Raw genomic sequence first — 57,671 nt, 5'->3', positions numbered from 1 at the left:
GATCAAACCAGAGGCTAGCTATCTTGTCTGGCTGGACTGCCGGGAACTTGGTTTAGATAAAGAAGGTCTCCAACAACTCATGTTAAAGCACGCCAATGTTGCTTTTAATCAAGGCTACACCTATGGACCGGGAGGAGAAGGATTTATTCGAATGAACATCGGCTGTCCGAGATCCATTTTAGAAGAGGGGCTGAAAAGACTAGAAAAGGCAGTAAAAAGTCATCAAGGTACTGCGGCAAAAATTTAAATATAAAAAACTAGTAAAAAGGGATGGTGAAGGGAATTTGAGTAATCAGGAAGCAAAGTTGAAGAAGGTTCTGGGTCTTGGAGATGCGATGGGAATTGCGGTAGGTCAAATCATTGGTGCGGGTATCATGTCCCTAACTGGGATCGCGATTGGTATGACCGGAACGGGTGTGGTTTTAGCTTTTGTTCTATCATCAATCTTTACCTTGTTTAAGGTAATGCCCACTGCCATTATGGGAGCAGCAATTCCAACCACCGGGGGATTTTACCGATATTCCAGTCGTCTCTTGTCACCTAAGTTAGGGTTCTTCTGGCTTCTGCTGTTCATCATTACACAATTGACCATTGCATTGTATGCGCTATCATTTGCGGATTACTTACAAAGCTTGTATCCTAGTGTCCCAATTAAACTAGTTGCTTTTATCATGTTAACAGTTTTCTATATCACCAACCTTGTCGGCGTAAAAGTGGCTGCAATTGCTGAAAAAATTATGGTCATCGTCTTGGTCATTTCCCTTGGTTTGTTCGTGGCGTGGGGGGTTCCGGAGATTAATTATTCCGTATTTAACACGAGAGAAATGTTCCCAGGAGGAATTACCGGTTTCCTTTCGGCAGTTGCCTTGCTCTCCTTTGCTACTGGAGGCGCTCAATATGTTGCCGAACTTGGCGGAGAAATGAAAAATCCAGGCCGTGATATACCTCTAACGATTATCACCACAACGGTTGGAGTCGGAATTCTATATGCCTTAATGGCGGCCGTTGCTTCAAGTGTTCTCCCAGTTGCCGACGTGGCCAATAAGCCTTTGACGGAAGTAGCCAGAACGATCCTGCCTGAGCCTGTTTTCTTCTTCTTTATTATTGGCGGTGCGATGTTTGCGCTGGCGACCACCTTAAATGCGCAAATGTCATGGGCCACGAAAGGAATCCTGATTGCCTGTGAAGATGGCTGGCTGCCAAAGAAACTAGGGGTGGTCAGCAGTAAATTTGGTACACCAATTTTGATTCTAACTCTTTTTTATCTGATTGGATTAATTCCGATAATTTCAGGATTTTCTCTAACCGTAATTGCATCATTAGGAAGCGGCATCGGATTTTTTGCTAACCTCATTCCAATTATCGCAGCAACAAGGCTTCCAAAAAAATATCCGGAGTTATATGAGAAATCAAAATTCAAATTTAATCCAAAGATCTTATACGGGATTGTAGGGATTGCAATCGTCCTTTCCGTGGTTCAAGGCTATCTTCTGCTGAAGAACTTAACTGCCGGCTTGCTGGTTGGAGTGTTAATTTACATCGTTTGTTCTGCTTTTTACGTCATGATTGCGTCGAAGTCACAAAAATTAAAATCAGGAGAAGAGTTAGGTTTTAATGCTGAGCCCGAGATAGAATCTGACATTAACATAAAGGCACTGTAATGAAAATGAATTTGTTCAATTAATATACTTGAATAGAAGACTCAATTCCAAAATAGGCTTTGAGTCTTCTAATTGAATGAGGAGGATTAAAGATGAGCAATGAAAGCTTGTACAAAAAATCGGACCGTAGAAGACTATCGGAATTGGCAAAACTGGCCCCTGAAACCTATCGTGCTTTTGGTGCTTTTAATCAAAAGGCAATGGCGGAAGGCTTACTTTCGGTGAAATTGAAGGAACTGATTGCTGTCGCTGTTGCTCATGTTACCGGCTGCCCCTATTGTATTGAAGCCCATGTTGGTCAAATTAAACGACTTGAAGTATCGAAAGAGGAAATGCTTGAAGCCATCATGGTTGCAACAGCGCTGAAAGCCGGATCTGCTGCAGGCCATGGCGCCAATGCGCTCCAGGCATACGACGGAACAGGTGAAGATGACTTATATACCTTATCAAATATGAAACGATTGAAGGATTTTCGTGAAGAAAACGCCGAGTTGTTCCGTTCCTATTTGGGATTTAGCCATCAGGCGATGAAGCCGGGTCTATTAAGCCAAAAAGAAAAAGAATTTATCGCAGTAGCCGTGGCTCATGTGACCGGATGTGCCTACTGCATCGATACCCACACAAAAGCAGCAAAGAAACTGGGCGCAACAATGGAAGAATTAACGGAAGCGATTTTTGTCGCCACCGCTTTAAAAGCAGCTTCCGCGCTTGCTCATAGTATCAATGCATTGAATGCCTACGGAGAGTAAGCTAACCAAGAAGGAGATTCGTTATGATGCTTCCAAAAACATTTGCATCACTGGGATTCCGTTATTTTCGTTATTTATGGATTAGTTCAGCGTTGGCCAATTCAGGACAATATTCCTTTACGGTAGCTGCCAGCTGGTTAATTTATTCGCTGTCCAATTCAACCGCACTTGTAGGGACAGCCGTTTTTGCCACGATGATTCCGGGGGTTCTTTTCGGACCGATCATCGGGGTATTGGTGGATCGTTTTGATAGACGGCGTTTATTGACCATTGCTGTATTTTCTAATGCATGCAACACAGGGGCTTTGGCATTGTTGAGTTTGCTTGGGATTGTGTCACCATGGGTAGTGATTATGTGTGCATTTTTCTTGGGCATTTGTTTTAATCTGCAAATGACCTGTACGAATGCGATTATGCCTGACCTTATTCCTAAGAATACTCTATACAATGCCACGGCGCTGCAAGGCACAATATCGCATGGCGCAGGATTCATCGGTTCGGCTCTGGCCAGTCCAATCCTTGTTCTGGCTGGTCCGGGCACTGTCTTTGCACTATGTTTTCTGCTCTATACGGGGGCAGGGATCCAATCGTTATGGATTCGAACTAATCAACCTGCCACAACTTTAGGAAATCTGCATCTCAAAAATATTTTTGAGCCTGTCGTGGAAGGGATGATGTACATTCGAAGGACGCCGGCACTTGGGCTCTTAATTCTCATGGTTTTCCTCCACTGTTTATTAACGATGGCGTATACATCGTTACTTCCTCAGTTTATTCACGAGGATCTACGGGCGGACAGCGGAATTTACGGCAGTTTGATGATGTTTATCGGATTAGGGGCCATCCTTGGCAATCTAAGTACAGCCTCCATATCCACCCCAAGGGGGCAGGGCATCCTCTATATTATGACGGCATTGGCAAGCGGCCTGACCTTATTTCTTCTTGGGCTAACAGGTACGCCTCTGCTAGCCTTTATTGTCGGCGTAACGGTAGGTGCATCGCAAGCCGTTTTTATGGCAATTAATCTATCATTTGTCCTGCAGAGGGCAAATGATGAATTTCGCGGGCGTGTTGCGAGTGTCAATTTTATCCTTGCTTCTGGGGCGATGGCGGTCGGGAACTTCCTATACGGCTCTTTCAGCAAACTCATCCCTCCGAAAATCAATATGATGTCCACCGGCAGCCTGTTCGTGGTGATTGTAGTGGTCTTAATCATGATCTCGCCGACTTTAAGATCGTTATACAAGAAATCCGTCAAAGTACAGGAAAATCAAGGTTCCGTCGTCATGTAAAAAAACGCCCCTCAATTTATGGGGGGCATCATTATAATCTTTGGAAATAGCTAATTTGTTCTTTTAGTATTTTTATAAACTCCTGGCTTGCAATGGAACGGTGAGTTTTTAATTGAATGTAACAATAATTGACTTCAATTTTTTCGTCAGAAATGTCTAATGGTATGATTTCTCCCGTATGTACATAGGGGTCAACCTTTAATGACATTTCAGTATAAAAACCAATCGCCATTCCTTGTGCGATAATATGTTTGGCTGCTTCCAAATTTTTCGACTTGATTAAGTAGTTTGGCGTTCCGTGTTTTTTTAATATATTCCTAAGCGAATCAGAGGAACAAATAACGGGATGTTTTAAGATCTCTTTTATAGATATTTCATTATGTCTCGCAAAAGTGGAATGTTTCCCTACACATGCAATAGATTTAGTAGTAAAAAGGTGTCCACTCATAAGCTTTGAATCCACATCATCAGCAAGTGTTAAACCGATATCTGTTTTTCCATCGATAACGAGTTGTTTGATTGTGCGCGTATCTTCCTCAATCAGTTCTAGTTCTATACCGGGATATTTCTTTTTCAAAATAACCAATGCCCGAGGCAAAACACTAGTACTGACGCCAGCAATGGATGCAATGGATAACCGTCCTTTTAAAAGCGAGTGCTCGATATTGACGGTTTCCTGCAGCTCCTCGACTTTGTTGAGGATTTCCTGAGCTTTTAAAATCACAGCTTTTCCGCTTTCAGTCGGTACAGCACCGTTTTTGGAACGTTTAAAAATTTTAACGCCCAATTCGTGTTCAAGAGAAGATATCGCATGACTAATGCTTGGCTGCGCCACGTGCAGGCGTTCCGCTGCTGCAGAAAGCGACCCCGTCTTGGCAATTTCAACAACGTACATTAGCTGTTCTATACGCAAATAGTTCACCATCCATCATAGTGATATTTTTATTATATCAGTTTCCAAGATTAATAATAGTAGAGCGTTGTTAGAATTCAGAAAATTCCTACAATAGTATTTTAAAAAATGTGAAGAGAAATGGGGTTATAAAATGGGAAATGTAGAGAAGACGTATGATTGGAAAGCCATTGTCGACAGGTTAAATCAGTATCTCAAAATTAAAACCATTCCAATTGGCATGAAAATGTTTGAGAAGAAAGAGGATATGGAAGCCATTCCAAAGATCCGGCGGCCAAAAAGCATCCACACAACCGACCAAATTGTCGCCCAGGCATCAAGACTGGGTTGGACAGTAGGTATCACTGCCGAAGATCTAGTCGGTGCACAATGCCAGGTGGTCCTGGGATTACATCCCCGAAATGAAGAGTGGCTATCAGGAGAACAAATGGCGGGCGTATGGTTTGAAAACCAGCAGGATTCTGCGAAACACCAGCGGGAAATGACGGTTGTCCCCCATGGGAAATATGAAGCGATGGCCGTTGCGCCGCTTGTTTCCAATCGTATCGCTGACCCCGACATTTGTCTGATCTATGGGACTCCTGGGCAAATGATTCTTTTTATTAACGGCCTGCAGTGGAGGAATTTTGAAAAATTTGAATGGAGTGTCGTGGGAGAATCTTCCTGTGCAGATTCATGGGGACGGGCCCTTGCGACAAGAAAACCAAGCCTATCCATTCCTTGTTTTGCTGAACGCAGGTTTGGCGGGGTGTTGGACGATGAATTGTTAATGGCCTTATCTCCGGAAGACTTGTTAAAGGCTTTGGATGGATTAGAGGCTTTAAGCAAAAACGGAATGCGTTATCCTATTCCGCAGTATGGCATTCAAATGGATGTGCAGGCAGGGCTAGAAGTTACTTATGGGAAGAGAAAATAACTATCGATAAGAATTCAGGTATTACAAATAAGAGGAGGAATAATGATGAGTCTAAAAGTATTGAAAGTGACATTCAGAAGCGCAAAGTCTATCGATGAGCTTTACAAAATGTCTGAAGCGAGTCTACCAAAGTTTCGTGCCTTAAAGGAAAGGGGACTCATTCAAAAGTTATATGTAAGTAACCCGGAAACGGAAGAACGCGGGGGGATTTATATATTTGAAAGCCAGGAAGCCGTTGAAGAGTATTTGAAGGGTCCAATTTATACGTCCATTGCAGAACGGTTTGAGACAGGGGATACGCTTCGTTATGAAATTGTAGATTGCAATTTTACGTTATATCCAATTGAAAAATGATTTTAGTAATATAGCGACTGTTTACATGCTGCCCCTCAGTTTTCTTACTGAGGGGTAGATACATATTTTGATTAGATTTTATTAATAGAGGACACGCCATAAATAAAACGTCGCATAGGCCTGCCAATTGGCCCAACTTTGAGATAGCTTTAATAGTTCCTCCTTTGCAGGCTTTTTATCTGAACCGGTTAGATGTTTGATGGCGTTATGCAAGCCGACATCATCAAGCGGGAATGCCGAGGTAAATCGTAAGCAGCGCATCATGACGTAATTTGCTGTCCATGGACCTATCCCGCGAATCTTGATTAGTCTTTTTTCAACCTCTTTAAGGTTTTCCATCTTCAATAATTTTTCCTTAGATAATTCTCCGTTTGCCATTAATCTCGAAATGCCAATAATATATTCACTCTTTTTCAAGGTCATTTTAATATCGGCTAAATCTGCAGGTGTTAGCTGGGCGATTTGTTCATAGGATGGAAACAACCAATAGTTCTTGCTATTCCACTCGATTGAATCACCGAATTTTTCAACAAATTGTCTTTTTAAAGTATAAGCGAATGCTAGATTAATCTGCTGCCCTAAGACTCCCCAGCAAAGTGCTTCAAATAAATCGGGAACACCGATTACGCGCAGTCCGTAGAATTCTTGAACGGGGTTTTTTAGCAGAGGGTCTGATTTGGCCATTTCATAAAATGACTTTAAATCACGATCCAGATCAAACCATACACGTATGTACGAGACTATCGCAGCGTATTCCTCTTGATTACCAGGTCTGGTGTCTTTTAAAAACTGAATGATCATCTGATTCCGTTCGTTTACATGAATTTGTACTAAAGCTTGTTTTTCTCCAATGGCAACCGCCCTCGTGATGATACCGTTATCGACTTCAAACATACATTCATTCTTGTTCCGCTCCAAATAACCTAGATTCGCTTTTAGATTAAAGTCTTCCGGCAGCTTCATGATGATGCTCCCATTGTCTTCATACCAGCAGTCATTTGCGTTTTGAATACCTGTCAATTTTGATCACTACTTTTCCTTTTATATGAATTATCACAAGTATATCATTTCAATATCTTGCTTTTTAATCATCTTAATAGTTCGTTCTGCTAATTTCAGAGATATAATAGTGACAGAGGTGTTATTCACCCGCTTATTTCCGTCAATTACATGAATCGGAGGAAACAAAATGACACCACAAACTAATAAGACACCAATCTATTGGTCATTATTTAATCATCATCCTTGGAATTTCTATATTGCTGCAACTGTGAAGGGACTTAGTTATGTCGGCTCACAAAACAAGCCGTTTGAGGAATTGGCTGTTTGGGCAGAAAAACGGTTTCCTGGCAGCCCGCTGATGGAAGATAAGAAGAAGCTAAAGCCGTATGCAGCCGAACTAATAGAATATTTTGAAGGGAAGCGAACGAATTTCACCGTACCGAATGATTTTCAAGGGACTGAGTTCCAAGTCGCTGTTTGGAATGCCCTTTGTGAGATTCCGTTCGGAGAGACCAAATCCTATTCTGACATCGCAAACCAAATAAATAAACCAGCCGCTGTTCGAGCAGTGGGGGCCGCCATTGGTGCTAATCCATTGTTAATAACTGTGCCATGTCACCGTGTTGTTGGAAAAAATGGTTCATTGACCGGCTACCGCGGCGGATTAGAGATGAAGACGCACCTGCTTGATCTTGAACGACAAAGATTATCCCAACAATGATGGTCATCATAGGGAAATTTGTAGGAAATTAAAAGTGGTCTTAGAATATAAAAGAGCACACAGGTTCAACTTGTGTGCTTTTTTGAGAGAAATTAGTTGTGAATTTCTTGGACTCTTCCAATTTGCCCGTCAGTCAGTCTAACCTTAATGCCGTGGGGATGGTTAGGGGACTTGGTTAGAATATCTTGGACGATGCCTCTTGTGAGTTTGCCCGTTTTTTGGTCCTTTTTTAAAACAATATCAACGGTAATCCCTGGAATTATGTCCTTCCGATTCTGCCCGTTCATTAAGAGCCCATTTTTCTGCGGGTGTTGCTTGGCTTCTTCGTCTGCTGGCTTTTCATTTTTTGAGTTTGCAGACTGCCATTCTCTTTTCCTTTGGCTGCGGCTTGGTTTTTTTTGTTTTGCAGTTGCTGCTTAGCCAATTCCTGCAGGCTAATTTTCTTTTTTTCTGTTTCCGGTTGGTGGTTCTCAGACATCGAATCTTTCTCCTTTATGAAAATGTTGGTTAATTGAGTATAATCTATTTTTGCTTGGAAAGAAAGTACATATCATCGATGTCGCTGGTTGCAGCTGGTCCTGATGCCAGAATGACTGGTTCCATAATGCCGGTAATGGCTAGAAAATATTGAAAGCTTTTGCAAGCTTGGAAATGAAGGAACAAGACAGACAGATGAGCTTATTTTAAAATTAATGCTGGAAAAGTAATTACAAGAAATTGGCAGAAAAGTCGGCGGTATTTGTCCGGCTTTTTTGTAACTGGAAAATGTCGGAATAACAAGCTTTCGGAGCAATTTCGACAAAATGCGAATCGTGCAAACCTTAGTATTTTTATCTAGTTTTATACACGAAATTGTAATATACTATAATTGAAAACGTTAATAAGACCTCTTTATGTTTCAACTATCTATGGAATTCATATTGACAGGAAATACTAATTTTAGACGGAATTCGTTCAACCGGGGGTCAATAGCATGAATACAAAATTACGAAGGTATAATATGTTTCAACGTCTTGGACGTGCATTTAAATTTAACTTCATGAAACTGCTTCGTTCTCCCGGAGGAGCCAAAAAGGTTGCCTTGGGATTCGCAATTGGTTTCGGTTTAGAAATGTTGGTCATATCAACGGCTTCATTAATATATATATTGTTTATTCCAGCTGTTCGAATAGCAAAAGGCTCGCTTCCAGCTTCTATCATTGGAAACGTCATCGGAAAATTAACATTACTTCCAGTAATCCTGCTTCCATTTGCTGGAAATCTTGGGAAATTATTTTTTCCTATCAGGATTAGAGTCGGGCACCACAATCCCTTTTCTTTTCAAAAACTAATGCATGGTGATTTCACTGTATTGGTTGGGTTTCTCCACGGCAGTATCCATACATTAATCGGAATGTCGATTTTCGGGATTGTACTTGGTGTGATTTCCTACTTTATCATTCATTATTTTTACGAAAAGGAACTTACCAATCGTAAAAAGAGAAGACGGCAAAAACATGAAATTCGCTTAAATAGCATCAACAAAAACTATATTTAAGTAAATTTTTACTTGGATAATTCTGAAAATTCTAGTAAAATAAAAACAACTTCATCCTATCCAGCCTGTCAGCGGAAGGTAATGGAGATTTATTCAAAACATAACATTCGACTGATAAGTTTCCAGAACCAGCCTTAGCCGGCTGCTATCATGGATCGTAAGCCAGTCCATACCACTTTTAAAGTGTGTTTGGGCTGGCTTTTTTGATTTTTTAACAGGTGGTGGATTATTTGAGTGGAGCGCTAGCAGGTGTAAAAGTATTAGATTTAACAAGGGTTCTGGCTGGGCCCAATTGTACAATGATTTTGGCAGACCTTGGTGCGGATGTCATCAAGGTAGAAGCCCCGGGCGGCAGTGATGAAACCAGGTTCTGGGGCCCGCCGTTTCAAAACGGGGTGAGCGCTTATTATTTATGTGCCAATCGGAACAAGCGCAGCATCACCGTCAACCTAAAGTCAGACGAGGGCCGGGAAATTATCCGTAAGTTAGCTAAGGAAGCGGATGTCCTCATTCACAATTTTAAAACGGGCTCAATGGAAAAATGGGGACTCGGTTACGATTCGCTGGAAAAAATAAACCCCCGGCTCGTTTTTTGCTCCATTACTGGATTCGGGGAAACAGGACCTTACAGCCATTTGCCAGGATACGACTACATCATCCAAGGTATGAGCGGCCTAATGAGCATTACCGGCACCGAAGAAAGCGGCCCGCTTAAAATTGGCGTGGCCATGGTCGATATTTTAACCGGTTTATATTCGGCGATTTCTATTGAAGCCGCTTTGTTTGAACGGGAAAAATCGGGCCATGGTCAAAAAATCGATATGTCGCTGATGGATACGGCGGTAAGCTCGCTAGCCAATGTCGCCAGTAATTATTTGATTTCAGGTAAGGTGCCACGGAGGCTTGGAAATGACCATCCGAATGTCGTGCCTTACTCCACATTTTCCGCCGCAGACGGTGAATTGATCATAGCCATCGGGAATAACCGGCAGTTTGCGTTGCTTTGTGAAGTAATTGGGCTAAGCGAACTGGCGGTGGATGAAAAGTTCCGTACCAATGAGGCAAGAGTCGAAAATCGCCAGGAGCTTACGAGCATCTTAAATAGCCAGCTCCAGTTAAAGCAGGTCAGCGACTGGATGGAGCTATTTTCTGCCAACAATATTCCATGCGGTCCTATCAACACAATTGACCAAGTATTTGACGACCCGCAGGTCTCGGCCCGGAATATGGTCGTGCAAGTAGACCATCCAGAGGCAGGTCTGGTAAAGCTCGTTGGCTCTCCTATTAAACTTTCAAGAACAGAGACAAGGGTTGAACGTCATCCGCCGATGGCTGGTGAGCATACCGACGAAATCTTGCAGGAAGTGGGATTTACATTTGAGGAGATTAGCCGTTTAAAAGCGGATAACATTATTTAAAAAATTGCCTGGTGACGAAGTTGAATTTTAAAAAAAACAGGGGGAGAATGTACGATGAACTTTGAATTCACGGAAGAACAGGAAATGTTAAGAAAAATGGTAAGAAGCTTTGTTGATAAGGAAATCAATCCGAACATGCGAGAGTGGGACGAACGCGGTTATTTCGATCCAGTAATTTGGCAGCGTTTAAAAGAATTGGATTTGATGGGGGTTTGCATTCCAGAAGAATACGGCGGCAGCGGCATGGATTATAACTCGCTGGCGATTGTTTGTGAAGAACTGGAAAGAGGAGACACCGCCTTCCGTACTGCAGTTTCGGTTCACATCGGGTTAAATAGCATGACTTTATTGCAATGGGGAACAGAAGAACAGAAGCATAAATACCTAGTTCCGCAGGCCAAAGGCGAAAAAATTGGAGCGTTTGGATTAACGGAGCCTGGCGCGGGTTCGGACGTGGCATCGCTTGGAACAACGGCTGTGAAGGATGGAGACTACTATATTTTAAACGGTCAGAAAACATGGATTTCGTTGTGCGATGTCGCCGACCATTTTATCGTGTTTGCCTATACGGATAAAGACAAGAAACACCACGGAATTTCCGCCTTCATCGTGGAGCGGACGATGCCCGGCTTTTCTTCTAAGGCGATAAAAGGGAAACTCGGAATCCGCTCAGGCAATACCGGGGAATTGTTCTTTGATCAGGTGCGCGTTCCGAAAGAAAACTTGCTTGGCCAGGAAGGGGAAGGCTTCAAAATTGCCATGTCCGCACTTGATAACGGCCGTTTCACGGTTGCCGCGGGAGCAGTCGGTTTGATTATGGCAAGTTTGGAGGAAAGCGTAAAATACTGTCATCAACGGAAAACGTTCGGCAAGGATATCGGCAAGCATCAGCTGGTGCAGCAAATGCTTGCAAACATGGAAGCCGGATTGCAAATGAGCCGTTTACTGGTTTATCGTGCTGGCGAGTTGAAAAATAAAGGTGTGCGCAATACTCGTGAAACTTCGCTTGCGAAATGGCAGGCCTGTGATTTTGCCAATAAAGCGGCAGATGATGCGGTGCAAATCCACGGGGCCTACGGTTATTCAAGTGAATACCCTGTAGAGCGCTTTTTGCGGAACTCCAAGGCGCCGGTCATTTACGAAGGAACGCGGGAAATTCATACGGTTATGCAGGCGGAATATGTGCTAGGGTATCGTGAGGATAAGGCGCTGAGCAACATGCTGCCGGCCTGGCCGTTTGAGAGTGAGAAAGTTACGGTTTAGGTTTTTTATTGGGGGAGCGGATTGGTTTTAACCATTCGCTCCTTTTATGGTTTTGTTGATGGAGGGATGGTTAGTTATTAGACCAAAGTTGTTGAAAATTCATGGAAAATGGTCTTATGAAAGGGTTATAAGACCAGAACGGCAGTGAAAGATGAGAGGAAGTGTCATATGAAAGGGCCATAAGACCAGAATAGCAGTTAAAGATGGGAGGAAGTGGTCTTATAAAAGAGTTATAAGACCAGATTGGAAGGAAAAGGTGAGCGGAAATGGTCTTATGAAAGAGTTATAAGACCAGAAGGGCAGTTAAAGATGGGAGGAAGTGGTCTTATGGAAGGGTTATAAGACCAAATTGGAGGAAAAAGGTAATCGGAAGTGTCTTATGAAAGGGTTATAAGACCAGAACGGCAGTGAAAGATGAGAGGAAGTGTCCTATGAAATGGTCATAAGATCAGCACAGAGGGGGAAAAAATAAAAAATGGCCCTATAAAAAGGTATAAGGCCACCCCCTTAACTCCAATTGGCAATGGTCATCCCAAAATACTCGCCATGGATATCGTCGAAATAGTCATTGTTTCATAGTCTCATATTGCTTGTACAAATCCTTCAGCGCTGCAATCAGGGCGTGATTGGCTTTTCCTAAATAGCCATTCTTTAAGTCTTCGAGTGGCTTGTCAATTCCATGACGTAAACTATACCCCTTCAACAGCCTAGAAATATAATCACGACCATGTTCCGTAGCCAGCGTACAGGATGCATCCACGATCACTCCATAATGCTTATCAATCTCAGCCGTAATCGTCAGCGTTTCATAAATGCTTCTGGCAGCCATACCGGTTGGCAGCTTGGCGTGACCGGCTATAAAATAGGTATTCATTCTGATTTCCTCCAGAGGTTTTATTTTTAGAATAATATAAAAATGAAGAATTGATAAGATAATAATTTTTAAAAATTCCTTCTGATAAAAATAGGTAAATTGTCCCTTTTCGTCAAAAATTTAGTATCATAGTCTTGTAATGATATTTAGAAAGAAGGAAAAAGGAAATGAGTCTTATTATTCTATTTTTGTTATTGGTACTCTTATTTTTTGTGCCCAAATACCTAAAATTTAAAAACTCAAGCTATCAACAAGCAAGTGGGAATACTTTCTTGAAAACATTATTTGATAAGGGAAATTACGGAGAATTTTTAACTTTTGCGGAACTAGAAAAATTAAAGGGACCTAAAAGGCTCTTAACCAATCTTTATTTACCAAAATATGATGGAACAACCACAGAAGTAGATTTAATCATGCTCCACGAAACAGGTCTTTATGTCTTTGAATCCAAAAACTACAGCGGCTGGATTTTTGGCGATGAAAAAAGTAAAAATTGGATGCAGGTTTTTCCGAACAAACAAAAAGAGAAATTCTTTAATCCGGTCTGGCAGAATAAAGCACACATAACTGCATTGAAGTCCACATTGGGAAGAGGGGATGAATACCTTATTAAATCGTATATCGTTTTTAGTGAGCGTTGCACACTTAAGAAAATAAATGTTACTTCCCAAAACGTAAAGGTTTTAAAAAGAAATGCCATGCTTTCATCAATAAAAAAAGAAATTACCAATACAAGGAATATAATGACACAAATAGAAATCGACCGGATGTACACTATTTTACATAAATTTTCTCTGGCAGATTCTAACGTTAAACAGGCCCATATTAAACAGATTCAAATGAAAAGATAATTTGCTAACTAAGTCTGCGAATTTTTGTCCTTACCATTTCATATGATATTCTTTTTATATAAAGAATTAGGAGGATGAAGCGATGGCTATCATTGATATAACGGTTATCCCTGTAGGGACAGGCACAACAAGTGTCAGCGAGTATGTGGCGGAAATACATAAAGTTCTTCAGCGATATGAGGACAGAGTAAAGTATCAACTAACCCCGATGAGCACATTGATTGAAGGGGATTTAAAATTACTCTTAGAAATTGTTCAAGAAATTCACGAGGTCCCATTCCAGAAAGGCTTGCAAAGAGTCTGCACCAATCTACGAATTGATGATCGCCGTGACAAGGAACATTCAATGGAGCGGAAGTTGCAGTCAGTACAAACAAAATTGTAAGGTCAGAGTGAATTTTTTTTGAAAAGGGTACAAAACCGAAAAAATCTCGAAAGATAGATTGAAAATTGATAGAAATGGTTTATAATCGAATAGTCATATAAAAAATCCGCACCCTGCGGTAGAGGTTCTAGCTACCCTCTTTAAAAAACTAAGGAAAACAGGACTGCTTTCTTTAGTAGTCCTGTTTTTCTATTTAAAGGAGAATTTATGATGAAGAAAGATAAAGCAGTTGTAGTTTTTAGCGGCGGACAGGATAGCACCACCTGTTTGTTTTGGGCATTGGAACAATTTGAAGAAGTAGTGGCGGTTACGTTTAACTATAATCAAAGGCACAAACTTGAAATTGAGTGTGCCCAAAATATCGCGAATGAACTTGGAATAGAGCATCATATTTTAGATATGTCATTGTTAAACCAACTGGCACCAAACGCCTTAACACGTAAGGACATTGAGGTGAAGGATGGAGAAAATGGTGAATTGCCTTCCACTTTTGTACCTGGACGGAACCTGTTATTCATCTCTTTTGCAGGGGTACTGGCAAGCCAGGTTGAGGCTAAGCACATTGTTACCGGTGTTTGTGAAACGGATTTTAGCGGTTATCCTGATTGCCGTGATGTTTTTATAAAATCCTTAAATGTCACATTGAACCTGTCGATGGACAAGGAATTTGTTATTCATACCCCATTAATGTGGCTGGACAAAGCTGAAACCTGGCAAATGGCAGATAATCTGAATGCCTTGGATTTTGTTAGGGAAAAAACCTTAACCTGCTATAACGGGATCATTGCGGATGGCTGCGGTGAATGCCCGGCTTGTAAACTAAGAAAACGCGGCCTTGATCAATATTTAAGCACACGAGAGGAGTTGTAACGCAATGTATGGCTTTCGGATTGTCGATAAACTCCAAAAAATAGATGAAGATATCAACCGCAGTCAATTGAAATACCATCAGAAACGTGTTCTTGTGAGCAAAGAATTCACCTTTGATGCTGCCCATCATTTGCATTGCTATGAAGGCAAATGCAAAAACCTTCATGGCCATACGTATAAAGTCATTTTTGGAATCAGCGGCTACGTTGATGACCGTGGCTTGATGATGGATTTCGGGGACATTAAAGACATTTGGAAAAATGAAATTGAAATTCATCTGGATCATCGCTATTTAAATGAAACCTTACCGCCAATGAATACCACGGCTGAAAACATGGTGGTCTGGATTTATGAAAAGATGGCTGAGGCGCTTACGAAAGAAGAGCGGAAGAATCAGTATAGCGGCGCAAGAGTGGAATTTGTCCGGTTGTTTGAGACACCGACAAGCTATGCGGAAGCTAGACGGGAGTGGATGGAAGTTGAGTAAAATACCCGTAATGGAAATTTTCGGACCTACCATCCAAGGGGAAGGGATGGTCATCGGCCAGAAAACGATGTTTGTAAGAACTGCTGGCTGTGATTATTCCTGCAGCTGGTGCGACTCCGCCTTTACCTGGGATGGCACCGGTAAAAATGATATTCGCATGATGGAAGCAGAGGAAATTTGGGAAGAGATGAAGCGAATCGGCGGTAAGAATTTCTCCTTTGTCACGATCTCAGGCGGTAATCCTGCGTTATTGAAAAATCTCGATGAATTCATTAAGATCCTAAAAGATAATCAAATAAAAATTGGTCTCGAAACCCAAGGGAGCAGGTGGCAGGAGTGGTTTTATGAGATTGATGAATTAACCATTTCCCCCAAGCCGCCAAGCTCAAAAATGGAGACGGATTTTGAAATTTTAGATGAAATCATTGGGAAACTTACACAAAATGATTTAGCGCAACAATTCAGCTTAAAGATTGTGGTATTTGATGATCTTGATTATGAATATGCCAGAGCAGTCCATTTCCGTTATCCGGATGTTCCCTTCTTTGTACAGGTTGGTAATGATCATCTGTCAACAATGGATAATCAGGAGCTGCTTCTGCATCTTATTAATAAATATGAAAGACTGATAGACAAGGTCATGCAGGACTCCGAAATGAATAATGTGAAGGTTCTTCCGCAATTGCATACTTTTTTGTGGGGAAATAAAAGAGGAGTTTAGGTGGAAAAACAGGCGATGTCCATGGCGGCATCGCTTTTTATTTGTTTTTTACCATCACAATCAAACTGTTTATAAAACTATACAACTGTGTTTTTTTTATAACATTTGTTCAAGGAGAAAACTGTATATATATGGCGTCAGAAAGTATGTGCACCATTTGTAATAACTGGTACAATTCTTGCATTTCTTAAAGTAGGTATTGAAACCATAGTTAAGGAGGATTCTGAACATGTAAGATTGGAAGGCAATCGGATAAAGAAATTAACCTTTGTTAATCGGAATGAAGATTTTTTAACGTAAGTAAAAATGGAAGCGATTTCATGTATTAAGGAGTAATTTGAAAAACGGGGGGAAGCTCATGAGTGAAATCACCATCTTAAATCGAGTGGCCATCGGCGATATTGTGCGCAGGACGGCAGCCAAAAATCCAGCCAAAACGGCCATCATTTCAGGGGATAAAAGGATTTCCTATCAAGAGTTTAATGAAGATTGCAACCGCTTTGCGAACTACCTGTTGGACCTCGGGTTAGAAAAAGGAGATTCGGTTGCCACTATTTGCGGAAATAGTTGGCAGTTTCTGGTTGCCATTTTTGGAATCGCAAAGGCGGGTTTGGTGTGGGTTCCGATTAATCCAGGGGTATCCTTTAACGAAAAGTCGTATATTCTTGCAGAGGTCCGCGCAAAAGTCCTTATCTGTGACGAGGGATTTTTACAGGACAAAAAAGAAGAATTTTCAAGCATGTGTCCGGAATTGCTCATTATTGGAAAGGGTGCCACTGAGGCTGAAAAATTTGAGCATGCCTTAAATTCCGACCATACGGAAGAACCGGAAGTGGAGATTGGGGACCGTGACCTGGCCCAAATCATGTTTACTAGTGGAACGACTGGCTCACCGAAAGGAGTCCTCATTAACCATCAAGCTGTGTTTATTGCCAGTCTGGCCAATATTATTGAAGCGGGGATGGCGAAGGACGATATTGCGACGATGATGATGCCCGTGTTCCATTGTGCTCAGCACACGCTTGTCTCGTCCTTTTTCCACTTAGGCGCAACAGTTGTGGTAATCCAAGGCTTAGAACCGGAGTCCTTTATGAAAACAGTCGAGAAGGAAAAGATCACCTGGATGTTTGGCCTGCCGATGATGTACCGGGCATTTCTCTACCATCCTTCTTTTAAAAAATATAACCTATCAAGCCTGCGCTATTGCCTCTACGCCATGGCCCCTATGGACCGCAATACGCTGGAAAAAGGAATCAGTGAACTAGGATGTGAGTTTGCATTAGGGTCGGGACAGACCGAAATGTATCCGGCTACCTGTGTATTTAAACCTGAGGACCAACTGCGAAAATCAGGTCCATATTGGGGGACAGCATCCTTGATTACGGACATCGCGATAATGGACGACAATGGAAACCTGCTAGGAAAAAATGAAGTGGGTGAAATCGTTCACCGCGGTCCAAATGTTATGGCCGGTTATCTTAATAATCCGGAAGAAACGAAGCGGTCACGGCAGTTCGGCTGGCATCATACCGGGGACTTAGGGTACTTTGACGAGGATGGGCTGCTAGTTTTTGTGGACAGGAAGAAGGACATGATTAAGACTGGCGGGGAAAATGTAGCATCTATTCAGGTAGAACAAGCGCTATTGTCTTATCCAAAAGTATTAAATGCGGTAGCAGTCGGTTTGCCGCATGAACGCTGGATTGAGGCAGTTACGGCATTTGTTGTGTTAAAACCTGGGGAGGTAGCGACGAAAGAGGAAATCCTTAAACATTGCAAAGAACATCTAGGGACCTTCCAAGTCCCAAAAGAGGTGTTAATAGTAACCGAGCTTCCGCAGACAACGACCGGAAAAATCCAAAAGAATGTGTTGCGGGAGCAATTTAAAAATCTATATTCTAATAATCCAGTAGTTTAAAAGGGGGGATGTTTTTGCAGGACTGGATAGTTCATAAAGTATTGGCGAATGCCGTTGATCGGTTCCCGAATAAGCCATTTTTAATTTATGAAGACCAACGGATTACTTATAAGGAACTGGATGACGTCACCGATGTATTGGCGTCTGCCCTTCTCCAGGAGGGATTTGAGAGAGGCGACAAAATGGCCATTTTGGCGTTAAACCAACTGGAATGGCTGTTTACGTATTTCGCTGCTGCCAAAATCGGAGTCGGTGTGGTGACCCTGAATGTCCGTTACCGAGATTCAGAGCTTGAGTATATGCTGAACAATTCAAAAGCAAAAGGGATTGTTTCCATTTCTGGCCATCAGGGCTTTAATTTTGTCCAATTTTTCGAGAAATTTCAAGATAAGGTTCCAACACTGGAAAAATATATTTTCATAGGCTATGGGTTCGAAGGAAGTCTATCCTTTGAAGAGTTGTTGGCTCGGCCGCTTGAGCGGGGAAGGCTTGAGTCCGCAAAGCAAGCGGTGTTGGAAGAGGATACGGCCGTTGTCATCTATACATCCGGTACCACCGGAAAGCCAAAGGGGACGATGATCACCAACCGCAGTATTCTGGCGTCGGCCAAAGCCCAGGCAGACCATTTGTCGCTTGGAGTGGGGGATTGCACAGTAGGGAGTTTACCGTTAAACCATGTCGGAGGCATTACCTGTGCGGTTCATGCCTTATTAGTAAGCTTTGGCAGTATTGTCCTAGTACCTGAGTTTATTCCGGAAAAGGTCCTGCAAGTCATACATCAGGTCAAGCCAACCGTCTTTGGCGGAGTGCCTACGATGTATCACATGCTATTAAACCATAAAAATATTAACCAGTATGACCTTAGTTCCGTTAAGGTGTGTATAGCTGGCGGATCCAATGTCGACCCTACCCAATGTGAAATGATCGAAACGAAATTTCCAAACGCCAAAATCATCAATTTATATGGCCTAAGTGAAACATCCGGTGCCTGCATCATGACTAGGTTAACGGACTCTCTTGAAAAAGTGCAGCAAAGTATCGGCGTTCCAATTGGCGATTTTAGCTTGAAGATTGTCGATGCGGAACAAAAGGAGCTTGCAAGCGGCGAAGTCGGAGAAGTAGCGGTAAAGGGAAACTGCCGGGCGAAGGGGTATTTTGAACTGGAAGAAGAAACAAGGCTGGCATTTTCTAAGGATGGCTGGCTTTATACCGGTGACATGGGGTATTTGGATCATGAAGGGTATGTGATTTTAAAAGGGCGGAAAAAGGAAATGTACATTCAGGGCGGCTATAATGTCTATCCTGTCGAGGTGGAAAATATCCTGATGGCGCATCCGAAAATAGGTTTTGCTGCCGGAATTGGCGTGCCCGATTCATTCCTTGGTGAAGTGGGTCGTTATTACATTATCCCAAAAGAGGGGGCGGCCATGACCGAGGAAGAAGTCAAATCATTTTGTCAGCAGCATTTAGCCGATTACAAGGTGCCGAGGCAGGTTGTGTTTGTCAGCCAGCTCCCGCAGACACCAGCGGGCAAAATCCAAAAATCTGCGCTGAAGGAGCAATATTTGAAACAGCTGCAGTGAGGAAAAACAACCACATGGGGCTGTGCCCGTGTGGTTGTTTTTGTGGGATAGTTAGCGATTCGCTGATAGAACCTGCAAACTCGCCGATAGAACTCGAAGATTCGCCGATAAACACATAGAATTCGCCGATAGAATCTCAAAATTCGCCGATAGAGTGTAAAGATACACTCCAAAAAGGATTGGTTGAAGACGAAAACAGCCCCTAGGTAAAGCGAAACTCCAATTCTTCAATAATCTGATACCTTTTCATTTTCTGATATAGTGTTGTTCGGCTGATTCCTAGCAATTCAGCGGCTTTTGTACGGTTTCCTCGGCATTTTTTTAAAGCTTGCAGGATTACTTCCTTTTCCGTCCGACTGATGGATTGCTTCCGGTCAATAGGAAACTGGGACTCGGTTGCTTTAGATTTTGGAGAAAGTTCCGGCTCTTGAGGCAGTAATTTCAATTCTTGTGGAAGATGTTCGATTTCAATCCATTCCGAACTACTGTAATGGAAGGCCCTTTCCAAGACATTTTCCAATTGCCTGATATTCCCGGGCCAGTGGAAGTGCTGCAAGCTGCTTGCTACTTCCGGAGAGACGCCGATAATGTTCCTTTTCGTTTTGAAATTAATTTTATTGATAAAATAGCGGCACAATACAGGGATGTCATCGAGTCGTTCTCTTAATGGCGGGATGTGTAAATGAATGACATGAATCCGGTAATAGAGATCTTCTCTGAATTTTCCCTGCTCTACAAGCTCCGTCAAGTCCTTGTTAGTGGCAGAAATAATCCGGACATTTACCTTGGTGGTTTTAGTGTCGCCGATTCTTTCAAATTCTTGTTCCTGCAGGACCCTCAACAGTTTTACTTGCAGGGAGACAGGCATTTCGCCGATTTCATCGAGAAACAGTGTTCCATTATTAGCCAGTTCAAACTTGCCGGGCTTTCCTCCTTTTTTCGCTCCGGTAAACGCGCCATCCGCATAGCCAAAGAATTCAGATTCCAGCAATTCCTCAGGAATGGCCCCGCAATTCACCTTAATAAAGGCGCCTTTGCAGCCAGACACCCGGTGAATCCCTTCGGCGATCAGCTCTTTGCCGGTCCCGCTTTCTCCGGTAATTAACACATTCGATAAAGATTTTGCCGCAATCACCGCATCCTGCTTGAATTTTTCCATTTGTGAATTCTGAGAGATGACGTGAGCAAATGGGTCCGTATCTTTGGAAATACGGGATAATTCTCCACGGTAAAAAGAAATCTCACTTTCTAATTTTTCCATGTGAAAAAGAAGGTCTCGCCAAGCTTCGAGCTGCCGAAAAATGATTTTAAAAATGGCTCCCAGTTTTTGGCCATCCTGGTAGATGGGCATTTGCGCGACAATGCATTTCCGTTTGTTGATTTCAATAAGTTTTCCCTCAATTTTTTTATCCATTTTCAAGCTGAGTTCAGAAGGAAGCTGGGGTGCTATTTTTGAAATAGGGGTACCGAGAAGCTGGTCTTGCTGGTCAAGGGAAAACAAATCCATAAACCCTTGATTGGCCATCGTGATCAGCCCGTGCTTGTCTGTTACAGCCACTCCGTCATAAGCAAGCTCTAGGGCGCTGTCGAGAATCTTCTTAAGCTGATTAGTCGTCTCCAATTCAGCAGCAATGATTTCATAGGAGGTGACGTCTCGCAAAACCACCATAGCGCCGGTAATACGGTTAAGTTCTCTGATAGGAATAAAGGAAGCGATTACTGTGAGGTCTTTAAAACTGAAACGTTTTGCCTGTTGAATTTGACCCGTTTTCATGGTCTCAATTAACCCTTTTCGGAAATCGGGGAGAAACAGGTCAATGGGAGCATTCAGCAGCGTTTTGCCATTCAATTGCAGCAGGTCTATAACGGTGTGGTTAAAGGTTGTGATTTTTAGGTTGGAGTCTACGGAAATAACCGCATCCTGCAGGTTTTCAACCAGTGATTTCATGCGGTTCAGTGTATCTTCCAAGGCGGTCATGTTTGAGTACACCAAATCCAGCTTTGACATGATTCCAAATACATTTTGCTGCTGGTCGAGGACGACGGCCTGACTGACATTGCCTTTGATCATAATTTCTCTTGCATCAAGCAAAGTCTGGTCTTTTTGAATCGTGACAACGTTTTGTTTTATGAGTGGCCGAATGGAAGAATCTAGAGGTGTGTTTTCAAACAACGCTCGATAAATCGCATTTTTATGTAGAATTCCAAGCAATTTCCTGTCTTCGGTGGTTACACAGCCGATGTCCACCCGACGGGATAAAAACGCAGAAATGGCGTCGCGAATCGTGCTTTCAAGGGATAATTGCACAAAATTAACGGTTGTAAAGCTACTAACTTTCAATCGAAAGAGACACCTCCACGTTAATCTGAAAATTAATACTTTTCACACATTTATAATTATAGCGCTTACATTTAAATAAAACAATCGCTACAGTGTACACATCTTTAAACAATTGTTCACTTTTGTGCACAAGGTGTTTATTTTTTCATGAGAAATAGAGGATGTTTGCCTTAAAAGAGGTTGGCACGTTTTTTGCAACATGTATATTGATACTCCTATTTAAGAGGTGAATGACATGGCCTATGAAACGATTCTTTATGAAGAAATTGAAAACGTTGTCAAAATAACGTTGAATTTACCGGAAATGAGAAACCCGCTGACACAGGACTCGACTCGAGAGCTTACTTTGGCGATTAGGGAGGCGGACCAGAATCCGGAGATCCGCGCAATTATCCTTACCGGTGCCGGTTCGGCGTTTTCGGCTGGCGGTAACCTGAATGATTTTAAAAAAAATTTCGAGAAAACAGCCCCGGAGCATTATTTTGAAGGGCGCGAAAGTACGGAATTATTCAAGCTGGGTGCTGAAGTCACCACTCCGTTGATTGCCAGCGTTAATGGGCCGGCGTTGGGGGGCGGAACAGGGCTTGTGGCGATGTGCCATATTGCCATCGCCTCAACTGAAGCCAAGCTTGGTTTAACCGAACTGAGATTGGGACTGGTGCCGTTCGTGATTATGCCTTGGGTCCGGCGGGCGGTCGGCGACCGGAAGATGATGGAGCTGATGCTGACTGCGGAGATTTTTACGGCGGAGCAGGCGAAGGAATTAAACCTTGTTCATCGAGTTGTAAAACCGGATGAGCTTGAGGCGGAAACGATGAAGCTGGCTAGGCAGGTGGCGAGTTTCAGTCCGCTCGCGGTCAAGCTCAGTTTGGATGCTTTTTTTACAACCGAGCAGATGGATTTACTGAAATCTTTTGATTATTTGACGACGCTTAGGCTTGTATCGTTTATGAGTGAGGATTTAAAAGAAGGGGCATCCGCTTTTCTGGAAAAAAGACAGCCGAATTGGGCGGGGAAATAGGGTGGATTTTTGAGTCGCTAATAGAAATGGGGGATTCGCCAATAGAACGGAGAAATTCGCCAATAGAACGGTGTAATTCGCCAATAGAAGCGTCCGAATCGCCAATAGAATCGTGAAATTCGCCAATAGAACGATGGGAATCGCATCGAATGGTGAGATTTGGGAAGAGAACGAAGGGATTCGCCGATAGAATCGTAGAATTCGCCGATAAATTGCTGAGATTCGCTGATTGATAGGTGAAATTCGCCGATAGCACGATAAAATTCGCCGATTGAACCCCGAAATTCGCTGTGCAATGTAGTTTTACATCAAATAAAGCTAAGCACCGACTACTGAAAGGAGAAATTTGTCATGAAAAAGGTACGCATTGGGGCTGCCCAGGGCTTTTATGGGGACAGCATCGAAGCGGCTGTTGCAACCGCGGCAAAAGGGAATGTGCAATATCTTTGTTTCGACGCCCTGGCCGAGCTGACGATGGCCATCCTGGTTAAAGATAAACGAAAAAATGAGCAGGCCGGCTTCACCAAGGATTTGCCGCTGCAAATGAAGGCGCTGCTGCCATTTGTAAAGGAAAAGGGTATTAAGCTGTTAACGAATGGCGGCGGCATCAACCCGCTTGGCGCTCAACAGGAAATTTTAAGAGTAGCTAGAGAAATGGGGATGAGCGGTTTAAAAGTCGCGGTCGTGACCGGGGACAATGTACTGGACCGAATCCCTGAGTTTTTAGAAAAGGGATATTCCCTTAATCATCTTGAAACAGGTGAAAGAATCGAGGCAGTTAAAGACAGATTGGAGTTTGCCAACGCCTATATTGGTGCCAAGCCGATTGTCGAAGCATTACGGGCCGGCGCAGACATCGTTGTTACTGGACGGACGACGGATACCGCTCAGTTTTTAGCGCCGTTAATCTATGAATATGATTGGAAAGAAGACGAGTGGGATAAGCTTGCAAGCGGGATTTTTATGGGGCATTTGCTCGAGTGTTCGGCGCAATCAACAGGCGGGAATTTCAGCGGCAATTGGCAGGATATCGAAGGTTTTGACCGAATGGGCTACCCAATTGCCGAGGTATCGGAAAATGGTGAATTTACCATTAGTAAGGTGGAAGAACAAGGTGGCTTAGTCACAGTTGATACGGTAAAAGAACAGATGCTTTACGAAATTCACGATCCGTCGGCCTATATTACCCCTGACGTTATCGTCGATTTAACCGGCGTTCATTTGGAAAATAGCGGGCTGAATCAGGTGACGGTGACCGGGGTGAGAGGTAAACCGCGGACAGATACATTAAAAGTCGTCATGGGCTATGAAAATGGCTATGCCGCGCAAGTGGTTGTCGGGTTCGCCTGGCCTGATGCCTTGCAAAAAGCAAAAAAGGTAGATGAAATCATTCGCACGCAGCTAGAAAAGTACCGGTGGAACTATGAGGAAGTTCGCACTGATTTCCTAGGATACAACTCTTTAAGCGGTCCTCTCGCTTTTGAACCTGAGCAGGAATTAAATGAGGTGTATTTACGGATGGCGGTCAAAGCAAAGACGAAGCAGGAAGCGGCCCGATTTAGCAGGCTCTTCCCGCCGCTGGCTTTGAATGGTCCTCCATCAATGAGCGGTTTCACGGGCAACTCTTCTCCACGGGCGTTACTCGGGATGTGGTCGACACTGATTCCACGGAATGAGGTTGAAAATCTTGTGAAAGTTGAAGTGCAGGAGGTGTAAACAATGGCTATCGTCAAGCTGAGAGACATCGCACAAACTCGTTCCGGGGATAAAGGAAACATGGTGAATATCGGTGTGTTTGCCCCGAACCCGGCCATCTATCAAATTTTTTTAGAAAAACTAACTACTGAGCGGGTGAAAGAGCATTTTATAGGACTTGTGGAGGGAGAAGTGGCCCGCTACGAACTGCCAAACATTCTTGCGCTTAACTTTGTTTGTAAGGAGGCATTAGAGGGCGGCGGTTCAGCCTCATTAAGGCTGGATAATCTCGGCAAGTGCTTTGGTGCGAATATGATGCGGCTCGAATTAGAAGTGGATGATTCTTTATTAGCAGAACTAAGAAAATGAGGTGAACAAGTGATGCCATATGAACCATATTTTACGGAAGAACATGACCAGCTTCGAAAAATGATTCGTAAATTTGTAGAAAATGAAATTGCGCCGTATGTGGATGAATGGGAGGAACAGGGGGAATTTCCACGATCCGTCTTTACGAGAATGGGGGAACTGGGGCTTCTTGGTTTGCATTATCCTGAAGAGGTTGGCGGCCAAGGCGGGGATTATTTTTCCGGAATTGTCCTGGCGGAGGAATTGAATAAATGCGGCTGCGGCGGTGTTCCGATGGCAATAGCTGTCCAAACCGATATGGCCACGCCGCCGATTTATAAGTTTGGAACTAAGGACCAGCATGAACGCTTCCTCAAACCGGCTCTGAGAGGGGAAAAGATTGCGGCCATCGGGATTACCGAACCGAACAACGGCTCGGATGTCATGGGGATTCAAACGCGGGCCAGAAGAGAAGGCGACGAATGGGTCATTAATGGGGCGAAAACCTTCATTACCAATGGGACGCGGGCGGATTTCATCACTCTCGTTACGAGAACATCTGATGATCCGGGTCCGAAGGGAATAACGTTGTTCTTAGTGGAGACGAATCGTCCTGGTTTCTCTGTCGGGAAAAAGCTCGACAAGGTCGGAATGCGTTCTTCTGATACAGCAGAGCTGATTTTCGATAATGTCCGTGTTCCTCATGAAAACCTGCTGGGGGAAGAGGGTAAGGGCTTTTATCAAATCATGTGGCAGTTGCAGGGGGAGCGCATGGTTGGCGCGGCTGGCGCTATCGGTGGTGCTGAACATTCCTATGAAATGGCGCTTAACTATGCCAAAACAAGAATTGCCTTCAACCAGCCAATCGGCAATTTCCAGGTCATAGCCCACCTGCTTGCCGAAATGAAAACGCAAATTGAGGCATGTAAGGAATTGACCTATGCGACTGCCTACCGGTTCTCAAAAGGTGAGGAGCCGTCCAAAGAAATCTCGATGACAAAATTGGCAGCCGCTCAGATGTCGCATTGGGTCGCGGACCGCGCACTGCAAATCTTTGGCGGAAATGGCTATATGTCGGAATATCCGATCGAACGTGCTTGGAGGGACAGCAGGCTGCCGAGAATTGGCGGCGGCACGGATGAAATTATGAAGGAGATTATTGCGAAGCAGATGGGGTTATAAAAAAGGTAACTTTAGAGGGTTTGGGTGGGCTGATTAAAGAAATATTACCTGATTTTTAGAAGGAAAATCGGTCATGAAATAGAGTTTGGCGGATAACTATTAATATTTAGCGGAAATTGGTAGAGTTTGGCGGATAAGTCTCCGAAATTGGCGGATACATTTTCAATTAAGGCGGATAAGTCCCCAAATTCGGCGGATATCAATGAAAGAACCAGCCTAAAAGAAGGAAAAGGAGGGGTATGATGGGTCACTGGATTTTTACGGACGAACATAACATGTTTCGGAAAACGGTTCGCTCCTTTGTGGAAAAAGAAATAACCCCCAACATTGAACAATGGGAAAAAGACGGTCAGACGCCGAGAAGCCTGTATAAACGAATGGGGGAGCTGGGCTTTCTTGGGATTAAATTTCCGGAGGAGTATGGCGGCAGTGGTCTTGATGTTGTCATGGAAGCTGTATTTACCGAAGAACTCGCAAGATGCGGTGCAGGCGGGGTCGGTGCGGCGATTGGCTCGCATACAACCATTGCCATGACCAATATTTGGCGTTATGGGAATCACGAACAAAAGCTGAAGTACCTCGTACCAGGGATTAAAGGGGAGGCCATCTCAGCACTGGCGGTAACCGAGCCGGGTGGCGGGTCCGATGTGGCCGCCATTAAAACAACTGCTAAAAAAGATGGCGACTATTATGTCCTGAATGGTTCGAAGACCTTCATTACGAATGGCGTAAACGCAGATTATGTGATTGTTGCCGCGAAGACAAAGGAAGGCCCGCAGCATCGCAATATAAGTTTATTTATTGTTGAGACTAATTCAGATGGTTATTCGGTTGGAAAAAGCCTGAAAAAATTAGGATGGCGCTCTTCAGATACCGGGGAACTTTTTTTCGACAATGTCATCGTGCCGAAGGAAAACTTGATTGGTGAGGAGAATGAAGGCTTCGTTTATATAATGAAAAATTTTCAGTATGAGCGGCTAATTCTAGCGTTGGGTTGCATCGGAGCGGCTGAGAAGGCACTCGAGCTAACGGTCCAATACAGTAAGGAAAGAATCCAATTCAACAAGCCACTCTCGGAGTTTCAGGTGTTGCGCCACAAGATGGTCGACATGGCTGTCGATATTGAAAAAGCTAGGAACCTTACTTACCGGGCTCTTTACTTGTACAGTCAAGGGAAAAACTGTGTCACGGAAGCGACAATGGCAAAGGCAGTTGCCAGCGAAATGGTGAATCGTGTTTGCGACCAAGCGGTGCAAATTCATGGTGGCAATGGGTATATGATGGAATACCCGATTCAGCGGTTGTGGCGTGATGCCAGGATTCAAACTATCGGCGGCGGCACGACACAAATCATGAATGAAATACTTACCAAACAGCTGGGGATCCTGACACCCGTGGAAGTCCCGGCGAATAAGGCCCCGAAGTCTTAAAAACCAATCCAAATCGAAGCTTGCAATCTCAAAACCTACCAAAGGAGTGCTGACCTTGGAACGTGAACGAAAAATCCTCGCGGAACGTGAACGCATTTATCAGGGCGGACCTGACCACGACAAAATAAAGAAGATTGGAAAACTGTTTGTCCGGGATCGGCTTAGGCTCTATTTCGACGATGAACAGCCTTATTATGAAACTGGTTTATTTGCCAACGCCACAAAGGAAAAGTTACCTGCGGACGGGGTAGTAACGGGCACAGGCAAAATCAATGACCGACTTGTATTTTTCATGGCCAGCGACTATACCGTTAAGGCAGGCTCCATCGGCAAATTCCATGGCGAGAAAATCCTGCGGATTCAAGAGGCAGCGATTCGCGGAAGACGGCCGATTGTCTATATGATTGATTCCTCTGGAGGAAGGATTGACGAAGCCGGAGGCTACCATGTGGAGAAGTATTCAGGCGGGAAGATTTGGTATAACCACAGCATGCTGTCCGGACGTGTCCCGCAGATTGCTGTACTTTACGGTCCATGCTTTGCGGGGACCGCCTATATGCCGGTTTTTTCCGACTTTGTCATTATGGTCGACAAAATTTCTGGAATGGCGATTGCCTCGCCAAGAATGGTCCAAATGGCGACAGGGCAGCAGGTGGATGTCGAGGAACTGGGCGGCGCCACAATGCACACAACCAAAAGCGGGTCGGCTGACTTTATCGCGAAATCTGAAGAAGAAGCAGCCGAGCTTGTTAAGAAACTACTAAGCTATCTGCCTGATCATTTTGACGGAAAGCTGCAGGAATTTCCAGCTAAGGAACCAACACGAAATCCAGCCGAAATAGACAATATTATTCCTGTCGAACCAAACCGCGCCTACGATGTCCGGAAATTAATCGAATCGATTGTTGACGGTGACAGCTTCCTTGAAGTCAAAGCCAATTATGCAAAGGAGCTGGTGACCGGGTTTGCCCGCTTGAACGGAAAAACGGTTGGAATTGTTGCTAATCAGCCACTTCATAAGGGGGGAGCCATTTTTCCAGAGTCTTCGGATAAAGGTGCTAAATTTGTCTGGACTTGTGATGCCTACAACATTCCGCTTCTGTATTTATGTGATACCCCTGGGTTCATGGTCGGCACAAAGGTAGAGCAAGAAGGAATTCTTCGCAAAGGCCGGAACTTTATTTTCGCAAGCTCTACGGCCAATGTTCCAAAAATGTGTGTGATTGTCCGGAAGGCTTATGGTGCGGGGATTTATGCGATGGCAGGTCCGGCCTATGAACCGGATACGACGATTGCTCTGCCGTCCGCGGAAATTGCCATCATGGGTCCTGAAGCAGCGGTCAACGCTGTTTACTATAACAAAATTAAAGCCGTGGCTGACCCGGAAGAAAGGGCCGCCTTGGTGCAAAAGCTGCGAGAGGAATACCGTGCAAGCTACGACATTATTAAGCTATCAGGCGAGCTGGTCGTAGACGATTTGGTTGTCCCAAGTGAATTGCGCCAGGAGCTGATCCGCCGCTATGAAACATTCGAAAACAAAGATTTCCCGCTTCCGGCGAAAAAGCATTCAACCATTTTGAGTTAGGAAAAAGATTAGGGGTGTTGGGGTTATGGTTCAGGGAATCGGAAATTGGCTTGTGAAACATTGTAAGGTCCGTCCGGATAGACTGGCGCTTGTCTATAACGAAAAACGGTTTACGTACTTAGAATTTAATGAACGGGTCAATCGGCTGGCTAATGCCCTTCTTTCCTTAGGGGTAAGGAAGGGTGACCGGGTCGATGCCCTGCTTCTTAACACGAATGAAATGCTCGAAGCGGTGTTTGCCTGCGCGAAAATTGGCGCTATCTTTGTGCCCATCAACTTCCGTTTAAGTGCCGAAGAAGTCCATTATATTGTTAATGATTCAAGGGCCTATCATTTTATTTATGACAGCCGGATGAGGCCGCTGGTAGACCAGCTGCGAACGATGGAATCCAGTTTGCTTGAATACATCCACGTCGGGAAGCAACCGCATGATGCTGATTTGCTTTATGAAAAGTTGCTGGAGGAAGCGTCACCGGATGAGCCGGACTTTGAGATTGGGATCGATGATATCCATTTAATGATGTACACATCCGGTACAACCGGCAGGCCGAAAGGGGCAATGTTAAGCCACGGTAATACCCAATGGAATGCCATTAACTTCATCCACAACACCCCTGTTGATTATTCTGATACGACGCTTGCCGCGGCGCCGCTGTTCCATATTGGCGGAATGAGCGTGTTTACGTTGCCGCTAATTTATAAGGGCGGGGCAAACATTTTAATTGATGGTTTTGACCCAGTAAGAATTTTACAAAAAATCAACGATGAACAGGTAACGACCTTATTCCTAGTCCCGGCGATGTGGCAGGCGTTAATGAGTGTTCCAAATTTTGATGCCTACGATATTTCGTCGCTTCAATTCGCCGTATCAGGTGGGGCACCTTGTCCGATTACCGTGATTGAATTTTTCCAAAAACGAGGAATTCCGTTTTATGAGGGATTTGGGCTGACGGAAACTGCTCCGTTTGTCAGCATCCTTGATAAAGAAAATACTATCCGCAAGAATGGCTCGGTCGGGAAAGAGCCAATGCACACCACAGTCCGCATAGTCGACCCGCTTGACCGTGATGTGCGGCCTGGCGAGGTGGGAGAGCTGATTGTGAATGGTCCGAATGTGATGGTTGGCTATTGGAATAAGCCGAAAGAAACAAAAGAGGCGATTCGAAACGGCTGGTTCTACACAGGCGACTTAGCCAAATTTGATGAGGATGGGTTTATTTATATTGTCGACCGCAAGAAGGACATGATCATTACCGGCGGGGAGAACGTCTATCCGATTGAAATTGAGCAGGTTCTGTACCGGCATCCAAATATCCGCGAGGCCGCAATTATCGGATATCCGGACGAAAAATGGGGCGAATCGATTAAAGCCGTTGTTGCTTTGAAGGATAGCAGTCAAAAAATAACAGTGGCTGATTTGGAGAAATTTCTTGATGGAAAAATCGCCCGCTTTAAAATGCCGAAGCAGCTGGAAATTGTCGAGGCACTGCCACGCAATGCAACCGGGAAAATATTAAAAACCGTCTTAAGGCAAAACAATTCGAAAGGGTGATATAGGTGTACGATAAATACTTTGATCATTTTGAAATAGGTGAAAAGTGGGAGTCACGTGGGAGGACGATTACGGAAACAGATCTTGTCATGTTTTCTGCTCTGACAGGAGACTATTATCCGCTCCATACGGATATTGAATATGCAAAAAATACAATTTTTAAGCAAAGAATTGCCCATGGAATGCTGGTGCTGTCGTTTGCGGTGGGTTTAACAAAGATGGATCCGAAAATCGTGGTAGCAAATTACGGCATTGATAAACTGCGCTTTATCCAGCCTGTCTTTATTCACGATACCATCCATGTCGAACTGGAAGTCATCGATCTCCAGGATAAAGGGAATGGCACCGGTGTCGTCACAGTCAAACAGTCGGTCGTCAAACAAACCGGCGAACCATGCATTGTCGGAATTTCGAAAGCCTTGATTAATAAAAGGCAGCCTGCCTAGGAAATAAAAGAGATGCAAAAAAAGGTGCTGGGAATAGAGATTCCCAGTTTTTTTGTATTTTTTTAAAAAATTTCAATATTTTGTAAACGAAATTGCTTCTATTTACGTCTAATTACTTTGGAGCATATTTATGCAGAAAAAGCGGGCAGTGTACAGCCCGAGCTAGAGGTGATGGAATGAAAAGGTTAATAGAGTGGCCGGTTCGGCTGGCTTTGATGGTTTTCGGGTTTCTTTTTGTCTTTAATCTGCCTTCGTTAATTGGCATTGGTAATAGCTTAACGTTACACCCGGAAACTTTTTGGAAGTATGTGAAAGAGAATATTCAACAATTAATTCGGTTTGGGGACACAAGTTACATAGACTTATTTAATGAGCAAAATCTGCCGGAAAGTTATGCTTACACCATGTCGATATTCGCTTCTTCGCTGGTAGCTGTTATTGTATTTGGACTGCTGGCTGCCATGTTTGTCCATATGATGCCAAAAAAAATCGGTGGATTTATAAAACGCGGAATTAACTTTTTTGAAGGCGTTCCTGATTTAATGGTTATTTTTATCATTCAGTTCTTTGTTATTACGCTATATAGAGAAACGGGTTTGAAGTTTTTGCAGCTTTACGGAGTATTTGGTGCAAGGCCTTATGTGGTCCCTGTTATCACGGTTTCCTTTCTTCCAGCGATGCTGTTTGCTCAGTTTGTCATTAAGGTGCTGGAGGAAGAGAAGGTAAAGGATTATGTTCAATATAGCAGGGCAAAAGGGCTTAGTTCATTAAGAATTCTGATTGTACATATGCTTCCCAACACTTTTCCGTTATTTATTTTGCAATTAAGAACGAGTATTTGGGTCATTCTCTCTAATATATTTTTAATTGAATTCCTGTTTACTCTTCCAGGGTTAACAGATATCCTTCAATTGATTGTCATGAGGGGCGGCAGTTTCCTTGGACTGGTCATCTGTCTGCTGTTATTTATTTTGCCGCTTTTAGTGATTGAGGTGCTTAGTCTATTTGCTATCAAAGCTGTAAACAGAAAGGAGAGTGCAAGCATATGAGAGGTTTCCGAAAAACCACCATCGGCTCAGCAATTCTGCTTCTTCTGCTCATCGCAAGTTTACTATACCCGTTGTATGGACCAGCCGATTTTGATAAAAAAGGCCTGATTATCAACGAAGCGGGAAAGGTAATCGGCCGTGCCCCGTTTCCACCTTCTTCAGAGCATATATTTGGAACAGACCGCAATGGCCAAGATTTGCTATTACTTTTACTGTATGGAGCAAAGTTTACCTTAATCACAGCTATTGGTGTGGCTTTCCTAAGGGTAATCATCGGGGGACTTTTAGGCGTCTTTATATCACTTTGGGCACCATGGTTAAAAAAATATGTCAATGATTTATTTATTGTATTTCGATTTGTTCCCGCTACCTTTCTAGGGATTGTATTGATGCTTCCGGTAATGGCCCATGTTGAAAGGCCGCTTTCTACCATCGTTACCTATCAAGTTCTGATGCTCATATTGTTAGGAATTCCATCGGTGTTAGTTTTTACCACTGACTTGATCGAGGAGTTAAAAACCAAGTCGTTTATTACAACTTCCTTGTTAATGGGAGCCGGCAAGTTTCATATTTTAAAAAGGCATTTATTCCCTTATTTTCGCTCCTACGGCATTCTATTTACGGTTCAACAACTATTAACTACTTTACAAGTAACCATGCATTTTGGGATCTTTGGCCTATATCTAGGAGGCCAAACGATTGGCGGAATCGTAGGCTATGATGATCCACCGCCGAAACAAGCCTCCATGTCCAATGAATGGGCAGGTTTAATTGGACAAAGTTTATATGATTTCATCCAGTATCCCTGGACCATATCGTTCACTATTTTAGGATTTTTCGTGATCATCCAGATTGTCAATATGATCAAAAAAGAACTGGAAGAAAATATAGCAGGTATTTCGTATGTAAAACAAAAGAAGACACTAGTTCAAACATCGGTTCGTAAGACAGGTAACCAGGCTCCGGAGCAGTTTATTTTTGTCAAAGAAAAAAAGAGTTTGGGTTCGTAGTTAAATGTATAATGAAATTGGAGCAATAGTATGAAAAAGGGAGCAGGAAATATGAATAGATTGCAGGATGTATATAAAGAAACTCCATTTCAAGTGAACGGCCATGGTCCTAGAAAAATCCAAGTCTTGAAGGAAGCCTTTGAAAATCTCGATGGACAGCTTGATAGCGAAATGTATGGGAAGGGGAAATTGATCGAGGACTTCCAGGAAAAAATGGCGTCTGTTTTGGGAAAAGAGGCTGCGGTATTTTTTCCAAGCGGGACAATGGCGCAGCAGATTGCGATGCGAATTTGGTGTGATCAAAAAGGCTTGAAAAAGGTCGCCTACCATCCGTTGTGCCATTTAGAGGTGCATGAAGAGGACGGATTAAAGGAGCTCCATCAGATTGAATCCGTTTTATTAGCAGATAAAACTAGAGTCATCGAATTTGAAGATGTAACAGGCATGAAGGAAGAGGTTGCTTGTGTACTTTTGGAATTGCCACAAAGGGAAATTGGCGGGCAGCTGCCTGACTATCAAACACTTGAGGCGATTTCTGCTTATTGCAAAGAAAAAGGAATCATCCTTCATTTGGACGGGGCACGACTGTTCGAAATTCTTCCTTATTATGAAAAAACAGCTGCCGAAATTTGCCGCTTGTTCGACAGTGTGTATATATCTTTTTACAAAGGAATTGGCGGGATTGCCGGTGCGGTTCTGGCAGGTGATAATGAATTTATTGAGAAATCCAAGGTGTGGAAAAGACGCCATGGCGGGGATCTAATCAGTCTTTATCCGTATTATCTGAGTGCCGATTATTATTTTGACAAGCGGATTGGGAAAATGAAGCAGTATTATGAGGAAGCAAAAGAACTCGCTGGATTTTATAATCAGTGTTATGGCGTCTCCACAAAACCGGAAGTTCCTGTTTCGAATATGTTTCATGTCCATTTCGATGCCCCGAAAGAAGAGATGGAGCGGATTTTAACGGAAATCTGCGTGGAAGCCGAAATTGGGTTATCAAGCTATGTGCGAGACGTGACGGAGACGACCAGTTATTTTGAAGTCAGCATTGGGGATTTGTACGAGAAACTTCCTCGGGGACAATTAATGGACGCTTTTAAATTATTGGATGAGAAGATGATGACAAAATCGTTGTAGTGTGTGATCACGAGTCAGAGCCTGAATAATAAAACCTTTCTAACATATCCTAAATTTGTTTAGGAGGTGATGAGAATGGCGAATCGTAGACCAAATGATGCTAATATTGCGCAAAACATCAAAAATGCGGCAGGAGAAGCTTTTGAATCGGTGCATAATGCTTTAGAAGCAACCGAGAATGCTGCCATGAAAACAGTAGACGCCGCAAGTAACGCCGTCAGTAATTTAACCGAAAACAGGTCCGCTCAAAAAGATGGATTCCGTTATGATTACAATGATGCTTCGGATTTTAACGATTAAATGAACTATGGAATCATCCATTTCATTTCCGGAATATTAGAAAAAACTAAGGTCCGAAACCAAAATGGCTTCGGACCTTAATTTTTCATGGATCTATTTTTTAGGAATTTCGCACCCGTTCTCGTCACAGCTTAGACCGCCATCCTGGTCACCCAAATCCGTAATGGCTGATTCTTCTGCTTTAATCTGATTCAAAGATTGGATAAATGTTTCGGTCGGCTGGGCCCCAGTAAGCGAGTATTTTTTGTTTAATATGAAAAATGGGATGCTGCGGATGCCGTATTGCGCAGCGAGACCTTCGTCTTCCCGGACTTCCGCGCTCATGTCAGTGCCTGACAGCATTTCTTTTATTGCCTCGCCGTTTAAGCCAACCTCTTCAGCCAGCTGTACAAGTGTGGCATGATCCCCAATATGCTTGCCTTCCGTAAAATAAGCACGTAAGAGGCGGTCGGTCATTTCATGCATGAGGCCCTGTTTGTTAGCGAACATCACTAATCTGTGAGCATCAAAAGTGTTGGTTAGAATTTGTGTGTCAAAGTTAAACTCTAATCCAACCTCAGCAGCCATTTTTTCTAGGTTGCGACTGTTGGCTTTGGCTTGCTCCACGTTCATGCCATATTTTTTCGATAAAGCTTCGTAGATATTGTAGTCTACATCCCGTTTCATCGTAGGATCAAGTTCGAAGCAGCGATAAACGACTTCGACAGGGAAATTAACTTTCTGAATAGCGTCCTCCAGACGCTTTTTGCCAATATAGCAAAATGGTCAAGCGAAGTCAGTCCACATTTCTATTAACATGCGATATACCTCCAAATTTAACATAATGTAATAAAACTATATCAGTTCCTAAATTGGGATGCAAAAATGCCGCTTGTAGGGAAGTGCTGCAGCATTACCTAATTAGCATAGCCTTCATGAAAGAACGCAAAATAAGAAGGAAGTGCCGGACAGGCATTCTTTTTAGTATGACTATATGAATTGAAAGGATGATGAAAAAATGTCTAAAAAGAAGAACAAGCAAAAACAGTATAATCCTGCAATGCCTAAAACGGATGTGGAATTTGCCCAAACTGGACTTGAAAAGGTAGCTTTACAAGCTTTAGAAAAAACAAAAAAATAACTTGAAAAGGGGCACTGCAAAAAGTGCCCTTTTTTAGTTGAAAATGAAGCGTGATGAAAATCACCTCTTGCCGGCGTAGTTCATTTTAGAATAGAAGGAAGAGGTGAATGTAATGGAAAAGAATTGGTCAATCTCATTAGAGCATGAGGAATATGAAAATGGTAAGGAATTGGTTATTGCAGATGCGATTGATGCTGTAAAACAGACAGTGAAAGGATTTTATGTTAATGTTGTCACGCCTGCCGGCTTTGGGAATCCTGATGACTATTTAACAAAGGAATTGTTTTCTAGGTTCGGTGCGGAAATTGATGTGAAGTTTATCGACCAGTGCGGCTGCGGCGGTTACGTGTTACGGGTTTGGAAAAGAGTTTAGATAAATAATCTTCATTTATAAAAAAATAATTTTGTATGCAGTTAACGGGCATAGTAAAAACAAGTTAAACATCCAATTTTAGTCATTTTATCAAGAGGGGGATGCTAATTGAATTGCCCGGACTGCGTATATTCGAATCCGGAGGGGGTCAGGTACTGCCTCAACTGCGGAAAAAACTTTAAACTGGGTGGAAATACGGACCCGGATCCAGACAGTTTATTTTACGAGTTTGCCTCTTACGTGGATGCGATGCCGAAGCAGATGCGTTCGGTAGAACCTAAATTTCAAAACATTTTTTCAAGGGTGTTCCGAAAGCATAGCACACTGGAGGCGGACCGGCTTTTCATCGTCGGTACAGCAATTACAACACCGAAGATAGAAGAAGTAAAGGAAACATGGCCGAAGCCATGGCTTTTTGCAAGAGTATTTTTGATTGCACTACTTGCATTCTTAGGCATGCACATAGGTGTCACCGTGTTCCATAATTTTAACTTTTTACCGGGTCTCATCATTATTGGTGCTTTTGCGGTCCCTATTACAACGTTGATGTTCTTCTGGGAAATGAATGCACCGCAAAATATTGCTTTTTATAGGGTCATTTATGTGGTCTTGATTGGCGGTATCCTCTCGATGCTGGTTGCACTAGTGTTTTTTAATCTTGTAAAAAACAACATCAACCCCATTACCATTGGTATTGTGGAGGAAGTGGCCAAGGTGATAACTGTTATCTGGTTCGTTCGAAACCACAAATACAGGTACATGCTAAATGGGCTTTTGGTGGGGGCAGCTGTGGGAGCAGGCTTTGCTGCATTTGAAACAGCAGGTTATGCATTAAGAAGCCTGTTGACAGGAGGGAGTTTCGAACACCTTTATACGACGATCCTCTGGCGCAGTGTTTTAGCTCCCGGCGGGCATGTGGCCTGGGCTGCATTGACAGGTGGGGCTTTCTGCAAAGCACAAGGCGATCAAAAATTCGATTTTTCACTATTGGTTAAGCCGTACTTTTTATTTGTTTTCCTTCTGGTTGTAGCGATGCACGCTTTATGGGATACACCGATTAAAGGCATGTCCCCATTCGGACATATCTTTCTTATGGTTTCTTCATGGGTTGTCGTTTTCTTAATGATACGCAGAGGCCTTAAAGAAATCGCCAATAAAAAATGGCGGATTGCGTATGAACCAACTCAGCCGACACAGCCATAAAAATGTTTGAGGAATACTGACGAGTGCCAATCGGTAATGACCTATTCCGTTCAAAGAATGATAGTTCGATTGTAGCCAAAAATAAGAAATGCGATTGCAGATGATTTCAATCGCATTTTTTTATTCCCAGCACTAAATATTCCCCATTTCTTGCTGATAAAGTTCATGCAACTTAAGGTTATTTCTGCTGTTAATAATTAAGCCGGTATTGGGCGGGTGGAACTTTGGCGGCAGGTGAAACAAGGGTTCCACGTTTGCCTCTATAGCTTCATGGTGAACCGAGATTTTTGGCCATTTTTTCACAAAATTACCGCGTTGCGCCATGTGGAATCCCCACATTCCGAATGATGGCACCACAGAATAAAAGGCCTCCGTTTTGAAGCCTGCAGCCTGCAATGTTTTGGCGATACTCCAATAAACCCGTGGATTGTCTCCCGGGGAAGTGGCCTGACAAGCGATGATGCCTTCGGGGTTTAAGTGCCGTCCAACATGCTCATATAACTCTTTCGTGTATAATAAGCTGGTTTCAGGGTCGACAGGATCTGGAAAATCAATAATGATGACGTCATATCCCTTCATTTCCCCCAGTAAGTACTGCTTCGCATCCATAATATGCATCTGCAGGCGGTTATCCTTTAACGAACCTTCATTCACATCAACAAATGCCGGTTCATTTGCCGCCAGCTTAATAATCATCGGGTCAATTTCAACAAGGTCGATATGAACGACATCATGATATTTGATGACCTCCCTAACAGCAAGGCCATCCCCGCCGCCTAAAATCAGAACCCGTTTCCTGGATTTTGCGAGTTCCATTGCTGGCAGGACCAATGCCTCGTGGTAATGTCTTTCATCCAGCGAAGAAAACTGGAATTCTTCATTTAGGTACAATCGCAGGTCCTTTGCCTCGACAAGCAAAATGTCATTACGCTCACTCGAACCCTGGTAAAGGATATGGTGCCCGCCATTCTTGATTTCTTTAAGAATTTTCATGTCCCATGCATTTCCCGGGCGCCTGCTGGCTGTCAGCCTCGGATGTGGCTCTTTTGAATATATAGGAGAAATCTTCCTTTCCATCCCTCTTTCAATTTCAATAGCGGTGGCCCGCCCGGCACCGATTTTTCTAAGGAATTTTTTTAAAACAGGCCAGGTATCCTGAGGGGAGCAGGTATATAAATCAAAGGCTGCATACCCGTATTCGGGCCAGGTATGAATGGAAAAATGGGAGGTCGAAATCGCGATGATTCCCGTTACTCCTTGAGGTGAAAAGGAATGGAAGCAAGCCAGCAGAATTTCCAATTCCAGCTCACGGAGGGTATCAAGCATCAAGGTTTTTAATTCATCAGGGTTATTTAAGAGCTCCGCCCGACAATCGTAGGCATCCACGATGAGGTGCTGACCTTTCATCTCCATACCTCCATCCCTTTCTCCATTCTGATTTATTTTTGAGTTCATATTGTTGATTTAAAAAATTTTTCATAAATAAGGTATGTGAGTGTAACTCGGGTAGTGATAAATACGTATATTCGCCTGCAGTATATTAAGGCCTGGAGGACAGTTAATAAATTGTCAAAATAAATTTAGTATGTGTGAAAATTGATACAGGCTTCTGAATATGAAAATGGTAAAATAGGAAAATCTATTGAGGATAGGGAGTAATGTGCTATGAACAAAACTGAAATAATTGCGCGCAGAATACTAGGCTGGAAGTTAAATAGATGGGATCGCTGGTATGATTTTGAAAAGGGAATTTTTATACCTGTTGACGAGTTTCAACCCGAGCAAAACCTGGAGCACGCGATGCTAATCGTTGAAAGATTGAAAGAGTTAGGGTTTACATATCAAACAGACGGTGCCTGCCAAGCTTGTTTTAATGATGCATGCGAAACGGGCAATACGTTAGCGGCGGCCATAACAGAAGCAGCCTTTGCAATCGCTGATAATAGTTCGGTTCCGGATGAATGGCTATAGCATAATTAACTATATTATGTAAACTAGACCCCGTATTTTGAGCGACCGAATTTTTCAAGCATTCGGTCGTTTTGCTTTTGGTACCTATTTAGAACTTGATAGCGCTTCAAAAATGTTAATGAAATGTTCACATGAGCTGAGGATAAAAAGGGGTAAAATAAACATATCGAGTTATTATGTGAAAACATTCACAAATATATATATTATGGACAGGTGATAAGGATGGGTGGACTTTCCGTTAGTGCGTTACTCATAAGATTTATTTTAGGGGGATTGGCAGTTGTCGCTTCAACGATTGTGGCGAGGAAATTGGGCGAAAAGGCAGGCGGAATATTCGCTGCTTTTCCAGCCGTATTTTTAGCGGCATTACTTACAGCGGGGCTGGATTTGAAAGGCGAGGCTCTTGTTTCCCAATCCATTATGCTCTCAAAAGGAGCCATGGTTGGGATGGGAATTAATATACTCGTGGCCATTATGGCTGTACTTCTATTAAAGAAACACGGATGGAAAAAAGGACTCATCGAGGCGTTAGGCTGCTGGCTGGCAGTTTCTATCATAGTGGTTGCCATCACGGTCAATTAGGAAAGGGTGTTAACAATGACAAAAGATTTACTTTTACGTTTTCTACTTGGCGGGGCCGCCGTTATGGCCAGCTATTTAATAATTGTGGTTTCACCATGGGAAATCCTAGGGGGAATATTCGCCGCGTTTCCGGCTGTGATGATTACGGCCGTTTTAATGGCAGGGGTTACTTCCGGAACGAAGAACGCAGCGAAAATTGCAGGCGGTTCTGTTTATGGCATGATTGGCGGCATTATTTGTGCAGCGACTGTCTGGCTGTTCTTAAAACTGACCCATAATTGGCCGCTAAGCATGCTGCTCGGTCTGCTTTTTTGGCTGATCAGCTCCGTGATGGTGTCAACACTAAGGGAGAAATTAAATATAAAACCATTTAGTAGAAAGATGGTGTTGGCAGAGGCACGGTTCAGACATCATAAATAATAGAAAAAATGCCAGTCGGCATCCGAAAAAGGAAAGCGGCCTGGCATTTTACGTTTTTAAATAATATCAAGAGGAACTTTTCTGGCGGGAGCAGGAAAAACCTCGTCAAGTCTAGCTAATTCCTCTGTTGTTAGTTCAATGCAAGCAGCCGCCGCATTTTGCATGACGTGTTCCGGTTGGACAGCTTTTGGAATGGCAATCACCTGATTGGAACGGATACACCAGGCTAGCACAATCTGCAAGGGCTGCACATTATGACTGCGGGCAATATCCAGAATGGTAGAATCACGCAGCAGCTGTCTTCTTAAGGAACCTCCCTGGGCGATTGGGCTATAGGCCATTATGGGCATTTGATGCTGCTTTTGCCACGGCAGCAAATCAAATTCAATCCCTCGTGAGCCTAGGTGGTATAGTACCTGATTGGTGATACAATTTGTCCCGTTTGCGGAGGCAACTAATTCATCCATATCTTCTGTGTCAAAGTTGGAAACACCCCAGCGCAGAATTTTTCCTTCTATTTTAAGTTTCTCCATCCCTTCGATGGTTTCCTCAAGTGGAATCTGGCCCCGCCAATGTAAAAGGTACAAATCAAGATGATCGGTTTGCAGCCGTTTTAAACTGTTTTCACAGGCTTCGGCGATTTTATTTTTTCCGGCGTTATGAGGATAGACCTTGGAGACCAGAAACACTCTATCTCTGAGTCCTTTTATCGCTTCTCCAACAACTTGCTCGGTACCGCCATTTCCGTACATCTCTGCCGTATCAATTAGTGTCATGCCGAGTTCAATTCCAAGCTGAAGGGCTTTTACTTCCTGTTCTCTTGCGCGGCTATTTTCGCCCATATTCCAAGTTCCCTGCCCTAAAACCGGTACAGACGAACCATCAGTGAGGGATATCACACGCTTATTTAGGGTTTCCCTAATTTCAGCTATTTTCCTAGATTCAACCATTCAAGCTACCTCCTTTATGACCCTCTATTCTTTAGAAAATAATACCATAATTTCAAGTGAAAACTCCTGTTCGGAATAGACAAATTTTACAAAAAAGTATGCACATTTTTTAACAATCGTCATATATTAGCTTCTGTGTGAGAAATTACGTAGGAAGGAAGTAAGGACGATGAATAACAATCAAGTATTAACACCAATCAAGAACGAGGGCAAAGATCTAGGAAATGGCGGATTTAAGATTGTTGAAATCAATGTGACTGACCCGTCTGAAAATTTATTTGCTGTGTGTACACCTGTTAAAAAATAATAAAAAAGACTATCCAGAAAAACTATCTTTTTTGTAAAAATACATAGAAAGATAGTTTTTTTTAATTCTGCTATTTTAGTGTTTTTCATATATGTAAGCGCATACATTGGTATTGAGCAATGGAGGTGATACCTTTGATGTATATTTATGGTAATGACTATATCAAGTATTTAAACGACGACAGTGCAGGACATTTAACCTACGATCAATGGAAAATCAAAAAAAGTCAACAGGGCACCGATAAATGCGCTTCATGCGGAACTGTGAAGGAACACTTACAGCCTTGTCCGAAATGCAGACATTAATCATAAAGTTTAAAAAACCCACACCCCAGTCGTGGGTTTTTTTATTGATTTTATTCTTGAAAAAAATTCCACTAGCCTATTGCAAACGATATCAAATTCGAATAATATCTAATTAGATAATCATTAAAGTAGGTGAATTTAAACATGCAATTAAACAAAATCGTGGAATTTCATAAAGCCCTTGGTGACCTTACCAGGATCAAGATTGTCGCTTTGCTTCAACAGGGGCCGTTGCACGGGCAGGCGATTGCCGGTAAGCTGGGGCTTAAACCGCCAACGATAACCCACCATATGGCCAAACTTAGAGAGGTGGGGCTGGTAAAAGAGCGGCGTGATAAAAACACCATTTATTTTTCTCTTAACACAAAAATATTAGAGATGAGTGCTAAGGCTATTTTGAATGTTGGAACGGGAGGCGGAGCAGAAATGGAAATGTCGGTGACAGCGGAGGATAGGGAAGCAATCATTAAAAACTTCTTCAGCAAAGAAGGGAAACTGAAAACCTACCCAGCGCAGCGAAAGAAAAAGCTTGTTGTGCTCGAGCATATGGTCAAAGGGCTGGAACTGGGTAAAGTTTATCAAGAAAAGGAAATTAACGAATATTTAAAGCAGTATCATGAGGATTACGCTACGTTACGTCGCGAACTTATTATGTGCCAATTTATGTACCGTGAAAATAATCAATATGAGTTAAATCCGGTTGAACTGTGGTGGCTGAAGTAAATTTTTTTTGCAAAACTAATTAGATAGGTGTGAAATTAGATAAGGGTGAAAGGAGATGAGGAAGATGGCTCTTTCTTTTATAAAAAAGGAAAAACAATACCGGAGATTATTTCTTGCCGGTGTCGTAAATGGAATCGGCGACCGCTTCAGTTCCGTTGCTGTATTAGCGCTTGTAATCCAGTTAACAGGGTCAGGCTTTGCAGTCGGCATGACGCTAGCGATTCGGCTATTGCCCTTTGTTATTTTTGCCCCAATCGGGGGAAGGCTGGCAGACCGTTTTTCAAGAAAAACCATTTTAGTGGCAACTGACTTCATCCGCATCGTGTTTGCCTTGTCGTTTCTATGGGTTCATGGGATAGAGGATCTTTGGATTGTTTATGTTAGTACCTTCATGTTAGCGGTGGGCGAGGCTGTTTATGCACCAGCGAGAAAATCGGCGATACCGCTTCTTGTCAACAAAGAGCATCTGATAAAAATAAATAGTCTGGAACAAGTATTGGTTGGGATTGTACTAATTGTTGGCGCCTTTTCAGGGGGGATTGTTTCCTACTTATTTGGAGCAGGTTTAACCTTTTGGATTAATGCGGCTTCCTTTTTAGGTGCAGCGATTATCATTTCTTCGATCACATTTCCTGAAAAGAACTCCATTCAGGATGAAAAGCCGCAACAAAAGGAAAAGCTGATTCCAACCTTAAAAAAGGTAATCATATTGTCCGTCCCGGTCCAAATTCTTCTTTTCTGTGAAGTGGTCATTGCATCAATGAACGGCATTGATAATGTCCTGATTACCGTGTATGCCGTTAAAGAGTACCATTTAGGGGATATAGGTGTAGGGGTCTTTTATGGAGCGTTAGGGATTGGTTTAACATTAAGTTTTTCTGTCGCCAACCGTCTGCGAAAAAATATCCTTGGGATTGGGTTAGCCTGTCTCATGCTGGAGGGTGCTTTCCTTGTAATATTGAGCCAAACCCATTATATAGTCGCAGCGTTTCTCGTGTTTTGCGGGGCCGCGTTTATGTCCGGGATTGGGAATGCCTGTTTTGATACGGTTCTGATGAAGGAAATTCCTGAGGAACACCAGGGAACAATGTTTGGGTTGTTGGCATCCATTGGCAATCCATTATTGGGTGTTTCGATGCTTTTATCAGGGGCCGCTTTAGAATATCTGTCACCGCGAACAATGGGCTTAATTGGCGGCAGCGCCTATATGTTAATCGCCATTTTCCTAATGGTCTTCCTATCTGTGAAACGTGTGAGGGAAAGGGAAACTATGACCAGTCCGCCAGTTTTGAAGAAATAAGCAATTGTAAACCAAGCAGGACAAACATCCATTTTTAAAAGGCTATTATATTCGCATTTACGTTTATCGTCACGGCTGCATAAGAATAATTAAATCAATTAGAGAGGTGACTTAATTATGTGCGGCTGGTGCGGTTGCGGTGGTTATGGCTACGGTTTCGGTTATGGCGGCTTTAGCCCATTTGTTTTAATTGTAGTATTGTTTATTCTTTTAATTATCGTCGGGGCTAGCTTTTATTAATAACAAGTAAAAAATGAGGTGTTCTTTGAGGGCACCTCATTTTTTATTGGTAATCTTTTTTCAAGACGGTGAATACATAATGGGGAATAAACAAAAAAAGGGGAGGATTGTCTTGACCGCAACTGTGTTCCTGATTGTTTTAATCTCATCTCTTGCCTATATTCTTGGCGGATTTCTCGTTTTAATTCGGAAAAATTGGCCGGAAAGAACTTTATTGTCGTTGGTTGCTCTTAGCGCTGGCCTGTTATTATCGATTGCTCTTTTACATTTAATTCCTCATGCGCTAGAAGACTATCATGACAGCAGTTTGTTCGTGATGCTTGGGTTCCTGATTATGTATTTTATTTTTCTGCCAGGAACTTTTCGTGGGAAAAATGGGGTAGAAAACAGTGGGAAGTCTGGGGCAACGGGATTAACAATCGGAATGCTGCTCCATAATTTTTTTGAGGGATTATCGATTGGAATTAGCTATGCCTCTTCTTTTGAATTAGGTGTTTTTGTTACGATTGCACTGGTGATCCATAAAATACCAGAAGGGCTTTCCTATACTTCGGTTATGCTCGCCTTTTTAAATGGCCGCAAAAAAACAGCCATCTATCTTGTCATTCAGGGGCTTTTTACTTGGCTCGGAGCAGGAATTGCGGTTTTGCTATCGGAAATGAAGGACTTTCAAGAAACGATTGTCGCCATGGGCTTATCCGTAACAGCAGGGATTTTTCTGTATCTTAGCGGGGCTATGTTATTGCCTTTAATAAATCGAGGGACATTTAAAAGCACCCCCCTGTTTTTTATAGCCGGAATCTTGCTGTTTTTCATATTACATAGCGTTGTTTAGCATCGGCCGCAGGGTCCCAAATTGAATAGTTGATAAAGTCATATAGAGCTGCTGAGGCAGTTCTTTTTCTGTTTAGGTAAGGAGTCTCAACTAGTCGTAATATAAAAAATATGTAAGATTTTCTGACAAAGGAATATGTAACAACCTTTATATTTGATACATTTGATCCATATTTTATAAATAGGGATTGGGGGATATTTTATGGAAAATGGTTTAGAAGTTAGAAAGAACATAAAAATAGAGAGATGCATCTCTATTGAGGAACATTTGAACGAACTCTCAGCACTTCTTATTCAAGTTGTTGAAGATGGTGCTTCGATTGGTTTTTTACCGCCATTAGAGGAAAATGTGGCAAGGAAGTATTGGGAATCTGTCTTAAATCCTGAGGTGATCTTATTTGTTGCTAAGATTAATAATATCATTGCCGGAAGTGTGCAATTACATCTGTGTTCAAAGCAGAACGGCAAACATCGGGCTGAAATCGCCAAGCTCATGACGCACCCACATTATCGCAGGAATGGAATTGGCCGGTTATTAATGGAGAAGGCTCACGAAACGGCTAAACAAATGGGGAGAACATTAATCGTTCTTGATACGAGGGAAGGAGATCCTTCTAATAGACTTTATACTTCTTTTGGGTATATTCAAGCAGGACGGATTCCTAAATATGCATTGTCTGAAAATGGGAATCTGGATGCTACGATAATATATTATAAAATGATTTAAACGATATGAGACGGGTTTGTCAAAAATGATAGACGGCCCAGAAAATGAGGCAAAAGAACCGTCCGAGACTACTGAAGAATACTTCTTATAGAAGGCAGATTAAAGATATATTGACCCCATTGACATGCAGATTGATTGGGTCATCAAGAACAAGATGAAGACCATTTTCCACATTGGAGTGAGCTGATATGGGGTCCATCGGCCTTATGAAGACCATTTTCCATCTTGGTCTGAACTGATTGGTCTTCCTTAGCCTTAGGATGGTTCTATTCAGAAGGGATTTTCAATTCCAGGGTATTTTATCTTAACAAACAAATTCCAGATAAAGTCATGTTTTTCAGTGGTCTCGAACCGTCCCCATGCCTCATTTTTTTCGGATTATGGGAAAAGCTATTGAATGTGCTTTAGGAAAGGTGGCACGTGAATGAGTTATTTTTCTTATAATCTGAGGAGGTTTGCAATGGGTATTTTGAGTGGAAATCCTAAGGAAGAGCCAATGCATTATGGGGAGGTATTTGATCTTTGGGCATCTGTTCTAGCTGGCAATGGTATGATTGCGGGTTATCAAACGATGATAAACCATACGGGTGACGACGATTTAAAAAAATTATTAAAAGAAGCCATTGAACTTTGTCAGCAGGAAAAGAAACAAGTGGAAGAACTTTTAAAGGAAAATGGAGTTGGTTTACCTCCAGCGTCACCGGAACCGCCGGAAGCTTGCTTAGAGGATATTCCGGTTGGAGCGCGTGTTCCGGATCCCGCTATTGCTGCCGTACTTTCGGCCGATATAGCTGCAGGATTAGTGACTTGCAGCCAAATAATCGGTAAATCCATTAGGGAAGATATAGCCATGATGTATGTGCAAATCCATAACCAAAAGGCAGCGCTTGGCGGAAAAGCTCTTCGGTTAAACAAAGAAAAAGGCTGGCTGATCCCGCCGCCATTACATCCAAATAAACATGGTGATTGTTAAGAGTAAAAGGATGAAGACAAATTGTCTCATCCTTTTTTGATTTCTCATTGCCTCATGATAATGCGCCTCGGTAATCCCATTTCAAATTCCACATGCGATATTCAAGTATTTTCCATTATTAGTGCAATCCATCCAATGCGTTAGTCATAACATACAAAAAAATAGGAATTTTTTAAAAATATTTTTGTTTATTATATACGATGAATTAGAAAAATAGAAAAAGTATAATAGGACCATGAATTATTTGAAAACGTTTTCTTGAGGAGGAGATTTCCGTGAAAATAGTAATTGCCCCTGACTCATTCAAAGGCAGCATGAGCTCAGTAGAGGCAGCAAGCGCAATTGAAAAAGGGATACTCCGGGCTTTCCCTGAAGCGAAAACTATTCTTTTGCCCGTTGGTGATGGCGGAGAAGGAACATTGGAAACACTTGTATCCTCAACAAATGGATATACTGTACCGGTGAATGTTACTGGTCCTCTAGGGGACAGAGTTCTAGCAGAGTATGGTGTTTTGGGTGATGGAGAGACATGTGTCATCGAAATGGCAAAGGCATCCGGACTTGCGCTTGTGCCTCCGTCGCAGTTGAATCCTTTAAAAGCGACAACCTACGGAACTGGGGAATTAATTAAACAGGCACTTGATGACGGATACCAATCCTTCATTCTCGCCATAGGCGGTTCCGCCACCAATGATGGCGGAGCTGGAATGCTGCAAGCCCTTGGGTTAAAGCTCCTTGATGCGGACAGTAATGAGATTGACTTTGGTGGTGCAGAGCTAAGGAAAGTTGCTATAATCGATATGCTCTCGTTTGATGCAAGAATTGCAGACTGCAAGTTTCTTATCGCCTCAGATGTCCAAAACCCTTTTATTGGTCCCAATGGTGCATCGAGTGTCTTTGGACCTCAAAAAGGCGCATCACCTGAAGATGTAGAGTTTCTTGATGCATGTTTATCCAATTTTGCAGATGTCATTTTAAAGACAACTGGGATTCACATTCATAATCTTCCTGGCGCAGGTGCGGCGGGAGGAATCGGCGGTGCTTTTCAAGCTTTTTTCCCAGCCATGATGAGACGAGGAATTGACGTTGTCATTGAGTATACCCGGCTGAATCATCTGGTCGAAGGTGCAGACCTAGTCATTACAGGCGAGGGAAAGGTAGACTTCCAAACCGCCTCCGGCAAGACGCCTATGGGGGTGGCACAGGTAGCCCAATCAAAAAATATACCTACAATCATTCTGGCGGGTTCTGTCGGAAAGGGAATCGATGCGCTTTATCAGCATGGCGTTGTAAGCGTTCACAGCATAATTAATAGGCCAATGGATTTAAACGAGGCCATGGAAAAGGCGGGAGAATTAGCAGAATTTGCCGCCGAGCAGATGGTTCGATCGTTTTTTTATCAAAGGAAGTTGATTGGAAACTAAGTTTGCCAGGACTGAATGGTTCCGGTTTGACGATTAATTGTAGGGCAATGCATGAAGCAGTTATTTTAATACTTTTTGTTGGACTTATATCATTATTAAAAATAATTACATTCCTAGAGGGGAGCAATTAATCTATGAAAATTAAAGCAACGCTTGAAAAAATTCCTGGCGGCATGATGCTGGTTCCACTTCTTCTTGGTGCAACATTAAATACGCTTTTCCCAGGTACACCTACCTTTTTCGGATCTTTTACTGGTGCACTATGGGGCGGGGCGCTGCCCATCTTAGCTGTCTTCTTCTTCTGCATGGGTACAACACTAAGCTTTAGAGCGACACCTTATATATTAAAGAAGGGCGGAGCGCTTTTCTTAACTAAAGTAGGAGTTGCTGCTTTAGTCGGTATCATTGCTGCAAAATTGATTGGTGATGGCATGGTACTTGGCGGACTTTCTGTACTGGCAATTGTTGCTGCTATGAATGATACAAATGGCGGCATGTACATGGCGTTAATGGGTCAATTTGGTAAAGCTGAGGATGCGGGTGCATATTCAATCATGTCACTTGAGTCCGGTCCGTTCTTGTCGATGGTTACTTTAGGACTTGCTGGTCTTGCCGGTTTCCCATGGCAAACAATGGTTGGTGCCATTCTTCCATTAGTGTTAGGGATGATTTTAGGTAACTTGGACAAGGATTGCCAAGAATTCTTTGGTAAAGCTGCTCCAGTCATGATTCCTTTCTTCGCATTCGGTCTTGGTGCCGGACTTGACTTCGGAAAAGTAGCAACAGCGGGATTGTCAGGAATATTATTGGGTCTTGGTGTAATTGTTATAACTGGTACTGCATTATTCCTTGTAGACAAATTGACAGGTGGAAACGGAATTGCCGGTTTATCTGCCGCCACCACTGCCGGAAACGCCGCTGGTGTTCCTGCTGCCGTAGCTGCTGCTAACCCTGCCTATGCACAGGTTGCTGGCTCTGCAACAATCATGGTAGCTGCGAGCGTTATTGTAACCGCGATTTTATGTCCGATTGTTGTTGCATGGTATGCAAGCAGACTAAAGAAAAAAGAGCAATTTAAACTTCAAGCGAACAAAGCTAGTTAATAATGACATCTCTGGGATACTAATAAAAAAACAATCAATAGATTGAACCATGGTAAAATGTTATGCTTTAAGGAGTTTAACAATAAACGATTGATTGCCGTATTGGCAGCAACCAATAACCCCTGAGAGCAATCTCAGGGGTTTGGCAATTATTAAATGGTAAGAAATAACTTGAATGTTAGCACATTCCCATAAAACATTTGCGAAAGAGAGTGTAAGCATATGAAAACAAACCTGTTATACGGCCAAAACGGTCTTGAAATTGAAGTCCCTGATCATGCGTTTGTTGTAGAACCAAAAGACCTACCAGCGATGGGGGATGAATGGGAAGCGATTAGACAGGCTTTGAGGAACCCAATTGGAACCCCTTCTTTAAAAGAAATGGTCAAGGCGACGGATACTGTTGCCATTGCCATAAGCGATATTACAAGACCAACCCCGAACCATATTCTTGTCCCGTTATTAATTGAAGAATTGAACCATGTACCATTGGAGAATTTCGTTGTAATCAATGGAACTGGGACCCACCGTGATCAGACCAGGGAAGAGTTTGTGCAAATGCTTGGCGAATGGGTTGTAGATAATATCCGAATCATCAATAATAACTGTCACGACAAAAGCACACAGGTAAATCTCGGACGCAGCAAATTTGGCTGTGACGTGTATCTCAATAAAGAATATGTGGAAGCCGATTTCCGGATTGTCACAGGATTTATTGAACCGCATTTTTTTGCCGGTTTTTCCGGAGGACCAAAAGGTATTATGCCGGGCATTGCCGGGCTTGATACCATCATGACCTTCCACAACGCAAGAATGATTGGCGACCCTCTTTCCACATGGGGAAATATGGTCAATAACCCAGTTCAGGACATGACAAGGGAAATTAACAGTCTTTGTAAACCGCATTTCATGTTAAATGTAACCCTTAATAAAGAAAAAGAAATTACAAACGTATTTGCTGGAGAGCTTTATGAGGCACATGATAAGGGCTGTGCCTTTGTGAAAGAACATGCCATGGTCCGATGTGAAGAGCGGTTTGATGTTGTCATCACTTCCAATTCCGGATATCCGCTTGACCAGAACCTTTACCAGGCCGTGAAAGGAATGAGCGCTGCACAGAAGATTGTCAAAAAAGGCGGGGCCATTATTGTTGCTTCGGAATGCTCAGATGGACTCCCAAGCCATGGGAATTACGCGAAAATTTTTGAACTCGCCGACAGCCCGCAAGGCTTGCTTGACCTGATCAATAGTCCAGAATTTAAAATGTTTGATCAATGGCAAGTACAAAAACAGGCCGTCATCCAAGTTTGGTCAGATGTCTACGTTTATTCTAAGCTAACAGACGAACAGGTGAAGGGCGCCATGCTTAAGCCGACACACAATATTGAGAAAACCCTTGAAGAACTTAAACAGGTTTATGGCGAAAACATGACTGTTGCTGTTTTACCGCTTGGGCCGCTGACAATCCCATATGTGGAAGAGTAGTATTTTAAGATAAAAAAGTCACAAAATGTTCACAAAAAATAAGAAATATGTTATCTTATAAAATGTTATGAAGAAATAGAATGTTCATTGATGAAATGTAACATGGTGTTGCACTTTCATTCTGTTATTCTGTTTTATATTGGCGGGAAGGATTTCTAGTATTTTTTAATGCTTAGAATATTAGCCCATCATAAACGGTTTATGTGAATTTATTTGCATGAAACCGCTTTATGGTGGGCTATTTTTATTTTAAAAAAAGTACATAATGGAGGAAAACATATGGCATTTCATAGTCCTGATCAAATTGCCCGAAAAGTAGTTGAAGCGGGCGCGAAGAAAGCAGTAATGCCGATTCGTCATGCCCTGCTGTTAGGTTTCTTAGGTGGAGCGTTTATCGCATTGGGCTTTCTATTAGACATACGTGTGATTGGAAATTTGCCAAAAGAATGGGGGTCATTTGGGTCATTTCTCGGCGCTTCGGTGTTCCCGGTCGGCCTCATGCTGATCATTATTGCCGGCGGTGAACTGCTGACGGGAAATATGATGGCATTGCCGATGGCGGTATTGGCTAAGCGGGTAACGACCTTACAGCTGATGAGAAATTGGCTGCTGATTGTTGTCAGTAACTTTGTCGGTGCTATCTTTGTGGCTTATTTCTTTGGCCATGTAGTCGGATTAACTGAAACAGGGCCATTTCTTGAAAAAACAATTGCGATTGCACAAGCGAAAACCGGTGAAAGCTTTTTTCAAGCATTAGTTTCTGCGGTCGGCTGCAATTGGCTGGTCTGCTTAGCGGTATGGATGGCGTTTGGTGCTGATGACATTGGCGGAAAAATGCTGGCCATCTGGTTCCCGGTAATGGGATTCGTTGCTATTGGCTTCCAGCATATTGTGGCCAACATGTTCGTGATTCCTGCGGCAATCTTTGCAGGCAGTTTAAGCTGGGCCGATTATTTTGCTAATTTTGTACCAGTATTTATAGGCAATGCCATCGGCGGAGGAGTATTCGTCGCTGTAATCTACTGGCTGGTATATAAAGAAACAATTGGTACAGATGCAACAAAATCCTATAGCAAGATGAAAAAGGCAGTCTAGTAAATTATTTAGTTCGTAAAAAAGACAAATTTATGATATATTCATAGTGTTAATGTTTAAAATTAGTGAAGAATGCATTGAAATTAGGTAACAGTTGTTGCTTTGATTTCCTGCTTGCTCACAAATAATATGGCGGGAATGATCGCTAGTATATAAAATATGCTTAGAAATTCTCCCCCCATGAAACGGTTTATACCAAATTAGGTATAGCAACTGTTTTATGGGGGTTTTTTGTGTTTAGGAGGGACGTATTTTGTCGGAAAAAGTGAATGTGTTTATTAATGGAACCGCCCGTGAGATTGAGGCGGGAACGCGAATCTTGGATTACCTTATTTCACAGGATATCCAGCATCCACATGTTTGTTATTCAGAAATACTTGGGCCAGTCCAAAGCTGTGATACCTGTATGTGTGAGGTGAACGGCAGCATTATGCGGGCCTGTTCGACTGTCGTGGAGGAAGGAATGAATATCCTGACCGCTTCTGAAGTGGCAAAAAAGGCTCAGGAAGAAGCAATGGACCGGATTTTAGAAAACCATTTATTATACTGTACGGTCTGCGACAACAACAATGGCAATTGCCGTGTCCATAATACAGCGGAAATGATGGGAGTCGAGCATCAAACACGCCCGCACCGCTCTAAGGGGTATGAAGTGGATATGTCTCATCCATTTTATCGCTACGACCCGGACCAATGTATTCTGTGCGGACGCTGTGTAGAAACCTGCCAAGACCTGCAGGTCAATGAAACATTGACGATTGATTGGGAGACCCAGCAGCCTCGTGTATTATGGGATGGCGGTAAAAGCATCAATGAATCCTCCTGCGTTTCCTGCGGTCAGTGTGTCACGGTTTGTCCATGTAATGCCTTAATGGAAAAATCCATGTTGGGTAATGCTGGATTCATGACCGGAATTGAAGATGATTTACTGACACCAATGATAGACATTGTCAAAGCGGTAGAGCCGGATTACCAAACCATCTTTGCTGTTTCCGAAGTCGAAGCTGCCATGCGAGAAACACGCATTGAGAAAACAAAAACGGTTTGTACATTCTGCGGCGTAGGCTGCTCATTTGAAGTGTGGACAAAAGATCATGAGATTTTAAAAATTGAACCATCTGAAAATGCACCAGTCAACAGTGTATCTACATGTGTAAAAGGGAAATTCGGCTGGGATTTTGTTAATTCAAAAGAACGGATTACAAGCCCATTAATCCGCAAGGGCGATGTGTTTGTTGAAGCCTCTTGGGATGAAGCCTTAGATCTTGTGGCTGAAAAATTGGGCGGCATTAAAGATACGTACGGCAGCGATGCACTTGGATTTATTGCTTCTTCAAAAATTACGAATGAAGAGAATTACTTGATTCAAAAATTAAGCCGTCAGGTATTTGGCACCAATAATGTAGATAACTGCTCCCGTTATTGCCAATCACCGGCTTCTTGGGGCTTGCAGCAAACAGGCGGCATTGGCGGTGACTCCGCCACCATTAAAGACATCGCAGGCGCTGGACTCGTGATTTTGGTAGGCTGTGCTCCGGCAGAGGGACATCCTGTTCTAGCTACACGAATTAAACGAGCACATAAACTTCACGGACAAAAGTTAATCACTGTCGATGTCCGCAAACATGAAATGGCAGACCGTGCTGATTTGTTTGTTCGACCAAGACAAGGAACAGATTATGTATGGCTGTCTGCTGTAACAAAATACATCATTGACCAAGGCTGGCATGATGAAGCATTCATTCAAGAGCATGTGAATCACTATGATGAATTCTTAAATATGATTGCTCCTTATACGCTTGAAGAAGCAGAAAGAATGACCGGCATCTCGCAAGAGGCATTAATCCAAATTGCGGAAATGATTCATGAAGCCGACGGGACCGCCATTTGCTGGGGAATGGGCGTCACGCAAAATATCGCTGGTTCGCATACATCTGTTGCCATTGCCAACCTTCTTCTTGCAACAGGAAACATGATGCGCCGTAATGCAGGGGCATTCCCACTCCGTGGTCATAACAACGTCCAAGGTGCAAGTGACATGGGAACCATGCCAAATATTTTCCCAGGTTATCAGCAAGTAGCAGATAACGAGGTTCGTGCGAAATTTGAAAAGGCTTATGGTGTTACTCTGCCAGCACAGCCAGGGATCGATAATATTGAAATGCTTGCTGCGATTGATAAAGGCGAATTGAAAGGCATGTATATCGTCGGCGAAGACATGGCTTGGGTAGATGCCGATTCTAATCACACACAAGCGATGCTTGCGAAACTTGACTTCCTTGTTGTTCAAGAAATCTTCTTAACAACAACGGCTCAGTTTGCCGACGTAATTTTACCAGGGGTGCCTTCCCTTGAAAAAGATGGGACGTTCACCAATACAGAGCGCCGAGTCCAGCGTCTGTATCAGGCGCTAGTAACAACAGGCGACAGCAAGCCTGACTGGTGGATCCTCATGCAGGTTGCGAACCGAATGGGCTTTAACTGGGACTACACGCATCCAAGTGAGATTTTTTCTGAAATGGCTGGCTTAAATCCATTCTTTACACATTGTAATTACGACGTTCTTGAAGGCTGGAACAGCTTTACATGGGGATCGCCGGACGGTACTGACACACCTGTTCTTTATCTGAACGGCTTTAACTTCCCTGACAAGAAGGCTCGGTTTGGTTTGTTTGACTATGTACCTCCGGTGGAATTCCCGGCTGAGTTCGACTTGTCGCTTGATAACGGGCGTTTACTGGAACATTTCCATGAAGGGAACCTAACGCATAAATCTGAGGGGCTTCAGTACAAGTTCCCGAAAGTCTTTGTCGAAGTTTCACCTGAGCTTGCCAAAGAGCGCGGGGTGAAGGATGGCACGCTTGTCCGCCTTGTTTCACCGTATGGTGCGATTCGTCTGCCAGTTCTCGTCACAGACCGTGTGGAAGGAAAAACGGTGTATGTTCCAATGCACTCCTCCAGTCATGAGAGTGCGGTTAATTTACTGACGGGCGGGGCAGTCGATGTCGTGACCCATACACCTGCCTATAAACAAACGAAGGTGCGAATGGAAGTGCTGGAAATCAAGGGAGAAAATCCGCTTCCAAGATTCAACCCGCGCAACGCCACACGGACGCCGCAGCTGGGTCTTGAGATCTACCGGAAATGGGAACGCGGCGATTATGTGCCAATTTCAAGCGTCAATGAACATGTACAGCCTGGCCTGTATGACAGGAGGAACGCATAATGGCTCAGCCAATTAAAATCATTAAAAAGGTAGAATTGACAGAAGAGCAACAAAAAGCGCAATCCTTGGAGAGTCTTATCTCCGAGGTTGCCGAAAATAAAGATTCCCTGCTGGATACACTTCAACTGTTGCAGGAGCTTCGCAACAGCGGCATTTTAGAGGCCATGAACAGTCTCGTCAAAGCCAAAGAGAAAGTGGCAAAAATCGCGGTTGGCCAAATGACGCGCGAGCCTGTCACGAATCTCATCAATAATGCGATGGCAGCAGGCGGCGCTTTGACGACGCTTGATCCCGAAATGACACAAAAGCTGATGAATGGCGTTGCAAAAGGGTTGGAAAAAGCAGATCAAGGGCTTCAGTCTAATTCAAAAGTAGGTATACTAGATTTATTGAAGGTATTGAACGATCCGGATATCAATCGAGCAATTGGTTTTGGTTTGAATCTCTTGAAGGGTGTCGGGGAAGGCTTAAAGGATTAAAAGGAGGGGGAAACCCATTTGATGATTTAAAAAGAAGGGGTTTCCCTGTTTTAATCGAAAACTATTCTGAAACGACAAATGAAGGGGAAGTCGATAATGGGTAAAAATTTAGAACACCAATTTAGTATGCTGGTTCGGGAAATCAGAAAAGAGTACGTTGGAAACGGCCCAAAAGAAATTAGCACCCGATTCGTGGAAAACTGGGCGATTAGTGAAATGAAAGGCAACCTTACGAATGTAGAGAAGTTTATGATTAACTCTGAACAAGGAAAGCAAACCGTTCATGAGGCTCGGACCAAGTTGGTAAAGGAAATCTATAAGAGACAAGAGGTTGTGGATAAGTTTGAAACCTTAATGGGAGCAAAAGTTCTGCGGCTCTTTTCCGATATTAATATTGACGAAGATATCGCCATGACTGTTTTTGTTTTTGATAAATCAATTGATCAAAAAGGTAAATGAGGGAACAAGGGAGACAGGGAGAATGGACCAGCAAATGCAGGTAACAAACCAAGTGCTGCGATATGAAAATGGTGTCGTGCAGCTTGTCGAGGATGTGGTTGTGACGGAATATCCGATCACGATTATGTTAAATGACCAAGAATTTGCCACCCTCGTATGCAGTCCGGAGGATATTGAGGAACTTGTCGTCGGATTTTTGGCGTCAGAGGGGATAATCGGCCGCTATGAGGATATAAAGGAACTGCAAGTGATTGAAACACTAGGGAAAGCAATCGTAACAACACATCGAGTGAATAAGTTGAATGAAATGTTCCACTCCAAGCGCATTGTAACATCGTGCTGCGGGAAAAGCCGGCAGAGTTTTTATTTTTATAATGATGCCAGGACCGTTAAGCCGATTGAAGTGAAAAATAATGTACTGACCGTCGACAACTGCTTCCGTCTGATGGAGATGCTGCAGGAATCCTCTACCATTTTTCAAGATACGGGCGGTGTCCATAACGCCGCATTGTGTGATGGGAATGGCATCATTGTAGCCCGGACGGACATTGGCAGACATAATGCTTTGGATAAAATTTACGGCTACTGTCTAAAGCATCATATTTCCATCGAAGACAAAGTGATTGCCTTTAGCGGGCGCATTTCCTCGGAGGTATTATTAAAAGTAGCAAAAATTAGATGCGGCACGGTTCTTTCAAAATCGGCCCCAACAGAACTTGCATTAAGGTTGGCAAAAGAACTGGGGATTACAACGGTTGGATTTATTCGGAATAATGCCTTAAATATTTATACAAACTCTGAACGGATCATGACTCCTGAATTAGCGAAATAAGGGGATACCGCTAGTCGTTGCTAAGCGGTATTTTTGTTATTCAATCGTATTGGTAATACTGCGGATATGTTAAAATCCTTCTAAAGAATCCTTAAGATGAGGTGTTTTCATGGAGTTACGCCAATTAAATCTTTTTATGGAGGCAGCCAAGCACAAAAGTATTACGAAGGCAGCGGAGAGTGTGCATATTTCACAGCCTGCCTTGAGTAAATCGATTATGGCATTAGAAGAAGAGCTTGGCATGACCTTGATTATCCGCAGCAAAAAGACAACGAATCTCACAGACGCTGGGAATGTGGTGCTAGAATATGCCCAGAAAATTTCTGGCCTGCTTGATGAAATGACCACGACATTAAATGATATGACAGATTTGAAGAGAGGCGAAATTAACATTGGCTTGCCGCCGTTTATCGGAAGTTTATTTTTTCCAAAGGTGATGGCTAAGTTTCATCAGGAATTTCCAAATATCAAACTAAATATTACCGAGTACGGTGGAGCGAGGGTGGTCAAGAGCGTTGATGAAGGGGAATTTGAGCTTGGTGTTACCGTTCTGCCGATTGATGAGCAGGATTTTCAAGTTTACCCGATTGTGGAGGAAGAAATGATGCTGGTGGTTCATAAAGATCATCACCTTGCTGCCCGTAAACAAGTAGAGATCAAGGAATTAGCAGATGAGGAATTTATCTTTTACCATGAAGAATTTTCATTAAATCAGATCTTAAGGAATCAATTCTTTATAGCTGGTGGTTTTGAGCCGAAGATCTTATTTAAAAGTACGCAATGGGACCTGATGTCGGAAATGGTGGCAGCCAACCTGGGGATCACCGTTCTTCCGCAATCCATTTGCAATCGGTTAATGAATAGGGATTTAAAAATCATTACCCTCAGGCCAGTCATCCTATGGAAGCTTGCCGTCATTACCAAAA

The 57,671-nt window shown here is 43.0% G+C and carries 59 protein-coding genes, 2 pseudogenes and 1 riboswitch (2 of these 62 only partly in view); of the genes and pseudogenes, 52 read left to right on the top strand and 9 right to left on the bottom strand.

The genetic code is table 11. The annotated features are described in order from the left end of the window. From V5M37_RS18250 to V5M37_RS18235, 4 genes are all read left to right on the top strand, one after another. Positions 1–247, top strand: the 3' portion of a protein-coding gene (locus V5M37_RS18250; protein ID WP_423798580.1) for a MalY/PatB family protein. The gene continues 947 nt to the left of window position 1, outside the view; only the last 247 of its 1,194 coding nucleotides appear in the window; the start codon falls outside the window, past its left edge; the stop codon is at positions 245–247. A gap of 37 nt (positions 248–284) precedes the next feature. Continuing rightward, positions 285–1,661: an APC family permease gene (locus tag V5M37_RS18245; RefSeq protein ID WP_423798579.1), complete on the top strand. Its 1,377-nt coding sequence runs from the start codon at positions 285–287 to the stop codon at positions 1,659–1,661. Positions 1,662–1,753: 92 nt separating this feature from the next. Beyond that, on the top strand, positions 1,754–2,410 hold the full coding sequence (locus V5M37_RS18240) for a carboxymuconolactone decarboxylase family protein (RefSeq protein ID WP_423798578.1): 657 nt from the start codon (positions 1,754–1,756) through the stop codon (positions 2,408–2,410). Between the two features lie 23 nt (positions 2,411–2,433). After that, positions 2,434–3,702 (top strand): MFS transporter, encoded by a 1,269-nt coding sequence (locus V5M37_RS18235; protein WP_423798577.1) that lies wholly within the window; start codon positions 2,434–2,436, stop codon positions 3,700–3,702. 31 nt (positions 3,703–3,733) lie between these two features. Here V5M37_RS18235 and V5M37_RS18230 read toward each other — a convergent pair whose 3' ends face one another. Then, positions 3,734–4,615, bottom strand: coding sequence for a LysR family transcriptional regulator (locus tag V5M37_RS18230; RefSeq protein WP_423798576.1), 882 nt, complete (start codon positions 4,613–4,615; stop codon positions 3,734–3,736). A 133-nt stretch (positions 4,616–4,748) separates the two neighbouring features. Between V5M37_RS18230 and V5M37_RS18225 the strand changes: the two genes are divergently transcribed. Together V5M37_RS18225 and V5M37_RS18220 are read left to right on the top strand one after the other, a co-directional pair. Further along, entirely contained in the window at positions 4,749–5,531 is a 783-nt protein-coding gene (locus V5M37_RS18225) for a DUF169 domain-containing protein (protein WP_423798575.1), read from the top strand. 45 nt (positions 5,532–5,576) lie between these two features. Beyond that, a complete protein-coding gene (locus tag V5M37_RS18220; RefSeq protein WP_423798574.1) occupies positions 5,577–5,885 on the top strand; it encodes a YdhR family protein in 309 nt (102 codons plus the stop codon). 81 nt (positions 5,886–5,966) lie between these two features. Here the strand turns inward: V5M37_RS18220 and V5M37_RS18215 are convergent, their stop codons facing one another. Beyond that, complete coding sequence (locus V5M37_RS18215; protein ID WP_423802646.1) at positions 5,967–6,848, bottom strand: DNA-3-methyladenine glycosylase family protein; 882 nt, start codon at positions 6,846–6,848, stop codon at positions 5,967–5,969. 226 nt (positions 6,849–7,074) lie between these two features. Between V5M37_RS18215 and V5M37_RS18210 the strand changes: the two genes are divergently transcribed. Next, a complete protein-coding gene (locus tag V5M37_RS18210; RefSeq protein ID WP_423798573.1) occupies positions 7,075–7,608 on the top strand; it encodes a methylated-DNA--[protein]-cysteine S-methyltransferase in 534 nt (177 codons plus the stop codon). A 92-nt stretch (positions 7,609–7,700) separates the two neighbouring features. On the opposite strand, the gene V5M37_RS18205 is transcribed toward V5M37_RS18210, so the two are convergent. Both V5M37_RS18205 and V5M37_RS18200 read right to left on the bottom strand, forming a co-directional pair. Continuing rightward, on the bottom strand, positions 7,701–7,895 hold the full coding sequence (locus V5M37_RS18205) for a YwbE family protein (protein ID WP_423798572.1): 195 nt from the start codon (positions 7,893–7,895) through the stop codon (positions 7,701–7,703). Beyond that, on the bottom strand, positions 7,895–8,086 hold the full coding sequence (locus V5M37_RS18200; protein ID WP_423798571.1) for a hypothetical protein: 192 nt from the start codon (positions 8,084–8,086) through the stop codon (positions 7,895–7,897). Before V5M37_RS18200 ends, V5M37_RS18205 begins: the two co-directional genes overlap by 1 nt. A gap of 495 nt (positions 8,087–8,581) precedes the next feature. Between V5M37_RS18200 and V5M37_RS18195 the strand changes: the two genes are divergently transcribed. The 3 genes from V5M37_RS18195 (at position 8,582) to V5M37_RS18185 (ending at position 11,826) form a co-directional block, all read left to right on the top strand. Next, positions 8,582–9,145 (top strand): DUF2062 domain-containing protein, encoded by a 564-nt coding sequence (locus tag V5M37_RS18195; RefSeq protein ID WP_423798570.1) that lies wholly within the window; start codon positions 8,582–8,584, stop codon positions 9,143–9,145. Positions 9,146–9,375: 230 nt separating this feature from the next. Further along, positions 9,376–10,563, top strand: a complete 1,188-nt coding sequence (locus V5M37_RS18190; RefSeq protein WP_423798569.1) for a CaiB/BaiF CoA transferase family protein — start codon at positions 9,376–9,378, stop codon at positions 10,561–10,563. A gap of 54 nt (positions 10,564–10,617) precedes the next feature. Further along, complete coding sequence (locus tag V5M37_RS18185) at positions 10,618–11,826, top strand: acyl-CoA dehydrogenase family protein (protein WP_423798568.1); 1,209 nt, start codon at positions 10,618–10,620, stop codon at positions 11,824–11,826. 565 nt (positions 11,827–12,391) lie between these two features. Here the strand turns inward: V5M37_RS18185 and V5M37_RS18180 are convergent. Then, a complete protein-coding gene (locus tag V5M37_RS18180) occupies positions 12,392–12,700 on the bottom strand; it encodes a DUF3870 domain-containing protein (RefSeq protein ID WP_423798567.1) in 309 nt (102 codons plus the stop codon). Between the two features lie 272 nt (positions 12,701–12,972). On the opposite strand from V5M37_RS18180, the gene V5M37_RS18175 reads away from it, so the two are divergent. The 7 genes from V5M37_RS18175 to V5M37_RS18145 all read left to right on the top strand — a co-directional run bounded on the left by V5M37_RS18175 (position 12,973) and on the right by V5M37_RS18145 (position 19,515). Beyond that, a complete protein-coding gene (locus V5M37_RS18175; RefSeq protein ID WP_423798566.1) occupies positions 12,973–13,551 on the top strand; it encodes a nuclease-related domain-containing protein in 579 nt (192 codons plus the stop codon). Positions 13,552–13,633: 82 nt separating this feature from the next. Beyond that, positions 13,634–13,936 carry an MTH1187 family thiamine-binding protein gene (locus tag V5M37_RS18170; protein ID WP_213119001.1) on the top strand — a complete coding sequence of 101 codons (303 nt, stop codon included), beginning with the start codon at positions 13,634–13,636 and terminating at the stop codon, positions 13,934–13,936. A 115-nt stretch (positions 13,937–14,051) separates the two neighbouring features. Beyond that, positions 14,052–14,094, top strand: a riboswitch (PreQ1 riboswitch). Between the two features lie 52 nt (positions 14,095–14,146). Beyond that, positions 14,147–14,806 carry a 7-cyano-7-deazaguanine synthase QueC gene (gene queC / locus V5M37_RS18165; protein WP_423798565.1) on the top strand — a complete coding sequence of 220 codons (660 nt, stop codon included), beginning with the start codon at positions 14,147–14,149 and terminating at the stop codon, positions 14,804–14,806. Positions 14,807–14,810: 4 nt separating this feature from the next. Next, positions 14,811–15,293, top strand: a complete 483-nt coding sequence (gene queD / locus V5M37_RS18160) for a 6-carboxytetrahydropterin synthase QueD (protein WP_423798564.1) — start codon at positions 14,811–14,813, stop codon at positions 15,291–15,293. Continuing rightward, complete coding sequence (queE, locus tag V5M37_RS18155; protein WP_423798563.1) at positions 15,286–16,014, top strand: 7-carboxy-7-deazaguanine synthase QueE; 729 nt, start codon at positions 15,286–15,288, stop codon at positions 16,012–16,014. The genes queD and queE overlap by 8 nt, the downstream gene beginning before the upstream one ends. Before the next feature lie 358 nt (positions 16,015–16,372). Beyond that, a complete protein-coding gene (locus tag V5M37_RS18150) occupies positions 16,373–17,932 on the top strand; it encodes an AMP-binding protein (protein ID WP_423798562.1) in 1,560 nt (519 codons plus the stop codon). Between the two features lie 14 nt (positions 17,933–17,946). Then, complete coding sequence (locus V5M37_RS18145) at positions 17,947–19,515, top strand: class I adenylate-forming enzyme family protein (RefSeq protein WP_423798561.1); 1,569 nt, start codon at positions 17,947–17,949, stop codon at positions 19,513–19,515. Between the two features lie 202 nt (positions 19,516–19,717). Here the strand turns inward: V5M37_RS18145 and V5M37_RS18140 are convergent, their stop codons facing one another. Beyond that, positions 19,718–21,856 carry a sigma 54-interacting transcriptional regulator gene (locus V5M37_RS18140; RefSeq protein ID WP_423798560.1) on the bottom strand — a complete coding sequence of 713 codons (2,139 nt, stop codon included), beginning with the start codon at positions 21,854–21,856 and terminating at the stop codon, positions 19,718–19,720. 235 nt (positions 21,857–22,091) lie between these two features. On the opposite strand from V5M37_RS18140, the gene V5M37_RS18135 reads away from it, so the two are divergent. The 12 genes from V5M37_RS18135 to V5M37_RS18080 all read left to right on the top strand — a co-directional run bounded on the left by V5M37_RS18135 (position 22,092) and on the right by V5M37_RS18080 (position 34,614). Next, on the top strand, positions 22,092–22,877 hold the full coding sequence (locus tag V5M37_RS18135; RefSeq protein ID WP_423798559.1) for an enoyl-CoA hydratase/isomerase family protein: 786 nt from the start codon (positions 22,092–22,094) through the stop codon (positions 22,875–22,877). Between the two features lie 351 nt (positions 22,878–23,228). After that, on the top strand, positions 23,229–24,593 hold the full coding sequence (locus V5M37_RS18130; protein ID WP_423798558.1) for an acyclic terpene utilization AtuA family protein: 1,365 nt from the start codon (positions 23,229–23,231) through the stop codon (positions 24,591–24,593). A gap of 3 nt (positions 24,594–24,596) precedes the next feature. Further along, positions 24,597–24,941 (top strand): AtuA-related protein, encoded by a 345-nt coding sequence (locus tag V5M37_RS18125; protein WP_378584814.1) that lies wholly within the window; start codon positions 24,597–24,599, stop codon positions 24,939–24,941. A 12-nt stretch (positions 24,942–24,953) separates the two neighbouring features. Further along, the gene (locus tag V5M37_RS18120; RefSeq protein ID WP_423798557.1) at positions 24,954–26,102 is read left to right on the top strand and encodes an acyl-CoA dehydrogenase family protein; all 1,149 of its coding nucleotides are present in this window, start codon (positions 24,954–24,956) and stop codon (positions 26,100–26,102) included. 242 nt (positions 26,103–26,344) lie between these two features. Continuing rightward, on the top strand, positions 26,345–27,532 hold the full coding sequence (locus V5M37_RS18115; protein ID WP_423798556.1) for an acyl-CoA dehydrogenase family protein: 1,188 nt from the start codon (positions 26,345–26,347) through the stop codon (positions 27,530–27,532). Positions 27,533–27,578: 46 nt separating this feature from the next. Continuing rightward, a complete protein-coding gene (locus tag V5M37_RS18110; RefSeq protein ID WP_423798555.1) occupies positions 27,579–29,117 on the top strand; it encodes an acyl-CoA carboxylase subunit beta in 1,539 nt (512 codons plus the stop codon). Positions 29,118–29,142: 25 nt separating this feature from the next. After that, positions 29,143–30,669 carry an acyl-CoA synthetase gene (locus V5M37_RS18105; protein WP_423798554.1) on the top strand — a complete coding sequence of 509 codons (1,527 nt, stop codon included), beginning with the start codon at positions 29,143–29,145 and terminating at the stop codon, positions 30,667–30,669. A gap of 5 nt (positions 30,670–30,674) precedes the next feature. Then, a complete protein-coding gene (locus tag V5M37_RS18100; RefSeq protein WP_423798553.1) occupies positions 30,675–31,115 on the top strand; it encodes a MaoC/PaaZ C-terminal domain-containing protein in 441 nt (146 codons plus the stop codon). 176 nt (positions 31,116–31,291) lie between these two features. Then, positions 31,292–32,164, top strand: coding sequence for an ABC transporter permease subunit (locus V5M37_RS18095; RefSeq protein ID WP_423798552.1), 873 nt, complete (start codon positions 31,292–31,294; stop codon positions 32,162–32,164). Further along, positions 32,161–33,174: a hypothetical protein gene (locus V5M37_RS18090; RefSeq protein WP_423798551.1), complete on the top strand. Its 1,014-nt coding sequence runs from the start codon at positions 32,161–32,163 to the stop codon at positions 33,172–33,174. The genes V5M37_RS18095 and V5M37_RS18090 overlap by 4 nt, the downstream gene beginning before the upstream one ends. A gap of 51 nt (positions 33,175–33,225) precedes the next feature. After that, positions 33,226–34,314 carry a threonine aldolase family protein gene (locus V5M37_RS18085; RefSeq protein WP_423798550.1) on the top strand — a complete coding sequence of 363 codons (1,089 nt, stop codon included), beginning with the start codon at positions 33,226–33,228 and terminating at the stop codon, positions 34,312–34,314. 75 nt (positions 34,315–34,389) lie between these two features. Continuing rightward, entirely contained in the window at positions 34,390–34,614 is a 225-nt protein-coding gene (locus V5M37_RS18080) for a hypothetical protein (RefSeq protein ID WP_423798549.1), read from the top strand. A gap of 93 nt (positions 34,615–34,707) precedes the next feature. On the opposite strand, the gene V5M37_RS18075 is transcribed toward V5M37_RS18080, so the two are convergent. Continuing rightward, complete coding sequence (locus tag V5M37_RS18075) at positions 34,708–35,367, bottom strand: DsbA family oxidoreductase (protein WP_423802645.1); 660 nt, start codon at positions 35,365–35,367, stop codon at positions 34,708–34,710. A 244-nt stretch (positions 35,368–35,611) separates the two neighbouring features. Between V5M37_RS18075 and V5M37_RS18070 the strand changes: the two genes are divergently transcribed. From V5M37_RS18070 to V5M37_RS18060, 3 genes are all read left to right on the top strand, one after another. Then, the gene (locus V5M37_RS18070; RefSeq protein ID WP_261363816.1) at positions 35,612–35,734 is read left to right on the top strand and encodes a hypothetical protein; all 123 of its coding nucleotides are present in this window, start codon (positions 35,612–35,614) and stop codon (positions 35,732–35,734) included. Between the two features lie 112 nt (positions 35,735–35,846). Continuing rightward, positions 35,847–36,107: a CGCGG family rSAM-modified RiPP protein gene (locus V5M37_RS18065; protein ID WP_423798548.1), complete on the top strand. Its 261-nt coding sequence runs from the start codon at positions 35,847–35,849 to the stop codon at positions 36,105–36,107. Between the two features lie 108 nt (positions 36,108–36,215). Then, entirely contained in the window at positions 36,216–37,310 is a 1,095-nt protein-coding gene (locus V5M37_RS18060) for a PrsW family glutamic-type intramembrane protease (RefSeq protein WP_423798547.1), read from the top strand. Positions 37,311–37,442: 132 nt separating this feature from the next. On the opposite strand, the gene speD is transcribed toward V5M37_RS18060, so the two are convergent. Then, entirely contained in the window at positions 37,443–38,717 is a 1,275-nt protein-coding gene (gene speD / locus V5M37_RS18055; protein WP_423798546.1) for an adenosylmethionine decarboxylase, read from the bottom strand. Positions 38,718–38,975: 258 nt separating this feature from the next. Here speD and V5M37_RS18050 point away from each other — a divergent pair, with 258 nt between their 5' ends. From V5M37_RS18050 to V5M37_RS18040, 3 genes are all read left to right on the top strand, one after another. After that, on the top strand, positions 38,976–39,281 hold the full coding sequence (locus V5M37_RS18050) for a BC1872 family protein (protein ID WP_423798545.1): 306 nt from the start codon (positions 38,976–38,978) through the stop codon (positions 39,279–39,281). 222 nt (positions 39,282–39,503) lie between these two features. After that, positions 39,504–39,863: a DUF3147 family protein gene (locus V5M37_RS18045; protein WP_423798544.1), complete on the top strand. Its 360-nt coding sequence runs from the start codon at positions 39,504–39,506 to the stop codon at positions 39,861–39,863. 15 nt (positions 39,864–39,878) lie between these two features. Then, positions 39,879–40,283, top strand: a complete 405-nt coding sequence (locus V5M37_RS18040; protein WP_213145467.1) for a DUF3147 family protein — start codon at positions 39,879–39,881, stop codon at positions 40,281–40,283. 56 nt (positions 40,284–40,339) lie between these two features. Here V5M37_RS18040 and V5M37_RS18035 read toward each other — a convergent pair whose 3' ends face one another. Next, positions 40,340–41,233, bottom strand: coding sequence for an aldo/keto reductase (locus tag V5M37_RS18035; protein ID WP_423798543.1), 894 nt, complete (start codon positions 41,231–41,233; stop codon positions 40,340–40,342). Positions 41,234–41,402: 169 nt separating this feature from the next. Here V5M37_RS18035 and V5M37_RS18030 point away from each other — a divergent pair, with 169 nt between their 5' ends. From V5M37_RS18030 to V5M37_RS17950, 17 genes and pseudogenes are all read left to right on the top strand, one after another. Then, positions 41,403–41,540: a hypothetical protein gene (locus tag V5M37_RS18030; protein ID WP_213145469.1), complete on the top strand. Its 138-nt coding sequence runs from the start codon at positions 41,403–41,405 to the stop codon at positions 41,538–41,540. Positions 41,541–41,989: 449 nt separating this feature from the next. Further along, a complete protein-coding gene (locus tag V5M37_RS18025; protein WP_423798542.1) occupies positions 41,990–42,568 on the top strand; it encodes a metalloregulator ArsR/SmtB family transcription factor in 579 nt (192 codons plus the stop codon). Between the two features lie 45 nt (positions 42,569–42,613). Further along, positions 42,614–42,697: pseudogene (locus V5M37_RS18020) on the top strand (hypothetical protein); the annotation flags it as partial. Further along, positions 42,669–43,868: pseudogene (locus V5M37_RS18015) on the top strand (MFS transporter); the annotation flags it as partial. The pseudogenes V5M37_RS18020 and V5M37_RS18015, both read left to right, overlap by 29 nt. A gap of 117 nt (positions 43,869–43,985) precedes the next feature. Further along, positions 43,986–44,108, top strand: a complete 123-nt coding sequence (locus V5M37_RS18010) for a YjcZ family sporulation protein (RefSeq protein ID WP_213119029.1) — start codon at positions 43,986–43,988, stop codon at positions 44,106–44,108. A gap of 79 nt (positions 44,109–44,187) precedes the next feature. Next, complete coding sequence (locus V5M37_RS18005; protein ID WP_423798541.1) at positions 44,188–44,943, top strand: ZIP family metal transporter; 756 nt, start codon at positions 44,188–44,190, stop codon at positions 44,941–44,943. A 201-nt stretch (positions 44,944–45,144) separates the two neighbouring features. Further along, positions 45,145–45,669 carry a GNAT family N-acetyltransferase gene (locus tag V5M37_RS18000; protein ID WP_423798540.1) on the top strand — a complete coding sequence of 175 codons (525 nt, stop codon included), beginning with the start codon at positions 45,145–45,147 and terminating at the stop codon, positions 45,667–45,669. A 460-nt stretch (positions 45,670–46,129) separates the two neighbouring features. Next, positions 46,130–46,642 (top strand): DUF3231 family protein, encoded by a 513-nt coding sequence (locus tag V5M37_RS17995; protein ID WP_423798539.1) that lies wholly within the window; start codon positions 46,130–46,132, stop codon positions 46,640–46,642. A 275-nt stretch (positions 46,643–46,917) separates the two neighbouring features. Further along, positions 46,918–48,066, top strand: a complete 1,149-nt coding sequence (locus V5M37_RS17990) for a glycerate kinase (protein ID WP_423798538.1) — start codon at positions 46,918–46,920, stop codon at positions 48,064–48,066. Between the two features lie 134 nt (positions 48,067–48,200). Beyond that, positions 48,201–49,169, top strand: coding sequence for a 2-keto-3-deoxygluconate permease (locus tag V5M37_RS17985; protein WP_423798537.1), 969 nt, complete (start codon positions 48,201–48,203; stop codon positions 49,167–49,169). Between the two features lie 222 nt (positions 49,170–49,391). Beyond that, on the top strand, positions 49,392–50,654 hold the full coding sequence (larA, locus tag V5M37_RS17980) for a nickel-dependent lactate racemase (RefSeq protein ID WP_423798536.1): 1,263 nt from the start codon (positions 49,392–49,394) through the stop codon (positions 50,652–50,654). A 279-nt stretch (positions 50,655–50,933) separates the two neighbouring features. Beyond that, positions 50,934–51,749 carry a formate/nitrite transporter family protein gene (locus tag V5M37_RS17975; protein WP_423798535.1) on the top strand — a complete coding sequence of 272 codons (816 nt, stop codon included), beginning with the start codon at positions 50,934–50,936 and terminating at the stop codon, positions 51,747–51,749. A gap of 250 nt (positions 51,750–51,999) precedes the next feature. Then, positions 52,000–54,975, top strand: a complete 2,976-nt coding sequence (gene fdhF, locus V5M37_RS17970; RefSeq protein ID WP_423802644.1) for a formate dehydrogenase subunit alpha — start codon at positions 52,000–52,002, stop codon at positions 54,973–54,975. Then, positions 54,975–55,454 carry a DUF1641 domain-containing protein gene (locus tag V5M37_RS17965; protein WP_423798534.1) on the top strand — a complete coding sequence of 160 codons (480 nt, stop codon included), beginning with the start codon at positions 54,975–54,977 and terminating at the stop codon, positions 55,452–55,454. Before fdhF ends, V5M37_RS17965 begins: the two co-directional genes overlap by 1 nt. Positions 55,455–55,550: 96 nt before the next feature. Further along, the gene (locus tag V5M37_RS17960) at positions 55,551–55,913 is read left to right on the top strand and encodes a DUF2294 domain-containing protein (protein ID WP_213145478.1); all 363 of its coding nucleotides are present in this window, start codon (positions 55,551–55,553) and stop codon (positions 55,911–55,913) included. Positions 55,914–55,935: 22 nt separating this feature from the next. Next, positions 55,936–56,745: a formate dehydrogenase accessory sulfurtransferase FdhD gene (fdhD, locus tag V5M37_RS17955; protein WP_423798533.1), complete on the top strand. Its 810-nt coding sequence runs from the start codon at positions 55,936–55,938 to the stop codon at positions 56,743–56,745. 109 nt (positions 56,746–56,854) lie between these two features. After that, positions 56,855–57,671: the 5' portion of a LysR substrate-binding domain-containing protein gene (locus V5M37_RS17950; protein WP_423798532.1), read on the top strand. Its footprint extends 65 nt past the window's final position; the window shows 817 of its 882 coding nt (coding positions 1–817); the start codon lies at positions 56,855–56,857; its stop codon lies beyond the right edge, outside the window.

This window comes from Neobacillus sp. SAB-20_R2A, from assembly GCF_049568635.1.
GTDB classification, from domain to species: Bacteria; Bacillota; Bacilli; order Bacillales; family Cytobacillaceae; genus Neobacillus; species Neobacillus citreus.
This window is presented reverse-complemented; position numbering and strand designations above follow the sequence as displayed.

Excerpts from the sequence above, each read along its gene's own strand:
- V5M37_RS18240 (WP_423798578.1), top strand. The coding sequence starts at position 1,754 with ATGAGCAATGAAAGCTTGTACAAAAAATCGGACCGTAGAAGACTATCG.
- V5M37_RS18235 (WP_423798577.1), top strand. The coding sequence starts at position 2,434 with ATGATGCTTCCAAAAACATTTGCATCACTGGGATTCCGTTATTTTCGT.
- V5M37_RS18225 (WP_423798575.1), top strand. The coding sequence starts at position 4,749 with ATGGGAAATGTAGAGAAGACGTATGATTGGAAAGCCATTGTCGACAGG.
- V5M37_RS18220 (WP_423798574.1), top strand. The coding sequence starts at position 5,577 with ATGAGTCTAAAAGTATTGAAAGTGACATTCAGAAGCGCAAAGTCTATC.
- V5M37_RS18215 (WP_423802646.1), bottom strand. The coding sequence starts at position 6,848 with ATGAAGCTGCCGGAAGACTTTAATCTAAAAGCGAATCTAGGTTATTTG.
- V5M37_RS18210 (WP_423798573.1), top strand. The coding sequence starts at position 7,075 with ATGACACCACAAACTAATAAGACACCAATCTATTGGTCATTATTTAAT.
- V5M37_RS18205 (WP_423798572.1), bottom strand. The coding sequence starts at position 7,895 with ATGAACGGGCAGAATCGGAAGGACATAATTCCAGGGATTACCGTTGAT.
- V5M37_RS18200 (WP_423798571.1), bottom strand. The coding sequence starts at position 8,086 with ATGTCTGAGAACCACCAACCGGAAACAGAAAAAAAGAAAATTAGCCTG.
- V5M37_RS18195 (WP_423798570.1), top strand. The coding sequence starts at position 8,582 with ATGAATACAAAATTACGAAGGTATAATATGTTTCAACGTCTTGGACGT.
- V5M37_RS18185 (WP_423798568.1), top strand. The coding sequence starts at position 10,618 with ATGAACTTTGAATTCACGGAAGAACAGGAAATGTTAAGAAAAATGGTA.
- V5M37_RS18180 (WP_423798567.1), bottom strand. The coding sequence starts at position 12,700 with ATGAATACCTATTTTATAGCCGGTCACGCCAAGCTGCCAACCGGTATG.
- V5M37_RS18170 (WP_213119001.1), top strand. The coding sequence starts at position 13,634 with ATGGCTATCATTGATATAACGGTTATCCCTGTAGGGACAGGCACAACA.
- queC (WP_423798565.1), top strand. The coding sequence starts at position 14,147 with ATGAAGAAAGATAAAGCAGTTGTAGTTTTTAGCGGCGGACAGGATAGC.
- queD (WP_423798564.1), top strand. The coding sequence starts at position 14,811 with ATGTATGGCTTTCGGATTGTCGATAAACTCCAAAAAATAGATGAAGAT.
- V5M37_RS18150 (WP_423798562.1), top strand. The coding sequence starts at position 16,373 with ATGAGTGAAATCACCATCTTAAATCGAGTGGCCATCGGCGATATTGTG.
- V5M37_RS18135 (WP_423798559.1), top strand. The coding sequence starts at position 22,092 with ATGGCCTATGAAACGATTCTTTATGAAGAAATTGAAAACGTTGTCAAA.
- V5M37_RS18130 (WP_423798558.1), top strand. The coding sequence starts at position 23,229 with ATGAAAAAGGTACGCATTGGGGCTGCCCAGGGCTTTTATGGGGACAGC.
- V5M37_RS18125 (WP_378584814.1), top strand. The coding sequence starts at position 24,597 with ATGGCTATCGTCAAGCTGAGAGACATCGCACAAACTCGTTCCGGGGAT.
- V5M37_RS18120 (WP_423798557.1), top strand. The coding sequence starts at position 24,954 with ATGCCATATGAACCATATTTTACGGAAGAACATGACCAGCTTCGAAAA.
- V5M37_RS18115 (WP_423798556.1), top strand. The coding sequence starts at position 26,345 with ATGGGTCACTGGATTTTTACGGACGAACATAACATGTTTCGGAAAACG.
- V5M37_RS18105 (WP_423798554.1), top strand. The coding sequence starts at position 29,143 with ATGGTTCAGGGAATCGGAAATTGGCTTGTGAAACATTGTAAGGTCCGT.
- V5M37_RS18095 (WP_423798552.1), top strand. The coding sequence starts at position 31,292 with ATGAAAAGGTTAATAGAGTGGCCGGTTCGGCTGGCTTTGATGGTTTTC.
- V5M37_RS18090 (WP_423798551.1), top strand. The coding sequence starts at position 32,161 with ATGAGAGGTTTCCGAAAAACCACCATCGGCTCAGCAATTCTGCTTCTT.
- V5M37_RS18085 (WP_423798550.1), top strand. The coding sequence starts at position 33,226 with ATGAATAGATTGCAGGATGTATATAAAGAAACTCCATTTCAAGTGAAC.
- V5M37_RS18080 (WP_423798549.1), top strand. The coding sequence starts at position 34,390 with ATGGCGAATCGTAGACCAAATGATGCTAATATTGCGCAAAACATCAAA.
- V5M37_RS18070 (WP_261363816.1), top strand. The coding sequence starts at position 35,612 with ATGTCTAAAAAGAAGAACAAGCAAAAACAGTATAATCCTGCAATGCCT.
- V5M37_RS18065 (WP_423798548.1), top strand. The coding sequence starts at position 35,847 with ATGGAAAAGAATTGGTCAATCTCATTAGAGCATGAGGAATATGAAAAT.
- speD (WP_423798546.1), bottom strand. The coding sequence starts at position 38,717 with ATGAAAGGTCAGCACCTCATCGTGGATGCCTACGATTGTCGGGCGGAG.
- V5M37_RS18050 (WP_423798545.1), top strand. The coding sequence starts at position 38,976 with ATGAACAAAACTGAAATAATTGCGCGCAGAATACTAGGCTGGAAGTTA.
- V5M37_RS18045 (WP_423798544.1), top strand. The coding sequence starts at position 39,504 with ATGGGTGGACTTTCCGTTAGTGCGTTACTCATAAGATTTATTTTAGGG.
- V5M37_RS18040 (WP_213145467.1), top strand. The coding sequence starts at position 39,879 with ATGACAAAAGATTTACTTTTACGTTTTCTACTTGGCGGGGCCGCCGTT.
- V5M37_RS18035 (WP_423798543.1), bottom strand. The coding sequence starts at position 41,233 with ATGGTTGAATCTAGGAAAATAGCTGAAATTAGGGAAACCCTAAATAAG.
- V5M37_RS18030 (WP_213145469.1), top strand. The coding sequence starts at position 41,403 with ATGAATAACAATCAAGTATTAACACCAATCAAGAACGAGGGCAAAGAT.
- V5M37_RS18025 (WP_423798542.1), top strand. The coding sequence starts at position 41,990 with ATGCAATTAAACAAAATCGTGGAATTTCATAAAGCCCTTGGTGACCTT.
- V5M37_RS18010 (WP_213119029.1), top strand. The coding sequence starts at position 43,986 with ATGTGCGGCTGGTGCGGTTGCGGTGGTTATGGCTACGGTTTCGGTTAT.
- V5M37_RS18005 (WP_423798541.1), top strand. The coding sequence starts at position 44,188 with ATGGGGAATAAACAAAAAAAGGGGAGGATTGTCTTGACCGCAACTGTG.
- V5M37_RS18000 (WP_423798540.1), top strand. The coding sequence starts at position 45,145 with ATGGAAAATGGTTTAGAAGTTAGAAAGAACATAAAAATAGAGAGATGC.
- V5M37_RS17995 (WP_423798539.1), top strand. The coding sequence starts at position 46,130 with ATGGGTATTTTGAGTGGAAATCCTAAGGAAGAGCCAATGCATTATGGG.
- V5M37_RS17985 (WP_423798537.1), top strand. The coding sequence starts at position 48,201 with ATGAAAATTAAAGCAACGCTTGAAAAAATTCCTGGCGGCATGATGCTG.
- larA (WP_423798536.1), top strand. The coding sequence starts at position 49,392 with ATGAAAACAAACCTGTTATACGGCCAAAACGGTCTTGAAATTGAAGTC.
- V5M37_RS17975 (WP_423798535.1), top strand. The coding sequence starts at position 50,934 with ATGGCATTTCATAGTCCTGATCAAATTGCCCGAAAAGTAGTTGAAGCG.
- V5M37_RS17965 (WP_423798534.1), top strand. The coding sequence starts at position 54,975 with ATGGCTCAGCCAATTAAAATCATTAAAAAGGTAGAATTGACAGAAGAG.
- V5M37_RS17960 (WP_213145478.1), top strand. The coding sequence starts at position 55,551 with ATGGGTAAAAATTTAGAACACCAATTTAGTATGCTGGTTCGGGAAATC.
- fdhD (WP_423798533.1), top strand. The coding sequence starts at position 55,936 with ATGGACCAGCAAATGCAGGTAACAAACCAAGTGCTGCGATATGAAAAT.